54 protein-coding genes and 4 pseudogenes (1 of these 58 running past the window's edge) are annotated in these 57,671 nt (G+C 41.3%); 17 read left to right on the forward strand and 41 right to left on the reverse strand.

The features are described from left to right. Positions 1 to 364: 364 nt before the first annotated feature. A complete protein-coding gene (locus tag B9Z54_RS13735) occupies positions 365 to 646 on the reverse strand; it encodes an Fpa/YlaN family protein (protein WP_113928939.1) in 282 nt (93 codons plus the stop codon). Between the two features lie 643 nt (positions 647 to 1,289). Continuing rightward, a complete protein-coding gene (gene glsA / locus B9Z54_RS13740; protein ID WP_113928940.1) occupies positions 1,290 to 2,216 on the reverse strand; it encodes a glutaminase A in 927 nt (308 codons plus the stop codon). A gap of 138 nt (positions 2,217 to 2,354) precedes the next feature. Here glsA and B9Z54_RS13745 point away from each other — a divergent pair, with 138 nt between their 5' ends. Continuing rightward, positions 2,355 to 2,861 carry a peptidyl-prolyl cis-trans isomerase gene (locus tag B9Z54_RS13745; protein WP_113928941.1) on the forward strand — a complete coding sequence of 169 codons (507 nt, stop codon included), beginning with the start codon at positions 2,355 to 2,357 and terminating at the stop codon, positions 2,859 to 2,861. A 155-nt stretch (positions 2,862 to 3,016) separates the two neighbouring features. On the opposite strand, the pseudogene B9Z54_RS13750 reads toward B9Z54_RS13745, so the two are convergent. Beyond that, positions 3,017 to 4,344 (reverse strand): annotated as a pseudogene (locus B9Z54_RS13750) (PhoH family protein). A 178-nt stretch (positions 4,345 to 4,522) separates the two neighbouring features. Between B9Z54_RS13750 and B9Z54_RS13755 the strand changes: the two are divergent. Further along, positions 4,523 to 5,146 (forward strand): YhcN/YlaJ family sporulation lipoprotein, encoded by a 624-nt coding sequence (locus B9Z54_RS13755; protein ID WP_113928942.1) that lies wholly within the window; start codon positions 4,523 to 4,525, stop codon positions 5,144 to 5,146. A 248-nt stretch (positions 5,147 to 5,394) separates the two neighbouring features. On the opposite strand, the gene B9Z54_RS13760 is transcribed toward B9Z54_RS13755, so the two are convergent. Continuing rightward, entirely contained in the window at positions 5,395 to 5,850 is a 456-nt protein-coding gene (locus B9Z54_RS13760; RefSeq protein WP_113928943.1) for a pyridoxamine 5'-phosphate oxidase family protein, read from the reverse strand. A 254-nt stretch (positions 5,851 to 6,104) separates the two neighbouring features. Here B9Z54_RS13760 and B9Z54_RS13765 point away from each other — a divergent pair, with 254 nt between their 5' ends. Further along, complete coding sequence (locus tag B9Z54_RS13765; RefSeq protein ID WP_113928944.1) at positions 6,105 to 6,305, forward strand: YlaI family protein; 201 nt, start codon at positions 6,105 to 6,107, stop codon at positions 6,303 to 6,305. After that, positions 6,295 to 6,741 carry a hypothetical protein gene (locus B9Z54_RS13770; RefSeq protein ID WP_148954406.1) on the forward strand — a complete coding sequence of 149 codons (447 nt, stop codon included), beginning with the start codon at positions 6,295 to 6,297 and terminating at the stop codon, positions 6,739 to 6,741. The genes B9Z54_RS13765 and B9Z54_RS13770 overlap by 11 nt, the downstream gene beginning before the upstream one ends. Before the next feature lie 40 nt (positions 6,742 to 6,781). Here the strand turns inward: B9Z54_RS13770 and B9Z54_RS13775 are convergent, their stop codons facing one another. Together B9Z54_RS13775 and typA are read right to left on the reverse strand one after the other, a co-directional pair. Then, entirely contained in the window at positions 6,782 to 7,093 is a 312-nt protein-coding gene (locus B9Z54_RS13775; protein ID WP_113928946.1) for a YlaH-like family protein, read from the reverse strand. Between the two features lie 25 nt (positions 7,094 to 7,118). Next, a complete protein-coding gene (gene typA / locus B9Z54_RS13780; RefSeq protein ID WP_113928947.1) occupies positions 7,119 to 8,960 on the reverse strand; it encodes a translational GTPase TypA in 1,842 nt (613 codons plus the stop codon). Between the two features lie 524 nt (positions 8,961 to 9,484). Here typA and B9Z54_RS13785 point away from each other — a divergent pair. Further along, complete coding sequence (locus tag B9Z54_RS13785; protein WP_113928948.1) at positions 9,485 to 9,670, forward strand: YlaF family protein; 186 nt, start codon at positions 9,485 to 9,487, stop codon at positions 9,668 to 9,670. An 83-nt stretch (positions 9,671 to 9,753) separates the two neighbouring features. Here B9Z54_RS13785 and B9Z54_RS13790 read toward each other — a convergent pair whose 3' ends face one another. Further along, a complete protein-coding gene (locus tag B9Z54_RS13790) occupies positions 9,754 to 10,560 on the reverse strand; it encodes an inositol monophosphatase family protein (protein ID WP_113928949.1) in 807 nt (268 codons plus the stop codon). Between the two features lie 259 nt (positions 10,561 to 10,819). After that, entirely contained in the window at positions 10,820 to 11,014 is a 195-nt protein-coding gene (locus tag B9Z54_RS13795; RefSeq protein WP_113928950.1) for a hypothetical protein, read from the reverse strand. 182 nt (positions 11,015 to 11,196) lie between these two features. Between B9Z54_RS13795 and B9Z54_RS13800 the strand changes: the two genes are divergently transcribed. Next, positions 11,197 to 11,817 (forward strand): YktB family protein, encoded by a 621-nt coding sequence (locus B9Z54_RS13800; protein ID WP_113928951.1) that lies wholly within the window; start codon positions 11,197 to 11,199, stop codon positions 11,815 to 11,817. Between the two features lie 70 nt (positions 11,818 to 11,887). On the opposite strand, the gene B9Z54_RS13805 is transcribed toward B9Z54_RS13800, so the two are convergent. After that, the gene (locus tag B9Z54_RS13805; RefSeq protein ID WP_113929003.1) at positions 11,888 to 12,154 is read right to left on the reverse strand and encodes a UPF0223 family protein; all 267 of its coding nucleotides are present in this window, start codon (positions 12,152 to 12,154) and stop codon (positions 11,888 to 11,890) included. Positions 12,155 to 12,252: 98 nt separating this feature from the next. Continuing rightward, positions 12,253 to 13,212: an NAD(P)H-dependent flavin oxidoreductase gene (locus tag B9Z54_RS13810; protein ID WP_113928952.1), complete on the reverse strand. Its 960-nt coding sequence runs from the start codon at positions 13,210 to 13,212 to the stop codon at positions 12,253 to 12,255. A 241-nt stretch (positions 13,213 to 13,453) separates the two neighbouring features. Here B9Z54_RS13810 and B9Z54_RS13815 point away from each other — a divergent pair, with 241 nt between their 5' ends. Next, entirely contained in the window at positions 13,454 to 14,926 is a 1,473-nt protein-coding gene (locus B9Z54_RS13815; protein WP_113928953.1) for an aminotransferase class I/II-fold pyridoxal phosphate-dependent enzyme, read from the forward strand. Positions 14,927 to 15,228: 302 nt separating this feature from the next. Here the strand turns inward: B9Z54_RS13815 and B9Z54_RS13820 are convergent, their stop codons facing one another. Beyond that, on the reverse strand, positions 15,229 to 15,348 hold the full coding sequence (locus B9Z54_RS13820; RefSeq protein ID WP_113928954.1) for a GapA-binding peptide SR1P: 120 nt from the start codon (positions 15,346 to 15,348) through the stop codon (positions 15,229 to 15,231). 1,330 nt (positions 15,349 to 16,678) lie between these two features. Beyond that, complete coding sequence (locus B9Z54_RS13825) at positions 16,679 to 17,548, reverse strand: polysaccharide deacetylase family protein (RefSeq protein WP_113928955.1); 870 nt, start codon at positions 17,546 to 17,548, stop codon at positions 16,679 to 16,681. Between the two features lie 553 nt (positions 17,549 to 18,101). On the opposite strand from B9Z54_RS13825, the gene B9Z54_RS13835 reads away from it, so the two are divergent. Continuing rightward, entirely contained in the window at positions 18,102 to 18,482 is a 381-nt protein-coding gene (locus B9Z54_RS13835) for a hypothetical protein (RefSeq protein ID WP_113928957.1), read from the forward strand. A gap of 90 nt (positions 18,483 to 18,572) precedes the next feature. On the opposite strand, the gene lpdA is transcribed toward B9Z54_RS13835, so the two are convergent. From lpdA to B9Z54_RS13860, 5 genes are all read right to left on the reverse strand, one after another. Then, entirely contained in the window at positions 18,573 to 19,982 is a 1,410-nt protein-coding gene (lpdA, locus tag B9Z54_RS13840) for a dihydrolipoyl dehydrogenase (RefSeq protein WP_113928958.1), read from the reverse strand. Positions 19,983 to 19,986: 4 nt separating this feature from the next. Next, positions 19,987 to 21,369: a dihydrolipoamide acetyltransferase family protein gene (locus B9Z54_RS13845; RefSeq protein ID WP_113928959.1), complete on the reverse strand. Its 1,383-nt coding sequence runs from the start codon at positions 21,367 to 21,369 to the stop codon at positions 19,987 to 19,989. 99 nt (positions 21,370 to 21,468) lie between these two features. Continuing rightward, positions 21,469 to 22,446, reverse strand: a complete 978-nt coding sequence (locus tag B9Z54_RS13850; RefSeq protein WP_113928960.1) for an alpha-ketoacid dehydrogenase subunit beta — start codon at positions 22,444 to 22,446, stop codon at positions 21,469 to 21,471. 3 nt (positions 22,447 to 22,449) lie between these two features. Beyond that, a complete protein-coding gene (gene pdhA, locus B9Z54_RS13855; protein ID WP_113928961.1) occupies positions 22,450 to 23,565 on the reverse strand; it encodes a pyruvate dehydrogenase (acetyl-transferring) E1 component subunit alpha in 1,116 nt (371 codons plus the stop codon). Between the two features lie 570 nt (positions 23,566 to 24,135). Next, entirely contained in the window at positions 24,136 to 24,789 is a 654-nt protein-coding gene (locus B9Z54_RS13860; protein WP_113928962.1) for a YkyA family protein, read from the reverse strand. Between the two features lie 384 nt (positions 24,790 to 25,173). On the opposite strand from B9Z54_RS13860, the gene def reads away from it, so the two are divergent. After that, on the forward strand, positions 25,174 to 25,728 hold the full coding sequence (def, locus tag B9Z54_RS13865) for a peptide deformylase (RefSeq protein WP_113928963.1): 555 nt from the start codon (positions 25,174 to 25,176) through the stop codon (positions 25,726 to 25,728). Positions 25,729 to 25,770: 42 nt separating this feature from the next. Here the strand turns inward: def and B9Z54_RS13870 are convergent, their stop codons facing one another. After that, a complete protein-coding gene (locus B9Z54_RS13870) occupies positions 25,771 to 26,541 on the reverse strand; it encodes a Cof-type HAD-IIB family hydrolase (protein WP_113928964.1) in 771 nt (256 codons plus the stop codon). A 649-nt stretch (positions 26,542 to 27,190) separates the two neighbouring features. Between B9Z54_RS13870 and B9Z54_RS13875 the strand changes: the two genes are divergently transcribed. Further along, positions 27,191 to 27,400, forward strand: coding sequence for a DNA-dependent RNA polymerase subunit epsilon (locus B9Z54_RS13875; RefSeq protein ID WP_113928965.1), 210 nt, complete (start codon positions 27,191 to 27,193; stop codon positions 27,398 to 27,400). A gap of 4 nt (positions 27,401 to 27,404) precedes the next feature. Next, positions 27,405 to 29,071: pseudogene (gene rnjA / locus B9Z54_RS13880) on the forward strand (ribonuclease J1). 486 nt (positions 29,072 to 29,557) lie between these two features. Here rnjA and B9Z54_RS13885 read toward each other — a convergent pair. From B9Z54_RS13885 to B9Z54_RS13915, 7 genes and pseudogenes are all read right to left on the reverse strand, one after another. After that, positions 29,558 to 30,217 carry a potassium channel family protein gene (locus B9Z54_RS13885; RefSeq protein WP_113928966.1) on the reverse strand — a complete coding sequence of 220 codons (660 nt, stop codon included), beginning with the start codon at positions 30,215 to 30,217 and terminating at the stop codon, positions 29,558 to 29,560. A 65-nt stretch (positions 30,218 to 30,282) separates the two neighbouring features. Beyond that, a pseudogene (locus B9Z54_RS13890) lies at positions 30,283 to 31,295 on the reverse strand (cytochrome d ubiquinol oxidase subunit II). A gap of 67 nt (positions 31,296 to 31,362) precedes the next feature. Next, positions 31,363 to 32,703 (reverse strand): cytochrome ubiquinol oxidase subunit I, encoded by a 1,341-nt coding sequence (locus B9Z54_RS13895; protein ID WP_113928967.1) that lies wholly within the window; start codon positions 32,701 to 32,703, stop codon positions 31,363 to 31,365. Positions 32,704 to 33,023: 320 nt separating this feature from the next. Then, positions 33,024 to 34,847, reverse strand: a complete 1,824-nt coding sequence (locus B9Z54_RS13900) for an ABC transporter ATP-binding protein (protein ID WP_113928968.1) — start codon at positions 34,845 to 34,847, stop codon at positions 33,024 to 33,026. Between the two features lie 8 nt (positions 34,848 to 34,855). Next, positions 34,856 to 36,610: an ABC transporter ATP-binding protein gene (locus B9Z54_RS13905; RefSeq protein WP_113928969.1), complete on the reverse strand. Its 1,755-nt coding sequence runs from the start codon at positions 36,608 to 36,610 to the stop codon at positions 34,856 to 34,858. A gap of 200 nt (positions 36,611 to 36,810) precedes the next feature. Further along, positions 36,811 to 37,266 (reverse strand): TlpA family protein disulfide reductase, encoded by a 456-nt coding sequence (locus tag B9Z54_RS13910; protein WP_113928970.1) that lies wholly within the window; start codon positions 37,264 to 37,266, stop codon positions 36,811 to 36,813. A gap of 78 nt (positions 37,267 to 37,344) precedes the next feature. Beyond that, entirely contained in the window at positions 37,345 to 37,887 is a 543-nt protein-coding gene (locus B9Z54_RS13915; protein ID WP_113928971.1) for a peroxiredoxin, read from the reverse strand. Positions 37,888 to 38,457: 570 nt separating this feature from the next. On the opposite strand from B9Z54_RS13915, the gene B9Z54_RS13920 reads away from it, so the two are divergent. Then, positions 38,458 to 39,324 carry a mechanosensitive ion channel family protein gene (locus tag B9Z54_RS13920; RefSeq protein ID WP_187444525.1) on the forward strand — a complete coding sequence of 289 codons (867 nt, stop codon included), beginning with the start codon at positions 38,458 to 38,460 and terminating at the stop codon, positions 39,322 to 39,324. A 164-nt stretch (positions 39,325 to 39,488) separates the two neighbouring features. Then, positions 39,489 to 39,641 carry a hypothetical protein gene (locus B9Z54_RS24875; RefSeq protein ID WP_162785217.1) on the forward strand — a complete coding sequence of 51 codons (153 nt, stop codon included), beginning with the start codon at positions 39,489 to 39,491 and terminating at the stop codon, positions 39,639 to 39,641. On the opposite strand, the gene B9Z54_RS13925 is transcribed toward B9Z54_RS24875, so the two are convergent. From B9Z54_RS13925 to B9Z54_RS13935, 3 genes are all read right to left on the reverse strand, one after another. Continuing rightward, on the reverse strand, positions 39,623 to 40,744 hold the full coding sequence (locus tag B9Z54_RS13925; RefSeq protein WP_113928972.1) for an N-acetyldiaminopimelate deacetylase: 1,122 nt from the start codon (positions 40,742 to 40,744) through the stop codon (positions 39,623 to 39,625). The two genes, B9Z54_RS24875 and B9Z54_RS13925, sit on opposite strands and share 19 nt — an antisense overlap. Before the next feature lie 110 nt (positions 40,745 to 40,854). Beyond that, positions 40,855 to 41,565 (reverse strand): 2,3,4,5-tetrahydropyridine-2,6-dicarboxylate N-acetyltransferase, encoded by a 711-nt coding sequence (gene dapD / locus B9Z54_RS13930; protein ID WP_113928973.1) that lies wholly within the window; start codon positions 41,563 to 41,565, stop codon positions 40,855 to 40,857. A 133-nt stretch (positions 41,566 to 41,698) separates the two neighbouring features. Continuing rightward, complete coding sequence (locus tag B9Z54_RS13935; RefSeq protein WP_113928974.1) at positions 41,699 to 42,589, reverse strand: LysR family transcriptional regulator; 891 nt, start codon at positions 42,587 to 42,589, stop codon at positions 41,699 to 41,701. Positions 42,590 to 42,723: 134 nt separating this feature from the next. On the opposite strand from B9Z54_RS13935, the gene B9Z54_RS13940 reads away from it, so the two are divergent. After that, complete coding sequence (locus B9Z54_RS13940; RefSeq protein ID WP_113928975.1) at positions 42,724 to 43,455, forward strand: sulfite exporter TauE/SafE family protein; 732 nt, start codon at positions 42,724 to 42,726, stop codon at positions 43,453 to 43,455. Positions 43,456 to 43,828: 373 nt separating this feature from the next. On the opposite strand, the gene B9Z54_RS13945 is transcribed toward B9Z54_RS13940, so the two are convergent. The 4 genes from B9Z54_RS13945 to B9Z54_RS13960 all read right to left on the reverse strand — a co-directional run bounded on the left by B9Z54_RS13945 (position 43,829) and on the right by B9Z54_RS13960 (position 46,692). After that, positions 43,829 to 45,325, reverse strand: coding sequence for an MDR family MFS transporter (locus B9Z54_RS13945; RefSeq protein ID WP_113928976.1), 1,497 nt, complete (start codon positions 45,323 to 45,325; stop codon positions 43,829 to 43,831). Positions 45,326 to 45,394: 69 nt separating this feature from the next. Further along, complete coding sequence (cbpB, locus tag B9Z54_RS13950; RefSeq protein WP_113928977.1) at positions 45,395 to 45,832, reverse strand: cyclic-di-AMP-binding protein CbpB; 438 nt, start codon at positions 45,830 to 45,832, stop codon at positions 45,395 to 45,397. A 259-nt stretch (positions 45,833 to 46,091) separates the two neighbouring features. Further along, the gene (locus B9Z54_RS13955) at positions 46,092 to 46,295 is read right to left on the reverse strand and encodes a hypothetical protein (RefSeq protein WP_113928978.1); all 204 of its coding nucleotides are present in this window, start codon (positions 46,293 to 46,295) and stop codon (positions 46,092 to 46,094) included. A gap of 139 nt (positions 46,296 to 46,434) precedes the next feature. Then, entirely contained in the window at positions 46,435 to 46,692 is a 258-nt protein-coding gene (locus B9Z54_RS13960) for a YkuJ family protein (RefSeq protein ID WP_113928979.1), read from the reverse strand. A 292-nt stretch (positions 46,693 to 46,984) separates the two neighbouring features. On the opposite strand from B9Z54_RS13960, the gene B9Z54_RS13965 reads away from it, so the two are divergent. Next, positions 46,985 to 47,935 carry an MBL fold metallo-hydrolase gene (locus B9Z54_RS13965; RefSeq protein WP_113928980.1) on the forward strand — a complete coding sequence of 317 codons (951 nt, stop codon included), beginning with the start codon at positions 46,985 to 46,987 and terminating at the stop codon, positions 47,933 to 47,935. 188 nt (positions 47,936 to 48,123) lie between these two features. Further along, positions 48,124 to 48,441 carry a glutaredoxin domain-containing protein gene (locus tag B9Z54_RS26705; RefSeq protein ID WP_113928981.1) on the forward strand — a complete coding sequence of 106 codons (318 nt, stop codon included), beginning with the start codon at positions 48,124 to 48,126 and terminating at the stop codon, positions 48,439 to 48,441. Here B9Z54_RS26705 and B9Z54_RS13975 read toward each other — a convergent pair. The 9 genes and pseudogenes from B9Z54_RS13975 to B9Z54_RS14015 all read right to left on the reverse strand — a co-directional run bounded on the left by B9Z54_RS13975 (position 48,393) and on the right by B9Z54_RS14015 (position 57,087). Then, complete coding sequence (locus tag B9Z54_RS13975; protein ID WP_162785218.1) at positions 48,393 to 49,043, reverse strand: DUF3993 domain-containing protein; 651 nt, start codon at positions 49,041 to 49,043, stop codon at positions 48,393 to 48,395. The two genes, B9Z54_RS26705 and B9Z54_RS13975, sit on opposite strands and share 49 nt — an antisense overlap. Positions 49,044 to 49,477: 434 nt before the next feature. After that, positions 49,478 to 49,720 (reverse strand): hypothetical protein, encoded by a 243-nt coding sequence (locus B9Z54_RS13980; protein ID WP_240189927.1) that lies wholly within the window; start codon positions 49,718 to 49,720, stop codon positions 49,478 to 49,480. Between the two features lie 64 nt (positions 49,721 to 49,784). Then, positions 49,785 to 50,111, reverse strand: a complete 327-nt coding sequence (locus B9Z54_RS26500; RefSeq protein WP_345840731.1) for an EAL-associated domain-containing protein — start codon at positions 50,109 to 50,111, stop codon at positions 49,785 to 49,787. Positions 50,112 to 50,137: 26 nt separating this feature from the next. Then, positions 50,138 to 50,749, reverse strand: coding sequence for an EAL domain-containing protein (locus tag B9Z54_RS26505; RefSeq protein ID WP_345840732.1), 612 nt, complete (start codon positions 50,747 to 50,749; stop codon positions 50,138 to 50,140). Next, the gene (locus B9Z54_RS26510) at positions 50,746 to 51,003 is read right to left on the reverse strand and encodes a hypothetical protein (protein WP_345840733.1); all 258 of its coding nucleotides are present in this window, start codon (positions 51,001 to 51,003) and stop codon (positions 50,746 to 50,748) included. The genes B9Z54_RS26505 and B9Z54_RS26510 overlap by 4 nt, the downstream gene beginning before the upstream one ends. Before the next feature lie 705 nt (positions 51,004 to 51,708). Next, complete coding sequence (gene fadH / locus B9Z54_RS13990; protein ID WP_113928983.1) at positions 51,709 to 52,473, reverse strand: 2,4-dienoyl-CoA reductase; 765 nt, start codon at positions 52,471 to 52,473, stop codon at positions 51,709 to 51,711. 470 nt (positions 52,474 to 52,943) lie between these two features. Then, entirely contained in the window at positions 52,944 to 53,159 is a 216-nt protein-coding gene (locus tag B9Z54_RS14005) for a hypothetical protein (protein WP_113928986.1), read from the reverse strand. Positions 53,160 to 53,362: 203 nt separating this feature from the next. Continuing rightward, positions 53,363 to 55,461 (reverse strand): annotated as a pseudogene (locus B9Z54_RS14010) (RNA degradosome polyphosphate kinase). Positions 55,462 to 55,557: 96 nt separating this feature from the next. Then, positions 55,558 to 57,087 carry a Ppx/GppA family phosphatase gene (locus B9Z54_RS14015; protein WP_240189928.1) on the reverse strand — a complete coding sequence of 510 codons (1,530 nt, stop codon included), beginning with the start codon at positions 57,085 to 57,087 and terminating at the stop codon, positions 55,558 to 55,560. Between the two features lie 396 nt (positions 57,088 to 57,483). Here B9Z54_RS14015 and B9Z54_RS14020 point away from each other — a divergent pair, with 396 nt between their 5' ends. Then, positions 57,484 to 57,671, forward strand: the beginning of a protein-coding gene (locus tag B9Z54_RS14020; protein WP_113928987.1) for a YkyB family protein. It continues 277 nt past the right edge of the window; only the first 188 of its 465 coding nucleotides appear in the window; it begins with the start codon at positions 57,484 to 57,486; the stop codon falls past the right edge of the window.

A 57,671-nucleotide genomic window follows, 5' to 3' on the forward strand; every position in this document is an offset into this window, starting at 1 on the left:
CTCCGACTCAGTTAATWTTTTTTATGAGCATAATCTCTTCCTATCCCTTTTTTAGAAATATTCTATCTAAATAGCAAAAATCCTGCTGCTCTTTTAAAATGGCTGTTTTCACCTATGTTGTTGCTTTCGGAAAATCCCAAGAGCCGGATTTCCCCCGGATACCAGGAGTTTTTCTCTAATGGGGGAAGAGCAGCTCTTTTCTTTTCATTAATACTAAATTATTCCTTCGTACTATAATTTTTTCGGAATTAGTATAGAATAGCAACAAAGTTTACAAAAAAGGGCCTTTTAAATAGAAACAATATTGATAGGCTAGTAAAAAACCCAAACAATCATATGCTTTTGTTTGAGTTTTCACTAGTATTTATTTTTTAGTCGAAGCTTCATGCAGCGCAGAAAGCTCTCTCTCTAAAGAATCTATAAGGGTCTTTCCATCTGTTCCGTCTACCAGCCCAAGGCGGACGGCAAACTCTATTTCACGGGATAATCCGAACATTTGAGTATCCAACACTTCCTCATATAAAGGACATTGGGGCATCGTTAAATTATCCATCTGTACTTTGATAAGCTTTAATATTTTCTCTGCGTCAGCCTTCAGCAGCTGATAGGCTTTTTCACGATGGTCGATTTTCATCTCAGACGCCATAATGATCCCCCCATTCCGTACAAATAGCGACTCTCTTATCTTAAAATTTTATCGCTAAACCGAGTAAAATGCAAGGAAAAAGAAAAGACGAGACAGTTGAACTTCGAGGCATCAATTTGTTTGGATATGCTTGAGATAGAGAGAACAATATGCAAAATGCCTTGGTTGGTAAATTATTCTTTTACAACAGAACATACTATCTCATTTGTAGTGTTTGATGAAGGAGAAATCGCATAGAAGGAGCGGGGCGAGGGCCGGGAAACTCATAAGGCCAGGACTTGCAGGTGAATTACGGCATTATCTTACAAAGTTCATGTTAAATATCATAAAGCTTACATATAGATCCTTAGTCATGACCTATATATAGTTCCTTTAGATTAAAGGTCTTTAATCCTCCGCTGATTCCAGATTTTAACTTAATAGAGGGAGTTTCACACTAACATAGAGTAATAGTACCTGCTTTCTATTGTGTTGAGGTAATTAAAGGAAATTTCCTCCTCGATTAATTAGATCTAAATGCCTGCCCCGCTGACCCTTATGAACTGACTCTCACTGTTCCATAAGAGATACCCCTATTTATAGACTAGTCAAGAAAGCCTCTCTAACTGAATGTCCCATAAGCAGTCCCAACCTTCCAAGATAATCAGAAAATGCTCCATTTATATTCCGAGCCCATCAATTCAAGCAGCCTTAAACCTGCAATGCTGTTTCCAGTGTCATCGAGAGCGGGACCAAAAATACCGATGCCGCACTTCCGCGGTACTGACCCCATGATTCCTCCTGACACACCACTTTTGGCAGGTATTCCAACCTTCATGGCAAACTCGCCAGAAGAATTATACATCCCGCATGTAACCATGAACGTTTTACAAATACGGGCTACATCCCTCGTGATCAACTGGCGGCCGGATGCCGGATCGATTCCGTCGTTAGCGAATACAGCACCTATTTTCGCCAGGTCCTGACAGTTCATTTCAATCGCACACTGTTTTGTGTAAAGATAAATCAAATGTTCGATATCCCCCTTGATGACTCCATGCTGTTTCATAAAATATCCAAGAGAGCGGTTCAGGAAAGCCGTATTGAATTCGGATTGTGCTACTTCCTGATTGTATGTCACCTCGTTATCGCCGGTCAGCACCCTGACAAAGGCAAGCAGCCTCTCCCACTTCTCTTCGTTGGTTGCCCCTTTGATCATATCTGTCACGGCAAGTGCACCCGCATTGATCATAGGATTCAGCGGTTTTGATACCTTATTTGTTTCCAGCTTCACAATGGAATTGAAAGGATCGCCTGTCGGTTCCATCCCCACTTTCGAAAACACTTCTTCCTCTCCGTAATCCATCAGCACTAGCGCCAGGGTGATCACTTTTGAGATGCTTTGCAAAGTGAACTTTTCCAGGTAATCTCCTGCAGAGAAAAACTCTCCGTTCAAGAAACAAACAGAAACCGAGAGATTACCTTTATTCTCCTTCTTCAAAGCGGGAATATAGTCAATCAGTTTTCCTTCTGAAGAGATCGGACGCGCTTCTTCTACCATGCTGGCTAATATTTCATCATTGATATACATCTGGTGCCCCCTGTCCCGAAATTAATATACTTATCTTTTCCCCACTTAAATGCCCATTACTCACAGATGGACACTATAGATGTGAAAGCGGTATATTATCTGGTATACTGAGGGTATTACACAGATGGAGGGAAGCAGATGGATACATCAATTGTACCTTTGACAGGCAAGGTCAAATATCAAATCACACTTGATCCGGGTGTCTGGATTTTCGATGATCGAAAAGTCGATTTAAATACATATTTTCAAGATGAAGAAAAGGCGAAGAATGAGTTGGAGGAATACACCCGAAATATGTCCAAAAACTGGACAAGGGAAATTCAGGAGGGCGCCACTTCTCCACCGACCCTGAAAACGGAGAAAAAATATGAAAAAGAAAAAATTTTAACAGGAACTTTCGGCATCCCTTTAGCTCCTTTCCTTACGAATGCCCAGCCCGAAGAGGGTGCTGCAATACTCCTGATCTTGACAGGGGACACTAATGAAGAAGTTGCTCTGCCCCTTTCAAAAAGCAATGAAATTATTTTAGGTTTCTCCAAGGATGGAAAGCCGCTGAAGGAAGACGGTCCGGTTCATATCTTTTACAAGGATGGTTCCAACCTTCAAAACCCTATCAAAAATGTTCGAGGTATCAAGGTCAAGTAACACACATTAAAACAATGAGCATATAAGAAAGCGAAGTTGAGCGTGTTACGACCTGAGTTTTGGAGGATTATAACTGCCAATGCAAAAAAAAACGATTCAGTGCGTACCAACTGAATCGTTTTTTCATATGGTAATAATGTGTGTTTTTCAGCCGATCATAGAATATCTGCTGCCAGCTGTGCCAGCCCGGACCTCTCACCCTTCAAGAGTTTAATATGCCCGGCGATTGAATGATCCTTGAATTTTTCAACAACGTATGTCAAGCCATTATTATATTCATCAAGATAGGGATGATCAATCTGTGCCGGGTCACCCATAAGAACAATTTTACTCTTTTCCCCGACCCTGGTCAGTATGGTTTTCACTTCATGCTTTGTCAGGTTCTGGGCCTCATCAATTATAATGAATTGCTCAGGTATGCTCCTTCCCCTTATATAGGTCAGCGCCTCTACTTCTATGGAACCCATTCCAGCGAGGATATCATCAAGCTCCCCTGGTTTCTTTGTATTAAAAAGGTATTCGAGATTATCAAAGATAGGCTGCATCCAAGGTCTCAGCTTCTCCTGCTTTTCACCTGGCAAATAACCTATATCTTTTCCAACAGGCACAATCGGTCTTGCGACCAAGAGCTTTTTATAGGCTTGAAGGTCTTCTGTCTGCAGCAAACCAGCTGCCAGAGCCAGGAGCGTCTTCCCAGTACCCGCCTTGCCGACCATGGTAATTAAAGGGATGTCTTCCCTCAAAAGCAGTTCTATAGCCATTGTCTGCTGTACATTTCTTGGTTTGATTCCCCATATATGATCCTGATCATATACAAGCTTCCTTACATTTTTCCCCTTTGTATCAACAACTCCCACCGCTGAAGCCGAACTTCCTAACGAATCTTTCATAAGAAGGAACTGGTGCGAATAAAAGGATGCTGAGTGATATCTGCTAGGGGTATCTCACCCTTTTCATAAAATTTATCCAGTAGCTCCTTAGGTATATAAATTTCAATGAATCCACTGTAAATATCACTTACATCCACTACCCTGTCACTTAAAAAATCCTCTGCCTGCAGACCAAGTGCGTCTGCCTTCACCCTCACCAATGTGTCCTTGCTGACAAGGATAACTTGATGACCATCTTCCTTTGTTTCTTCCTCAAGTGACAGGTTTTTCGCTACCGCCAATATACGATTATCATTTGTCTTTTCTACAAAAATTTCCTGAAGCTCATGAAATGATCTGTGGTTCAACTCTATTCTCAATGATCCGCCATTATAAAGCGGAATACTTTCATGGAGCTTTCCTTGCTGCCGTAAGCTATCAATTATTTTTGATACATGCCTTGCATTGCGCCCAATTTCGTCCATATAACGTTTTTTGCTGTCCACTTCTTCCAATACAACTGCGGGAATAATTACTTCATTATCTTGAAAGGAAAAAACTGCTTGCGGGTCTTGCAATAAGACATTGGTATCCAATACATAAATTTTTTTCAAATCGATGCCTCCTGCTCCTCTATTCTTATACTATTGTATGTAGACCCTCTTCATCCGGTTATTACTAAAGAGTCCACTTAAATAGGACGGCCCGTTGCTAAAATATATGAACTAAGGAATAAATATAGAAGAAGATTACACAATAAGAAATACAGATAAACTAATCGGAGGTTGAATAATGAAAAAATGGCCAGCGTTACTCTTACTCAGCTTATTGATATCAGGATGTAATCAGCAGAATGATCAAACTGCTTATGATCAACAAAGAGATGGCGACGACCCTCGCCCGATTAATGTACAAAACAGTGAAATTCAGCATGAGCAGAAACATGAGACAAGCCAGGAAATATCGAGAAACCTTGTCAGAATTGCTACTGCAGTACCTAATGTTGAAGATGCCACAGCTGTTGTATTAGGGAAATACGCCTTTGTCGGGATAGATGTCGATTCAGCTGTCGAACGATCTGAAGTCGGTACTATAAAGTATTCAGTGGCGGAGGCTCTGAAAGACGACCCCCATGGTGCACAAGCCATGATTGTTGCAGATCCCGATCTTTATGCACGGCTACAAGAAGTCGGAAGTGATATAGAAAATGGAAGGCCTGTCCAAGGTGTGCTGAACGAATTGTCCGATATTGCAGGACGATTGATGCCTGAACTGCCTAAGAACACTCAGCAAATGAACCCAGATAAAGCTCCCGGTCAATCTACAAACAAAGCAGATGAACAGGATGAAAGACAGCTTGAAGAAGAACAGCAGGATCAGTCAAACAACCATATGGAAAAAAATAATAATAACTAATAAACAAAAGCGTAAGCGCCTTGTTCAGCCCCGACAGGCAAATGTTCCAAGAGAAAAAAGGCGGTCTTTCCTTTTATTCTCTTTGGGTTATTTGACCCCGAGGGGCTAGGCGCTGAAGCTGGACGGAACAAAAGCGTAAGCGCCTTGTCCAGCCCCGACAGGCAAATGTAATAAAAAGAAAAAAGGGCTATTTAATCCTTTATAAGTTTCTAAGAACAAACAAATAGAAGCCTTGGAAAAGCTCAAAATCAAACTTTTTTCATGGCTTCTATTACTTGCCGGTCCAGTCTTCCGGCAGCATCTCTATCATAAGTTTTTTCATATTGTGGCTCAACTGATATCCTAGATCCATAAAACATTACATCCCTCACTTCCTCAATGCCGAGAGAGATAAGGGACAGGCAAAGAGGTACATTGACCAGTCTTTCCCTTTTCAAGTTGGCTTTCCCGCTGATGGAATAGGAGGATTCGTTTGCAATGATATTCAGCACTACAAGAGGATTCGCTTCAATGTTTTTCACGATTCGGGAGCGCCCATCAACAACGAAAAGGATTGTCTCTTCGCTTTCAGCATATACCCACGAGATGGCACTCAGGTTAGGTCCTCCCGTTACATAATCCACAGTACAAACCGTGATGAATCTTTCTTGCTGCAATTCATCAAATAAAGCAGGAAATAATCTTGTTTCAATTCTATTCAACAATGAAATCCCTCCCCTTCATTACCTATATTATACAACAGAGAAATGTAGAAAAGAATACAATTAAATAGGCATAAATGTTTTCAAGTTATTAACTCTCAATAGATAAAGGTTTCTGTGCCAGCCTCTTTACTGAATCAATTAAGTAATATAATTTTCCAATTGGTTGCGGCAAAATGAAGAAATCCTTTATCCTACATGATATACTAGGAAAAGAATACATACCCATACTCATCAGGACATGGAGGTGTCTAAATATGAGAGTGAAATGCACTCTGTGTGATGTGATTGAGTCCATTGATGATGAATCGCTGACAGCCAAACGTCTAAGAAATCGCCCAATCCATACTTATATGTGTGATAAATGCCGTGAAAGAATCGCCACCAGAACAAAGGAACGGGCAGACACCGGTAATTTCAAGCTTTACCGTTCTGTTAAATCTAAAAATGACTTCTAGTACCATCCTAAAGGGAAGTGCGGCTGGCATCCTTTCCGGAGTGATTATGGGAGTTTCTTTAAAGCTGGCAGAGGCTGTATCCGGTGAGAAAGTGTATACATTGCTTCTGAATGTCGATTTCATTCCTGTTTTGGGGAAAATCACATGGCCTGAATTGATTGAGTTCATCTTTCACTTGCTTGTTTCTTTAGGGTTAGGCCTTATCTTTTATCATTTCACCATGAAATGGAGGCTGGGGTTTCGGCGACGGCTTAGTCTAGCTGCTGCACTTACCCTGCCAGCCTTATTTCTATATTTCCCACTATCTCTTCTGTCAAAAAAAGAGGTTCCTTCGATTGACAATTGGGAAGCCTTCTTATACTGGAGCGCGGCGCATATATTGTTTGCCTTCTCATTGAATCAATTATATCCCGTTTTAGAAAGATGGAAAACTTGACACGATACAAAAAAGCAGAGGACTTTGGTCCTCTGCTTTTTTATGAACTTGCTTCTTCATTTTTATGGCTGCGCAGCCTGATTTTATAAATGATCAAAATCAAGGCCGCCACAACCAGTCCTTCTGCTACAGGAAGGAAAATTCCCAAGAAGGTCAATACAGTAGAACCTGCGGCGAGGAAAAAATAAATGACTGCCGACTTCAATAACGGCAATTTTTTTGCGAACCCCAGCTTATATACCAGTACTGATAAAGCGATTATTGTGAGGTAAAGAAGCCACATACCGAGTTCAGTATTTTCCTCGACCCGGTAAAGGGATGCGAAAAAGGATAAACGCTCTGTTACATCCATTTCCTGATCACTCCTATACTGTTTACTAGTTGGTTTCTACTTTTTTCTTTTTGGTCACTCTTTCGCGCTCATTTTTATCAAGAATCTTTTTACGAAGACGGATTGATTCAGGAGTCACTTCACAATACTCGTCATCATTCAAGTATTCCAATGATTCCTCAAGCGTCATGATACGGGCTTTCTTGATTGTAACAGTTTGATCTTTATTTGCAGAGCGGACGTTTGTCGCTTGCTTTGTTTTTGTAATATTCACCGTGATATCATTTTCACGAGTATGTTCCCCAACAATCATACCTGCATAAATTTCTGTACCAGGCTCGACAAAGATTGTCCCTCGGTCTTCTACTCCCATGATACCATATTGAGAAGATTTACCTGTTTCCATTGAAACGATAACACCTTGTCTGCGTCCGCCGACTTGGCCTTTTTGCATAGGCTGGTAACTATCGAATGTGTGATTGATAATTCCATAACCACGAGTCAATGTCATGAATTCTGTTGAGTAACCAATCAATCCGCGAGCAGGCACCATGAAGATCAATCTTACTTGGCCGCTGCCATTGTTGATCATGTCGAGCATTTCACCTTTACGTGTTCCCATAGATTCAATGATGCTTCCAGTATACTCTTCAGGTACATCAATTTGAACGCGTTCTACTGGCTCACATTTCACCCCGTCAATTTCACGCACGATAACTTCCGGTTTGGACACTTGCAGCTCAAACCCTTCACGGCGCATATTCTCAATTAGGATGGACAAGTGAAGCTCACCACGGCCAGACACAGTCCAAGCATCAGGAGAATCAGTGTTTTCAACCCGCAAACTTACATCTGTTTGCAACTGCGCAAGCAGTCTTTCTTCAATTTTCCTTGAAGTCACAAACTTACCTTCACGGCCTGCGAAGGGACTGTTGTTTACAAGGAATGTCATTTGAAGTGTAGGCTCGTCGATTCGAAGTACCGGAAGTTGATCCTGATGATCGATTGGACATACTGTTTCACCTACATTGATATCTTCCATTCCGGAAACTGCAATAAGGTCACCTGCATGTGCTTCTTGGATTTCTACGCGCTTTAAGCCCATGAAACCGAAGATTTTCGATACACGGAAATTCTTCACACTTCCATCAATCTTCATTAGTGCTACTTGCTGTCCAACTTTCATCGTTCCTCTGAAGACACGGCCGATACCGATACGTCCCACATAATCATTATAATCAAGAAGAGCTACTTGAAATTGAAGCGGTTCTTCGCGATTGTCGATTGGAGCAGGGATATTATCAATGATGGACTCATAAAGGCACTGCATGGTTTCATCCTGGTTTGCAGGATCTGGATCAACTGATGCCGTACCATTGATTGCTGAAGCATACACGACAGGGAATTCAAGCTGATCTTCATTGGCATCAAGCTCAATGAAAAGCTCAAGGACTTCATCAATAACTTCTTCAGGACGAGCTGAATCTTTGTCAATTTTATTAACTACTACAATTGGTGTTAAATTCTGTTCAAGTGCCTTCTTAAGAACAAAGCGGGTCTGTGGCATACAACCTTCATATGCATCGACAACAAGAAGTACACCGTCAACCATTTTCATGATCCGTTCAACTTCACCGCCGAAATCGGCGTGTCCTGGAGTGTCCAGAATATTGATCCTTGTATCTTTATATTGGATAGCCGTATTTTTCGCTAAGATCGTGATTCCTCTTTCTCTTTCAAGATCATTGGAATCCATTGCACGTTCTTCAACATGTTCATTAGTACGGAAAATACCTGACTGTTTCAATAGTTCATCTACTAAAGTCGTTTTACCATGGTCAACGTGGGCAATGATCGCTATATTTCTTAAATCGTCTCTTTTATTCAATGTATTCACTCCTGATTGTTGGTCGTTTTAAATTTATATTTACAAACATTATGAACTGTCTTATGTGTTCCTTCATAAAGTTCAGCCATAAGCGGCCTGCTTCCGATACCTTAGATTCTCTTAAAAACGCATCTTGTGTTTTTCTCAATATCTTCAAATGCGCCAAGCATATGTTCAACCTTGAAAAAACAACAACTAAGACATTATATCACAGCATTCGTAAAAGCAAAAACAGATTCTTGTAAATAATGCATCTGCACAGGTGAATTAGGTACCCTCACCAAACCGGAAAGCCTCGCGTTACTGAATTGCGTATAGTAATTCAGTTTTAATCCAGTGTCCATTTACCGTTATTTGGCATTGGTGTTTTATGGTCAATTACCTTATTGAACTCCTTCATTAAATAAAGTTATAACTCCATGAACTAAGGATTTACTTACTTCCAAAAGAAATAAACTTGTTATCATGTCGATTGATTGATAAGATTTTAGACAAATGGAACTTTTATAAAAGGAGAATGAATGGTGAAGAATATTAAATGGATTTTCGTCATGTATGCGGTTCTTGCAGCCGCTTGTATAATGGCTATTGGAATAGCAGTAAGCGAAAAAAGTCTTTTCCTCGCTGCTTTAGCTGTTGCCGCTTGGATAGTAGTAATGGGGTTTGGATTTAAAACGAAGAAAAAGTATAGAGAAGAAGGGAAACTGTAGTTTTTCTTCAGAATCTTCAGGAATTATTTTTATTATAAAAAAAGCTGGCCGTGATAACGGTCAGCTTTTTGCGGTTTAGAGCCTTACTTTTTAAATTTTACGTCTTTTAAATAGGTTTCCATAATTTTTTCATGAAGACCTGGCTTGCAGGAAAACACCGAACTTTTTTCAAGCATATCCAGTTTTCCTCCATCGAGGCTTGTAACGACTCCGCCCACCTCTTCAATGATAATCTTTCCTGCAGCAAAATCCCATGGAGCAAGCCTCATGGTCATATATCCATCAATCCTGCCAGATGCTACATAAGCCATTTCCATAGCGGCAGAACCATAGGATCTGGTCCCCCTGACGTCCCTTACAAGAGGGCCAAGGACTTCCCTGTCAATTTTTTTATTTTCTGTCACCCAAAGAGCATTCACTCCGATAATGGAGTCTCTTACATCCACTTCCTGAAGCCGGGGCAGCTTCGTTTCATTCATGTAGGCGCCGTTCCCTTTGCTCGCGTGATACAACTCATCATGAACAACGTCGTATATATACCCAAGGACACCTTCCCCGTCATGATATATACCAATTGAAATTGCGAAATTCCGCTGCTGATGTACAAAATTCATGGTTCCGTCGATGGGATCAATAATCCAGATAGTCCCCTTCATATCTTGCAGTTCATCCCCAAATCCTTCTTCACCCAGAATCCTGTGGTCAGGGTAGGTCTTTCTGATCCTGTTTATGAAGAACTGTTCTGTTTCCTGGTCGACATTTGTGACTAAGTCATTCCTGTTGGACTTGGTTTCAATATTCAACTGGGTCTGAAACGACTTCCGAATGCTTTCACCTGCTTCTTTTATCCATTGTTTCACATATGTATCAACTTCCTGCCAGTTAGACATATAATGTCCTCCATTCTATATAAGAGTTCTTTAAGTACTGAAACAAGTAAGGTACCGGAGATTTATCCGATCCCTCCGGCCGTAAGTTCTTATGTATTATTCGCAAAACACTGGCTATGATGTACTAACTTTTTTACAAGCTTAAAGTAAATTTACGTACCCTTCAAGCATCTTGCATTTCTCCACAAAAATACGAACTCATGAAAGGTAAATTCCAGAGTTCGTTCAAACCATATTTTTTTAACAGAAGTTAATTCATTTATAGTGCCTTCAATTTCAAGAGCTCTTCCCTGATCTTCATTAACTTTTCTTTCGTCCTTACCTGGATTGCAGTGTTCTTGTCTTCCATGGCCTCAAACAGTACAGCTAACTCGTAATCCATTTCCAGCTTAAGCACCGCCATACGCTGCTGCTGGACGTTCTTTTTCCTTGTTGAACTCATAACTTGCTTCATGGACAGTACACCCTTTCCGGATATTATTATTCTTAATTTTCTGAATTTATCTAGTACATTCTATGTGAAGGTTAAGAAACCTGTAACTAAAATGTGCAAACACCCAATTTAACAGAAACAGCATTTTTCCCTCCGGTAAATCACTGTGATAAAATAATTCCATCAGCATAAGGAGGAACAAAATGAATTTTAATGGTTTTACAGAAAAAGATTTCAACATCTTCACAATTGACGGTCTGGATGAACGGATGGAAGCTTTGGTAGAGACTGTCAGACCAAAGCTTGAAATCCTTGGACAGCAATTCGCCCCTGTTCTCAGTACCATGACGGGTGATGAAATGTTTCCCCATGTGGCGAAGCATGCACGGCGCTCCGTTAATCCGCCTGATGATACCTGGGTTGCTTTTGCCAATAATAAGAGAGGTTATAAGAAGCATCCTCATTTTCAAATTGGCCTTTGGGAAACCCATGTATTCGTTTGGTTCGCGGTGATTTATGAAGCTCCCGGCAAAGAGCAGTTTGGAAAAAAACTGGACCAGAATCTGAATCTAATAAAGAAGGTCATTCCACAAAATTTTGTATGGTCTGGTGATCACACGAAACCGGATTCACGAGCATTTTCTGAGATGGATGATCAGGAATTGACTTCTTTGTTTGAACGGCTGCAAACCGTCAAGAAAGCTGAAATCCTGTGCGGAATACGTATCCCAAGGGAAAAAGCTATCAAGCTTTCAGGCGATGAAACATTTGAAATAATCAGTGATGCGTTTGTAAAATTAATACCCCTTTACAACCTTCAATAAACATTCATCCCGCCATACATAAAAGAGGAAAGCCCCTTTTCAAAAGGAACTTTCCTCTTTTAGTATTGTATTACATTTTAATAATTTTGCTTTCTGTGTCTTTCATTTTTTTAACAGCCCGATAAGATGAATATCCGCTTGATTCCTCAAACTCGTTGCAGATTCTTTTCTCTTCGGCTTTACCAGGTACAATCTCCTTAAAGCGCTTATAAGCCGCCATCAGCTTTTCCCGGTCGATACCCTGCTCATAGGCCTTTTCAATATTTTGAAAGAAGCCGACTACATCTATTACTTCATCCGTTGACCAATCCAACGAAAAAGGATATTGATATTCCATGTGTTTTTTCACCTTGCTTTCTTTTATGTTATCTCTTCTTTGCTGCTGATAGGTTTGTAATGGATAAATCATACAAGCAAGCTGGTTGGCAGCTGTTTTTAGTTCCTCCGCATTGAAACGGCTTCTTCTGCTTGTTTGACCATCCGGTCGATTAGAGCCTTCACAGGAGGTACATCATCAATCATACCCATTACCTGTCCTGCCCATCCGAAACCTTCATCCTTCTTGCCGTCATAAATGAACTTCTTATTTGCTTCGCCGCTTATATGATCCTTCAGACCTTCATAACCTGCACCTTCTTTTTCGAGAGAAAGGATTTGTGCGGTCCAGTTGTTTGAAATGGCCCGTGCCGGAGCACCAAGCGATCTTTTGATGACTACTGTATCACTTTCAGATCCGCTTATCAATGCCTGCTTATATTCAGCGGAGGCATGGATGCATTCCTCTGTAGCGATGAATCGGGTTCCCATCTCCACCCCTTCCGCTCCCAGGCATAAGGCGGCTGCAATTCCTCTTCCATCCCCTATTCCTCCAGAAGCGATGACCGGAATGGAAACTGCATCAACCACCTGGGGAATCAGCACAAACGTTCCGATATCTTCTTTCCCGAGATGACCGCCTCCTTCTGCGCCTACCACCATGACAGCATCAGCTCCTAGTTCCTCGGCCTTTAAAGCCTGCCTTTTCGCCGCCACGAGAACCAGCTTCTTTATAGCAGTTCCTTTCAGCATCTCAAACATAGGTGAAGGGTTCCCCCCAGTCATCGACACAACCGGAACATTTTCATCTATCGCCGCCTGCAAAAACTCTCTGTAAGGACGTCCGTGCTGTCCAATTGCAAGATTAACACCAAATGGTTTATCAGTAAGCTGCCTCACTTTATGTATTTCTTCTTTTAATCTTTCAGGAGAATCAAGCGACATCGCTGTAATCTGGCCAAGGCCTCCTGCATTGCTGACCGCGGCGGCCAATTCTGCATAAGCGAGGTAGGCAAGACCGCCTTGTATGATTGGATACTTAATCCCCAGAAGTTCTGAAACTCTTGTTTTCCAACTCATGATTATCACTCCTTCAACAACTAGTTCTATCCGCTGTTAACAAAATCCTTCCAATTCGACAAAATGTTAGAAGTATGGGCGTATAACACTATGCAAAGAAAGGGCTAAATGCTATAATTCTTTATCGATGAGAGCAAGTTTACAGCTGTCTTCTCAAAAATCCTAACAAACCTAATGACTAATTCCTTATCTTTAAGGGAAAGGCTTAGATATAACAGACTTTAAAGAGGTGTCGAATGAATTGTCTCAATACAAAACTCCTTTATTTACAGGCTTAGTAGAACATAGCAGAAAAAACCCCGTCCAGTTTCATATTCCCGGTCATAAGAAGGGTACTGGAATGGACCCCGAATTCAGGAACTTCATCGGGGATAATGCTTTTGCAATCGATTTGATTAACATCGGGCCATTGGATGATCTCCATCAACCCAAAGGAATGATCAAGGAAGCACAGGATCTTGCTGCTGAGGCCTTTGGCGCTGATTATACATTCTTCTCAGTACAAGGGACGAGCGGAGCCATCATGACGATGGTCATGTCTGTCTGTGGACCAGGTGAAAAAATAATTGTCCCAAGAAATGTCCATAAATCAGTCATGAGTGCAATTGTATTTTCCGGAGCAACTCCTATCTTCATCCATCCAGAGGTGGATGAAACTTTGGGGATTTCCCACGGCATCACGAACGATTCGGTTGCAAAAGCTCTTGAGCAGCACCCGGATGCCAAGGGTGTATTGGTTATTAACCCTACCTATTTCGGAATATCTGCAGATTTGAAAAAGATAGTAGAAATCGCCCACTCTTATGAGGTACCGGTACTTGTCGATGAAGCTCACGGCGTCCATATCCATTTTCATGAGGATCTGCCGCTGTCTGCGATGCAGGCTGGGGCTGATATGGCTGCAACAAGTGTCCATAAGCTGGGAGGTTCCATGACACAAAGTTCTGTATTGAATATCAAAACCGGACTTGTGTCGCCAAAACGAGTACAGACTATACTCAGTATGCTTACGACGACCTCCACTTCCTATCTGCTGCTTGCTTCCTTGGATGTTGCCAGGAAAAGGCTGGCAACAGAAGGCAGGGAACTGATAGAAAGAACTATTGAGCTTTCTGAAGACTTAAGAAAGCAGATAAATGAAATTCAAGGCCTTTATTGTGTTGGGAAAGAAATATTAGGTACCAAAGCAACCTTCGATTATGACCCCACCAAGTTGATCGTATCAGTGAAAGAACTGGGAATCAGTGGGTTTGATGCTGAAAAATGGCTAAGGGAAGTTTACAACATTGAGGTTGAAATGTCTGACATGTACAACATCCTCTGTATTATCACCCCGGGAGACACCATCACAGAAGGCGGTAAATTGGTTGAAGCTTTGACAGAGATGTCCTTTCAGTTTGCCAACAAAGAAGGTTTGCTGGAAACGGCGGAAGTTCTCCTGCCAGATATCCCGGTGTTGTCAATGACGCCCAGGGATGCGTTTTATGCTGACACGGAAGTTATACCGATGGAAGAGTCTGTTGGCCGTATCATAGCTGAATTTATCATGGTATATCCTCCAGGAATCCCTATCTTTATTCCTGGGGAAATCATAACTGCAGAAAACATAACTTATATTCATAAAAATGTGGAAGCAGGCCTGCCGGTCCAGGGACCAGAAGATTTTGACCTGAAACACCTTCGAGTGATTAAAGAACATAAGGCCATCAGGTAATGATACTATCAAGGAAATTTAAGCAAATCACCACTCAATGGAAGTGGTGATTTGCTTTTTATATGACTTTTTCTGATTCCGAAAATTTGCAGCTTTGTTCGATTGTCAGGCTCCCGTATGAAGGCTGCTTCTTTCTGACTACAGACACTGCCGAACGCTAAAACCGGAACTTTTAAGACAGCTGTATCGTTTTTCAGCTCTTATATATAGACAGTTTTCAGTAATCACAAAGCCGGATACTTAGGTTTTAAGAAACAAGAAAAAAGCCCCATTAATTACGGGGCCACTGGTACTATATCCTTTTAATCGTCTAATTCGTTTTCATTATTACAATCACAGCTGCTGGAGAATAAAACCGATACCTTTTCATCTTCAAAGTGATCAATAGTGTTTAAGCATGACTGACATACAATTGTACCCATCTTAAAACTCCTCTCATTTGCAGTATTTTGAAAGCGCTTTACTTTCTATAAATCAATAATAATATAACACAATTAAAATATCAAGCCCAAATTGTATGTCACATTAAAATTTATTTGTGTTATTCTGTTATCTTTCTTATTATATGAAATCCGTTTTAAATTTAGGCTGTTTTCGTAAAAATTGTAGCTTCAATAAATTAAATGAATCTCAGCTCCAGGCGGACGACTCCTCTGGGCTGGCAGTGAACTAAAAAGCGGTTGCGCCCGTTCAGCGACGTACAGATTTTAGGGTTCTCGTATGAGATAAAGGAATTACGAAGAGTTTAAGCGATTCGATGATCATTTCCCTGACCCTGGCATTGAAATAGCAATTTAAACTGGAAGTCATTTAAGCACAGACTTTGCATAAATATAGGAAACACAACGTACACATTGAATTGATGTTGACTTAACACAAGGAGAGAGACCGAAATACGCTGGCTGCTGGAGCTGGATTGGCACCTCGGCTGCTTCTGAATAAAAAGTGGAAGCGCCTCGGTCAGCCTCGACAGGAAAATGTTCTCAAGATAAAAAAGGCGGCGTTTCCTTTAATTCTCTTATGATTATTTGACCACCAGGGGCTGGGTGCTGGAACTAGAATAGACGATCACTTGTCCCGCAGGAGATCGTTTGCCTGCAGCAAAGATCCTCCTACGTGAAGGAAGATGAAGGAGAAATTAATTCTAAATTAGAAATTATTTTAAAAACTATTTATAATGAGATGCAGTTAATTATAATAAAGCTAGCACTGATTTGATTGAAACGGAAGGTGCGTGATCTACTGCGGGACTAGCGTGACAGGTGACAGGTGAGACCCCACAGGCGAAGCCGAGGAGGCTCACCGCACGCCCCGCGGAGTCACGCACCTGGAGTGGAAATCAATTTACCCTCATTAGCATCAGCGACTGACCACTTAAATTCATTTTATTATTTTTTTTGCTAAATTTACCACCAAATTCGGTTGCTATATAGAAGATTGGACTTCAAAACAGATATTGCTTTCGGAGGTATCCCTAGAGCAGGAAGTCCCAAATACAAAGATTATTTGCATATAAAAGGAAAGCTGCTCATTTCTTTAAGCGAACAAGAAAATTTTCTGTAAAAAATGGTGTCAATGCAACAACAGCCTGAATTTATATTTAACAAACTCCATTGACAATAATACATTCGCACTTTTTCTGTTTACGTAGTTCGGTTAACCTTCGCTATTCGACTCTTACTGAAGCTGCTCTGGATAACAAAGTTAACAGAAAAAAGCCGTCAATCGGTTATACCCGATTGACGGCTTTTATTATTGAGGAGTCTCGATAAGTTCAGGGTCAAGTATTTCAAATCCTTTATCTCTTAGACCCATTACTATATCAGCCATTGCTTCACTGGTCCATGTTCTGTCATGCATAAGCAAGTTGGCTCCGTTGCTCAGCAATTCAGTATTGACCATAATGTCGGCGATTCCTTCTTTATTTTGATATTCCGCTTCCCAATCATAACCGTATGTCCAATTCATTAATATCATTTTTTCGCTCTTAGCAAGACCTTTAGAATAGTCGGTATTCTGTCCAAAGGGAGCCCTGAAGAATTTAGGTTTCTCACCAATAATAGAGGTAATCAATTTGTTAAACTCAACAATCTCCGCTTGCTGCTCTTCTTCCGTCAAGTCTGGTAAAGATGCGTGTGTTGCTGTATGGTTTCCTATAGGGAACCCCATTTCATGTATTTTCTTCAGAGTTTCTTTCTCCTCTTCTGTATCAAGAAAATGTCCATTCACAAAAAATATTGCAGGTGCATTAAGGCTTTTTAGAGTCTCTGCCATTTCCAGAGAATGCTTGTCCGGCGCATCGTCGATAGTCAGCAATGCAACTTTCTCATTAGCATCGCCAATTGGCTGAACTGACCAATTAGCTTCATTTATTGTGTATTGAGGTTCTTTGACAGTTTCTTCCATAGAAGCATCCTCTTGTTCATTTTCTTCGCCGTCCTCTGACTCTGTTTCTTCTTCTATCTCTGTTTCCTTATCTTCGTTTTCGGTTTTTTCTGCTGCAACTGCTTCATTGACGGGCTCTGTTTTATTGGAGTCGCCACCTGATGTTTCTAACGAATTTTGTTGTGAGCAGCCTGAAATCAATAGGAATAGCGCACTGCAGTAAATCAATTTCTTCATATAGTTCCCCTTTCTCTAGCAAGTTGTCTTTTGCAATTATAACATTTTCTTTACAAATATATAGAGGTAATTATCTGTTCAAAGAAGATTTTTAAAGAAAAAAATGTAAAAAGGCTTATCAGAGTAACAATGAAAGTTACCTTGGAAGAATTCACTATTTTTTTGGCAATCAGGTAACCTAAATAAAAAATTACTATGAACATGATCCACTTGTATTCGATATGATCTTTACCTGATAACCACTGTGCGACTGAAAAGGCACTCCATATTATTAGCTGCAATAAAAAAGCAATATAGTTTTTCATCCACTCACCCTCATAGAAGGATTTATACCATTATATTCACGTTGGGAATCTATTTAAAACTTAAATTTATATTTGATTTTTCAATTCTGTAACAATTTGATGATTATAGCCAATAAATTAAAGTAATATGTTAGAATTATGGAAATTAAAGAATTAGTAATTATTTTACATTTTTTTGATATATAAGACTTACTTACCATACACTTGGACAACATTTTGTAAATACAATATTGAAAAGAGGCTAATAGATGAAATATTCTTTTTTGTTTGTCCTTTTGCTTGGGAACATAATATTTCTTTCATCGTGCAGTCTGCAAAATGATCGGACGGCTGCCGGGCTTAATATTGAGAAAGGCATCCTGTTTTATTCAGATGAAAATAATATAAGCGAAGAGGATTCTTATTACGAAGCTTTAATCGAGTTAAAGGATACTTACCCCTCTCAGTTTGAAAATTATGTAATTGTTGCTAAAAACAAAGAAAACGCATCTTCTTTTGCGTTTCTAAATGATACGTATCCAGCTTTATTAGTTATAGAAGACAATAAAGTTGTATGCAAGGTAGCGGGGAAAATCTCCAGACAGGAAATTTTAAAGCCTGTAAGCGATACTCTCAAGGAATGGAATTAAAGTAATTAATCACAGTAAATGATCCGCCTTCAATGCGGCACATATGATAAAAAAAACACCTCTTGGCAGTCCAAGAGGTGTTTTGCTATCTTATTTCATGATATGAATCGGACTTCCCATTGCGACTTCAGCAGCCTCCATGGAAATTTCTCCGAGTGTTGGATGAGCATGGATTGTCATAGCTACATCTTCAGCTGTCATTCCTGACTCTATTGCTAAACCAAGTTCAGCAATCATGTCGGAAGCCCCAGAGCCGACAATTTGTGCTCCGATGATCAACCCATCTGATTTACGAGTGATCAGTTTCATGAATCCTTCTGTTGCATTCAATGCAAGCGCACGGCCGTTTGCTGCAAATGGGAATTTAGCAGCAGTGATTTCCAGGCCTTCTTCTTTCGCTTGTGCTTCAGTGTAACCGACTGTCGCCAGTTCTGGATCAGTGAAACATACAGCCGGGATACCCATATAATCAATCTCAGAAGGTTCGCCAGAAATTACTTCTGCTGCAATCTTTCCTTCGTAAGATGCTTTATGAGCAAGCGGCGGGCCATCAACAATGTCACCAATCGCGAAGATATTTGAAACATTGGTGCGGCATTGTTTATCAATTTTGATTACACCACGGTCCGTCATTTCGATACCAGCCTCTTCAAGACCGATTTCATCTGTGTTCGGACGGCGGCCAACAGTAACAAGGACATAATCTGCATCAACAGTTTGTTCCTCGCCTTTGACTTCATACTTGACAGTAACTCCACTGTCCGTTTCATCAACGCCTTTTGCCATTGCTTTCGTTACGATGTCAACACCTTTACTCTTAAGGCCTTTTTTGACAATCTGAGTCATTTGCTTTTCGAATCCGCTGAGGATATCATCAGCACCTTCAAGAATTGTCACTTTCGTACCAAGGTTTGCGTAAGCAGTCCCAAGTTCAGTACCAATGTATCCTCCACCGATAACCACCATGCTTTCAGGGATTTCGGAAAGATTTAATGCACCAGTTGAATCAAGTACACGTTTCGAGAACTTGAAGCTAGGGATTTCAATTGGACGTGAACCTGTCGCTAGGATAAGGTTCTTGAACTTATAAGTCTGGGCAGAGTTATCATCCATAACACGCAATGTGTTTGCATCCACAAGGTAAGCCTCGCCGCGGACGATTTCAGCTTTGTTGCCTTTAAGCAGTCCTTCGACTCCGCCGGTAAGCTTCTTGACAACTCCTGCTTTCCACTCTTGGACTTTATCGAAGTTTACCTTAACGTTTTCTGCAACAATCCCCATATCATCAGAATGCTGCGCCTGATGGAAACGGTGGCCGGCAGTGATCAATGCTTTCGAAGGAATACATCCTACATTCAAGCAAACGCCGCCCATATTTTCCTTTTCAATGATTGTTACCTTTTGGCCAAGCTGAGCTGCACGAATTGCAGCAACATATCCTCCTGGACCTGAACCGACTACTATAGTATCTGTTTCAATTGGGAAATCTCCTACTACCATCGCATTACGCCTCCATTAATAAAAGTTCTGGATCGTTCAACAAACGCTTAATATGGTTAAGTGCATGTTGAGCAGTAGCTCCGTCGATCATACGGTGATCGAAGCTCAATGATAATGCTAACACAGGTGCCGCTACAATTTCACCATTTTTAACCACAGGTTTTTCTGCAATGCGTCCAACACCCAGGATAGCTACTTCCGGATGGTTGATAACAGGCGTGAACCATTGTCCGCCGGCAGAACCGATGTTTGTAATTGTACAAGAAGCACCTTTCATTTCGTCACCTGAAAGTTTGCCATCACGCGCTTTGCCTGCAAGTTCATTGATCTCATCAGAAATAGAGAACATAGATTTGCGATCTGCATTCTTCACCACAGGGACAAGCAGGCCTTTATCTGTGTCAGCCGCAATACCGATATTATAGTAATGCTTGTGAACGATCTCGCTGGTGCTGTCATCAAGAGAAGTGTTTAGTGCAGGGAATTCTCTAAGAGCACTTGTTAATGCTTTTACCACATATGGAAGGAATGTAAGCTTTACGCCTTTTTCCGCAGCAACTTCTTTGAACTTTTTGCGGTGTGCCCATAGCTTTGTAACATCCACTTCGTCCATCAGGGTAACATGTGGAGCAGTATGCTTAGAATTCACCATAGCCTTGGCAATAGCCTTACGCATTCCGCTCATAGGTTCACGAGTCTCAGGGTATTCTCCCTCAGGAACTTTTTGGCCTGCAGCCTTTTTAGGTGCTTCCTCTTTTGCAGATTCCGCTGCCGGCGCTGTTTCCTTCTGCTCATCAGGTGCCGAGGCAGCTCCGCCATCAAGGAATGATTGTATATCGTCTTTAGTCACACGCCCATTTTTACCTGAACCGGACACCTTACGGATATCGACACCTTTTTCTCTCGCTAATTTACGGACGGAAGGCATCGCGATCACACGGCGGTCAGGATCAACTTCTTCTGCTTGCCCTTCACCTTGTTCACCAGAACTGATTGTCTGTTCATCCGTGTTGGATTGTGAAGGCTCTTTCCCTACAGCCTGGCCTTGTTCAGCAACTCCCTGTACTTGTCCTTCTGTCACTTCATTAGCTTTCGGTTCTTCTTTCTTTTCATCACCATGGTCACCTTTGAACTGGAGATCTTCGTAACCCGGTGCGTCAAATTTGATCAGGATATCGCCTACAACTGCGACAGTTCCTTCCTCAACAAGAAGCTCTTCTACTGTACCTGCAACTGGTGAAGGAATTTCCACCACTGCTTTATCATTTTGGACTTCACACAATACATCGTCTTCTTCCACTTTATCTCCTGGTTTAATGAACCACTTTACAATTTCACCTTCATGAATACCTTCACCGATATCCGGCAGCCTGAATTCAAATGACATAGGTTTATACCTCCTGTTATTGTTTTCGCTTTACGTTTTGTACAGGATTGGAAAAGAGAAGGGAGTTTCCCCCCTTCTGCTCCAATTCACCTGTTTATCTTAGAAGTTTAGTACTTTCTTTGCTGTTTCAATAACATCTTTAAAGTTAGGAAGCCATACCGGCTCAGCTTGAGAGAATGGATACACAGTATCAGGAGCAGTTACACGCAGTACTGGCGCTTCCAAGCTCAGAATAGCACGGTCATTGATTTCAGCAACCACGTTAGCAGCAATTCCAGCTTGCTTCTGGGCCTCCTGTACGACGATTGCACGGTTTGTCTTCTCAACTGAAGCGATGATTGTGTCAATATCAAGAGGACTAACCGTTCTTAAGTCTACAACTTCAACGGAATGTCCTTCTTTCTCAAGTTCTTCAGCTGCTTTTAGAGATTCATGTACCATCGCACCATAAGTGATGATGGACAGGTCAGTTCCTTCACGTTTAACGTCCGCTTTCCCGATTTCAATTGTGTATTCTTCCTCAGGAACCTCTTCACGGAATGAACGGTACAATTTCATGTGCTCAAGAAAAATAACAGGATCATTGTCCCTGATTGCAGCAATCAAAAGACCCTTGGCATCATATGGAGTGGAAGGAATCACAACTTTAAGGCCAGGCTGCTGAGCGACAAGGCCTTCAAGGCTGTCAGCGTGGAGCTCAGGCGTATGTACTCCTCCTCCAAATGGTGAACGGATTGTTACAGGCGCAGTATAAGTACCGCCGGAACGGTAACGCATACGTGCCAATTGACCGCTGATTGAATCCATTACTTCATAAACAAATCCGAAGAACTGGATTTCCGGTACCGGACGGAATCCTTCAAGAGCAAGTCCGACAGTCAATCCGCCAATTCCGGATTCAGCAAGGGGCGTATCAAATACACGGTCCTCTCCGAATTCTTTTTGAAGACCTTCTGTTGCACGGAAAACACCGCCATTCAATCCTACGTCTTCACCGAAAACAAGCACATTTTCATCATTGCGCAGTTCAGTGCGCATTGCATCAGTGATAGCTTGAATCATAGTCATTTGCGCCATGGCTTATTTCGACTCCTTCTCTTTATAGATTTCTAATTGCTCCTGCAAGTTGTGAGGAAGCTTTTCATACATATTATTGATGAAATCCGTAACTTTTTGTTTAGGAGTTCCATCAGCTTTCTTGATCGCTTCCTTGATATCTTCTTTCGCTTGTTCGATAACTTCATTCTCTTTATCTTCGCTCCACAGGTTTTTGCCTTCAAGGAACTTACGGAAACGCACTAGAGGGTCTTTCTTCTCCCAGTCTGTATCCATTTCAGAAGAACGGTAGCGGGTCGGGTCGTCACCAGCCATAGTATGGGGACCGTAACGGTAGCAGTGCGTTTCGATCAATGTCGGGCCTTCACCATTTACTGCGCGATCGCGTGCTTCACGTGTAACGGCATAAACTGCAAGCGGGTCCATTCCATCAACGAGTACTCCAGGAATCCCTGCTGAAACAGCTTTTTGAGCAATTGTCTTACCAGCTGTCTGCTTATCGCGAGGGGTGGAAATCGCAAATTGGTTGTTTTGAACAACAAAGATTGCTGGCGCACTGAATGCTCCGGCAAAGTTAATGCCCTCATAGAAGTCACCTTGTGAAGATCCGCCGTCACCAGTGTAAGTGATTGCAACAGACTTCTTGCCGCGTTTTTTCAAACCAAGAGCCACACCGGCTGTCTGGATGTATTGAGCACCGATGATGATTTGCGGTGATAATACATTGACGCCTTCAGGAGGCTGATTTCCTTTGAAATGTCCGCGGGAGAACAAGAAAGCTTGATATAACGGAAGACCGTGCCAGATAATCTGAGGTACATCACGGTATCCAGGAAGAATCCAATCATCTTTCTCCAGTGCATAATGGGAAGCAATTTGTGACGCTTCCTGTCCAGCAGTAGGAGCGTAGAATCCTAGTCTTCCTTGACGGTTAAGGGAAATTGATCTTTGATCAAGAATACGAGTGTAAACCATGCGGCGCATAAGCTCTTGCAATTGCTCATCGCTCAAATCAGGCATTGCATCCTGATTAACCACTTCGCCTTCTTCGTTTAAAATTTGAACCATTTCGAATTGCGCTTCAATATTCTCAAGCGTTTTTTTCGCATCGAACTGTGCCTTCTTAGATTTAGAAGCCATCGAAGTCACCTCTTCCTTTCTTCATCCACATATTTTAGAGTTTTTTACATACAGTGATTAGGGTGTCCAGAAAAGACCATGACAACCGCATTTTTGGCAAATACACGTCTTTAAACATATGTTTCCACAATTCACCTAAAAGAAAACTCTTTAAGCAGTATTTTAGAAAAATAAACTGTACTAGTCAGTTTCTCCATAAGACTAATACACTGTGTGATTACTTTTAATAGTTTACACTACTGTTTTTATAGAAGTCAACGAGTAATGCTTATTATCTCAACCGATTCAAAATAGGATATATAATACATATTTTTTTAAAAAACAAACTGTATCAATATATTTTCGCTTCCTGTATTATAAAACAGCCTCATTCTTATTCATCTGTTATACATTAACCGTTTTTGTCCCCGCATCCTATTACCCCGTTTACCGGTCCGGAATTTCACTTTTTTGAACATGGCCGGTAAACTTAAACACAGCTTTTTTTAAATTAACTATTAGCTCGTGTACAAAAACTCCAAAAAAATCACCTGGCATTGCGGTTCGAGCCGCTTAGCCGGGTGATTCAATTTAGGCCTCTATATCAATTTCTGCATTCTCATAAAAAGAAACTTTTGATCCGTTAACTTCCTCGGTCAACTGATTATAAGTTTGGTTATGCTCCATCGTTGTTTCATAGTTGGCATTCACTTTTTCAATTTGAGCTTGTAACTCTTCCATAGTAAGATCTTCATTTTTCAGTAACTCATAAAGCTCCTTGTCGCTTGAGAGTGATTGCAAATAGGAATCAGCCATAGCGGAATGGGCTTCAAAACGGTCATTCATAAGACCGGAAAGTTCTTCGGCCTCTTTTTTCAGATTTTCATCCTCAATCTCTTCGATAGTAGACTCAACTGACTGGAATGCTTCCTCTGCTTCAGCCATTGCTTCGGATTCTTCCTTAATGAGGTTTTCTCTTTCACTGATATTCTCGAGAGCCTGATCGGCTATCTTCCTGATTTCCTCAATTTCCTCCATGCTCAAGCCGATCGCTTTGTCAAAAAGCGCCTGCTCCTCTTCTTCCAGCTTGGTTAACGGCTCTTGTGTTTCTTTAAGCTTTTCCTCTTTTTTGACTGTATCTTCCAAAGTGTTATATACCAATTCTTGAGGCGTACTTCCGCCCATGCATCCTGTCAGCAGGAAAGCGGCACCTGCTGCAGCCAAAACTCCTCGAAGATTATACACTTTTTAAGTCCCCCTTATAATAATGACATTTACCACTATATCTTCACTTTCAATCTTTGACAATGACTGTTTTCACATTGATTCTGCTTTTGGAAAAATCCCAAGACCAGGTTTTTCCCCTGTATACCAAGGCGTAATTCTCTTTACAGAGATAACCGTTCGCTTCTTTCTTGCTAACCGGAATATTTACTTACAGAACCTTTAGGTGATCAAAGAATGGTTTTTCCTGATAAGGGTATATTGCCTGTCCTCATTTAATAACTATGATAAAAGTGGAAATGTATGTCAAGGAAAAACCCTTTGAAAATGTTGTTAACTTTTTATAAGGGGTCTGTTAGACTATAATCATAAAATCGCACCGCGCCATACTGGGAGGAAAACTGTATGATCACTATGGAAGACATTATTCGCGAGGGACATCCTGCCCTTAGGAAAGTTGCCGAAGAAGTGGCAATGCCCCCCTCAGAGAAAGACAAAGAAATACTAGACAGTCTGCTTGAGTATGTAAAAAACAGCCAGGATCCCGATACTGCCGAGAAATATGGTTTAAGGACAGGCATCGGGCTTGCAGCCCCTCAAATAAATGTGTTGAAAAGAATGCTTGCTGTCCATGTTACCGATCAAAAGGGAACTCTTTACAGCTACGCTTTGTTCAACCCGAAAATTGTCAGTCATTCTGTCGAAAAAGCCTACCTGACCAGCGGTGAAGGCTGCTTATCAGTAGACCGCCATGTCCCGGGATATGTTCCCCGTTATGCCAGGATTACAGTCAAAGGCTTTGATATCGATGGCAGCCCCGTGAAAATACGACTGAAAGGGATGCCGGCAATCGTTTTCCAACATGAAATCGATCATCTCAACGGAATCATGTTCTATGATCATATCAATAACGAAAACCCGATGAATCCAATACCAGATGCCACACCTGTAGATAGATAAAAACGCAAAAAGGAAGCTTCCAGGAGCTTCCTTTTTGGTTCATTAAATTAATGCTAGTTTTTTCAATCCATTATAGATACCGTCTTCATCCACCGAGCTTGTTATGAGATCCGCGTGCTCTTTCACCTCAGGCACTGCATTCCCCATTGCCACGCCTGTACCTACGCTATCAATCATTTCAATATCATTTAAGCCGTCTCCGAAAGCATACACCTCACTGATATCGAAGCCCAATTTTTCAATCATCTTCTTAATTCCTTCTGCCTTGGATCCACCTCTTGGCAGTATATCCATGGAATATTGATGCCACCTTATAAAATTAAACTTTGAAAACATTTCACGATAGATTGTTTCATCTGCATCGCGGCAGAAGAGGAGTGACTGATAAATTTCCTTGTCACTATAAAAATCAGGCTGAAAATCCGGATGGGGAAACTTCAAGCTTGCCATGCTTTCTTCTATAAAAGGATGATGCTGAATAGTGGATTTCATTGTTTTTTCGTTCAAATGAACTACCGGATGGCTGAGACTTTCTGCTTTACTCAATAACTTGACCAGCTCGTTTCTATCAAGCGGGTTCTTATAAATCACTTCATTCTCAAAAACTACGTACTGCCCATTAAAGGAGACAAAGGATTCAATCCCCAGTTCCTCCCTCAGGCCTTCATACATAAAAGGCGCGCGGCCTGTGGCAATCGCTACATATGTACCATTCTCCTGCAGCTGTCTGATTGCCTTTTTTGTTGCATCAGGCAGTTTTTTATCATGGTCAAGCAGAGTCCCATCTATATCAAAGAACACTATTTTGGACATTGGTTTTGTCTCCCTTCAATCTACAACTTTGCAATTTAACTTTGGGTGTAATATTACTACATTATTCTCCCCCATTAACTTAAACCTCTCCATTTTAAATGTCAATTAATGCCCTTTTGAATCAGCCTTCTGCATATAACTGCCGTCATACATTGAAGCATTCGAACAGCAGACAGCACAAATGTCACAGGGCTATATAAAAAATTCCCTTCTTGAAAATAACAGTATAAACCTCTTCCAATCTTATCCACGTAAATTATGCCAGAAATTCCATATACTAAAATTGAAAAAAAAAGGCATGTGCCTATCGGGTAAACTTTACTTTAAGACCAATTCTAGGTAAACTACTATTAAGGAGTGATCCAGATGTTAAAGAAGCTTAGAAAGAAGCTCTTGAAACAATGGAAGGATGTACTCAGAAAAAAACAATCGCTTAAATGTGCAGGCCCTCACGTTTAGGAGGGCTGTTCTTTGTTTATTGATAGTAAGGACTGAACCCGGCAGGACGGTTTGAAAAGCCGGTATTCTTTACATACTGTCAGCATTTATACATAAAGGGTCATTATTATGTTGAATGCATGAAATCTTTTAAAACTTTTTATATAATAGAAAAAGTTACATTTTGATTACGGATAAGGAGAGAGAAAAAATGATTTACAAAGTTTACTATCAGGAAACAAAACAGGAAGTCCCTGTGCGCGAATGCACAATGACCCTGTATGTTGAAGCTGATTCAGAACGTGATGTCCGCCTGAAATTGAAAGATAAACCGTACAATATCGAATTCGTCCAATTGCTTGATGACTCACATCTTGAATATGAGAAGCAATCAGAAAACTATAAGGTGGAGAGTTACTAATATTATGAAATTTGTTAAAAATGATCAGACAGCTGTTTTCGCACTTGGCGGTTTGGGCGAAATCGGTAAAAATACTTACGGTGTACAATTTCAGGACGAAATTATTTTAATTGATGCTGGAATCAAGTTTCCAGAAGATGAATTGCTGGGGATCGATTATGTTATCCCGGATTATACCTATTTAGTGAAAAATGCTGACAAAATCAAAGGCCTTTTCATTACCCACGGCCATGAGGACCATATCGGCGGGATTCCTTATCTTCTTAGACAAATCAATATTCCTATTTACGGCGGTAAGCTGGCGATTGGACTACTGAAGAACAAGCTTGAGGAACACGGCTTATTACGCACAGCTAAGCTGAATGTTATTCAAGAAGATGACGTGGTCAAGTTCAGGAAAACAGCTGTAAGCTTTTTCAGGACCACACACAGCATTCCGGATTCATACGGAATAGTCGTAAAGACACCTCCAGGAAATGTGGTTCATACAGGTGATTTTAAATTTGATTTCACACCTGTCGGCGAACCTGCAAACTTAACCAAGATGGCTGAGATCGGCAAGGAAGGTGTGCTTTGCCTCCTTTCGGACAGCACTAACAGTGAAGTGCCTAACTTCACAATGTCTGAAAGAAAAGTAGGGGAAAGCATTGATGACATTTTCCGTAAAGTGGAAGGAAGAGTCATATTCGCTACTTTCGCTTCGAATATTTACCGTTTGCAGCAAGTGATTGATGCCGCAGTCAAGCACGGAAGAAAAGTCGCTGTGTTCGGCCGCAGCATGGAGAACAATATCGGTATCGGCCAGGACCTGGGGTATATCCAGGCACCTAAAGATACGTTCATTGAATCCAACCAGATCAACAGACTGCCGGCCAATGAAGTCACCATCCTTTGTACAGGAAGCCAGGGAGAACCTATGGCTGCTCTGTCAAGAATTGCAAACGGCACGCACAGACAAATCCAGATTCATCCTGGAGATACGGTCATCTTCTCATCTTCACCAATTCCGGGGAACACAATCAGTGTAAACCGTACGATCAATATGTTATTCCGTGCAGGCGCTGATGTTATCCATGGCTCTTTAAATGATATCCATACTTCCGGCCATGGAAGCCAGGAAGAACAGAAACTAATGCTGAGACTGATTAAACCGAAATATTTCATGCCTATCCACGGAGAGTACCGGATGCAGAAAATGCATAACCAACTGGCAGTAGACTGTGGAGTAGAACCGGATAATTGTTTCATTATGGATAATGGTGAAGTCCTTGCCCTTGGCAATGACACTGCACAAGTTGCCGGCAAGATCCCTTCAGGTTCCGTTTACATTGACGGTAGCGGTATCGGCGATATTGGAAACATCGTTCTTCGCGATAGAAGAATTCTTTCCGAAGAAGGATTGGTCATTGTTGTTGTTAGCATCAATATGAGTGACTTTAAAATTGCCTCGGGCCCGGATATCATCTCCAGAGGTTTCGTCTATATGAGAGAATCTGGTGACCTGATCAATGAAGCTCAAAATATCATTAACAAACACTTAAGCAAGCTTCTTGAGCGCAGGACAAGCCAATGGTCAGAAATCAAGAATGAAATTACTGATACATTAGCTCCGTTCCTTTACGAAAAACAAAGCGCCGTCCGATGATCCTGCCGATCATCATGGAAGTATAATAAGGCAGCAAAAAAGCAGGCTGAATGATTCAGCCCTCTGAAAAATTCCAACAATAAGTTAAAAGGCAGAATCGTTTTCTACAAAGAGCGATTCTGCCTTTTTCCTGTACGGTTTTATAAAAAGAGTGTTGTTTTACGTTCCAGGTGCACGACTTCAATCAACGTTGAGATAAAAAGAAGACTATCCTCAAATAATTGAACCGTCAATATAGGTTGGTTTCTCCACTGACACTACTTCAAACAATCTTGTTCAGTACGTATACGGATCTTTAAATATCGCAGTTCCTCAGGACAATTTGCTTCTAAAAAAAACGATTTAATCGACTTATCCTTTATTTTCAGAGAGCTAAAGGTAAGTATTGCGAAAAAAAAGCCGACTCTTTTTCCTTTTAGAGTCAGCTTTTTCTTTATTAACCGAAGTGATATCATAAAAACCAGCAGATTTTGAATGGTCTCGAACGATTCAGCCTGCTTTTCTTTATGCCTTCACAGCATTACCTTTTTCTCAAAACGGGTAATATCAGAGTCTGCCCCAATCACTATAAGAATATCCCCTCCCTGAATCAATTCATCGGCCTGAGGCGAAACCAGGATATCCTTCCCTCTTTTAATGGCAACAATATTAATTCCATACTTAGCTCGTATGTCGAGATCAATCAATGAGTTTCCATCCAAATGGTCATTGGCGACAATTTCGACGATAGAATGTTCATCAGATAACTCCAAATAATCGAGAACATTATTGGAAACGATATTGTGGGCAATCCTCCGGCCCATATCCCTTTCTGGATGGACGACATGATTGGCGCCTATTTTCCTCAGCACTTTCTCATGATAATCATTCTGTGCTTTCACCGTAATATTGTCGACACCGATTTCTTTCAGCATGAGAGTTGTCAGGATACTGGCTTGTATATTATCACCAATAGCAACGATAACGTGATCAAAATTCCTGATTCCCAGGCTTTTCAAAACCGATTCATCTGTAGTATCGGCCACCACTGCGTGAGAGGCGATGGAAGCAAATTCATTCACCTTATCCTCTTCCTTATCAATCGCCATGACCTCTAAATCCTGCTCAGCCAGTGAGTGGACGATACTTCCCCCAAAACGCCCTAAACCTATAACAACAAATTCTTTTTTCACTATAACTCCTCCAAAATAAGAGACTGCTTATAGCTTAATTTTACCATAAATTTGTTGATTTCAGATTATTTCTTTCCTTTTACATAGTCGGCATCGAATAGAAACAGCTTCATTAAAAGAACCAAGGAGGGAATCAACAGACACAGGCCTGCGATGAACACGACTACAAGCGATGTTCCCATCACAGGACTTGTAACACTGCTTTCTATCGTAATGAACGGTTTCAGAATATAAGGAAGATGTGATGCCCCATAACCGAAGAAAGCAAAAAAGAATTGAAGCATGACCATGATGAAAGCAAGGCCTAATTTCTTCCTCTTATAAATCAATACAGATGCAGCCAGGAAAAACAACAGCGATAACCCAAACATCCACCAAATATCCAGTGCATTTTGAAAATGCTCAAGATTATGCTCCCTTAGTCCAATGAACACGAGAAGGCTCGCCAAGATGGTCGGCGGGCTCCAGAACAGAGCGAACTTCCTGACAATCTCCCTTGCATCCAGATCATTTGCTTTGTCAGCATAAAAAGTTAAAAAGGCTGCAGAAATGAACAGAACAGACACAATTGCCAGCAGAACTACACTCCATGAATACATACTTGTAAATAATTCGCCTGCAAGGAACACAACCCTGTCATCTGTCTCTTCGAGGAATCCTCCTTCAGAAATGGTCAGAGCCGTAGACAGGGAGGCTGGTATGAGCAGCCCCGTGGCCCCGTATAGAAACAAGAAAAAACATTATCTTTGGAACCGTAATTACCAAAAGCATAAAAGGCTCCCCTGATCGCAATGAGGATCAGGGCGACACTTCCTGGAAGAAGAAGCGCAGTTCCATAGTAATAGGCAGTGTCCGGAAAAAATCCGACAAGCCCTACGAAGAAAAACACAAAGAAAACATTTGTAACCTCCCAGACGGGAGATAAATACCTGGTGATCAGATCATTGACTGTATGCTTCTTATTCGTCACCTTTGCATAGAATGCAAAGAAGCCTGCGCCGAAATCAACAGAAGCAACAATCAGATAACCATATAAGAAAACCCAAAGCACTGTAATGCCTAATACCTCTAAACTCACGAGTCTCCCTCCTATTCCAGCCGAATAGCGGCCAATCTCCAACGTTGTTCAGGCATTTCCAGCCATCCTATTGGAGTTTCCCGCTTTTGAATCTCTGCTCATACTCTATTTCAGGCGGCTTATTCTTGAACATTTTCACTAAAACGGTCACACAGAAGATGCCCAGGATAATATACAAGATCACGAATAGCAGGAAAGTCACTCCTACTCCATCCGCTTTGGTAGCGGCATCCGCAACCTTCATGTACCCTCTTAGTATCCATGGCTGCCTGCCTACCTCGGCATATATCCAGCCAAACTCGATTGCCAACATTGAAAGAGGACCGCTGGCTACTATCCCCCATAGAAGAGGCTTGTTCCATTCATTCCGTTTCTTCCATTTCCAGAAAAGAACAAACAAAGATGTGATGAACAAAGTGAACATCCCTATTGAAACCATCGAATCAAATAGATAATGCACAAACAATGGAGGCAGTTCGTCTTCTGGAAACTCCTCAAGCCCGATAACTTCCGTATCAAAAGAATTTCCTGCCAGAAAGCTTAGAAAGCCGGGCAGCCTGATTTCATTATGAATTTCGTTATTTTCATCCAGCGTTCCAAAAATGACTAAATCTGCATTGCTTTCTGTTTCGAAATGCCACTCGGCAGCAGCAAGTTTTTCAGGCTGATATTCAGCAAGGAACTTGGCAGAAACATCGCCTGCAACTGCTGTCCCGACTGCAAAGATTAATCCGCACACCATTGTGAGGCGCAGAGCTTTCCTATGGTAGGCGCTTCCTTTATTTTTTAAAATGGCGAAAGCGGTTATGGCAGCCAGAATCAGTGCTGACGTCAGGTATGCTGAGGTTAAAACATGAAAAACCTTTGTTGGAGTCGCCGGATTGAACATTGCGGCAATCGGATCGATATTAACTGCCTTTCCTCCCTCAAGCTCAAACCCTTGAGGAGTATTCATGAATGCGTTCACCATGGTGATGAACAGCGCTGAAGCTGAAGAGCCGATAATAATTGGAATTGTTAACAGCCAGTGGGTCATCCTGTTCTTGAAACGGTCCCAGGTGTATAAGTATATCCCTAAGAAAATCGCTTCAAAAAAGAAGGCGAAGGTCTCCATGAACAATGGAAGAGCAATCACCTGTCCTGCTACCTGCATAAAAGAAGGCCAAAGCAAGGACAGCTGTAAACCTATAGCGGTTCCTGTGACTACTCCCACAGCAACCGTAATGGTGAACCCTCTCGCCCACCTTCTTGCAAGTAATATGTAATGCCCGTCGTTTCTTTTGATCCCTATGAACTCTGCAATCGAGATCAGCACAGGAATCCCTACACCAATGGTTGCAAATATTATATGAAATGCCAGGGTCACTGAAGTGAGCATCCTGCTCAATATGACACTATCCAGCTCCATACGTCTCCCCCCTATCAATCTACTATACTTATAGATATCACTTTTTCACCATTATAAAACCTTTGGATGAGTTTGTGAAGTAATGAGCATTTTCTTTCGAAAAGAATTCAGCTTTACCCATAGTGGAAGTGATCGAAGGGGGAAGGTATTTTACTACCTCTTAATAACACTAAGTCTGTTTATCTTTCGGAGATATTTGCGATTACTCTGATTTTTTCTTTAAGTGTTGATGGGGACTATCCCTCTTAGTGCTTTAAACTGTTAAAGCATCATATATAGAAAAACAAAACCGCCCTTTATATAAGGACGGTTCTGTTTTTCTATATAACTTCAAGCATTTTAAATTGAGCTTTCACCAGGTGGAAGTATTCCCCCTGGTGGTCCATTAATTCATCATGACTTCCATGTTCGATGATGTTTCCATGATCAAGCACAAAAATATTATCCGCTTCCCTGATTGTGGAAAGCCTGTGGGCAATCATGATGGCTGTACGGCCCTTAAGGAGTGTCCTCAATGCTTCCTGGATCTGGACTTCCGTTTCAGTATCAATAGATGCAGTAGCCTCATCCAGGATGATGATCCTCGGATCTGCAAGAAGCGCCCTTGTAAAGGAAATCAGCTGCCTTTCACCTACCGACAGGATATTCCCTCTCTCTTCGACTTCCGTATCATACCCTTTAGGAAGTCTATTGATGAATTTGTGGGCGCCAACTGCCTTGGCTGCTTCCAATACGTCTTCATCTGAAGCATCCGGCCTTCCGAAGAGGATGTTTTCCTTAATCGTGCCGGAAAAAATAAATGTATCTTGCAGTACGATGCTAATCTGGCTTCTCAAGCTGCCCAAGGATACGTCACGAAGGTCATGGCCGTCAATCTTGACTGATCCCCCTGTAGGATCATAGAAACGGCTGACAAGATTGGCAATTGTTGTTTTGCCGGACCCGGTATGGCCAACAAGAGCAACGGTTTCCCCGGCTTTCATCTCAAGGGAGATATTATTTAGGGCTTTCCTCTTGCTTTCATAAGCAAAATCTACATTTTCAAACAGAATATGTCCATTGATATCCTTTAACACTTTGGCATTGGATTTTTCGCCGACATTCGGTTTTTCATCAAGGAATTCGAAAATCCTCTCTGATGATGCCATCCCAACTAAAAGTTGATTATAAACCATACCCAACCTTGAAATCGGTTCCCAGAACATCCCCAAATAAAAGGCAAAGGAAACGAACTCACCCAATGTAATGGAATCTCCTTGAATCAATGCAGCACCAAACCAAATCAGGACAGCTGTACCGACCGCATTTGTCAATTCGACCAGCGGCCTGAACATTGCACTTTTCCTTGTCGCATTCCTCCAGCTGTCAAAGCTTTCTGTATTGACGCCGTCAAAGAACTGCATATTCTCTTTCTCCTGAGTGAATGACTGGGTTACCCGGATTCCTTGAATGCTTTCATTCAGATGGGAATTCAACTTGGACTGCTTTAGGCGGACCACTTGCCATGATCTTCTGATTTTCTTTCTCAAACTAGTAGAGATGAAGAACATTAGCGGCAGAATGACCAGTACCGCAAGAGTCAATTGCGGGCTCAAAGTGAACAGGATGACAATGATCCCTGCCAGCAGGAGCATATCCATAAGCAAGTTGATTACCCCATTCGTAAACAGCTCCTGAAGGGAATTAATGTCATTCATGATCCTGACCAGTATTGAGCCTGCCGAGCGCTGATCGAAGAATCTGTGTGAAAGCCGCTGCACATGCGAGAATAAATGCTTCCTCAGATCGTAAATAACTCCCTGCCCAAGCATATTCATCCATCGGATCCTCAGCACGTTGGCTATGTAACTGAGAACATAGAGGCCCGCAATGGAAATGATCAAGATGGTCAGCATGCTGCTGTCCCGTTCAATGATTGCTTTGTCGAGTGTGTAGACACCGATCAGGATAGGGATGACCAGCCTGACCCCGGTAGTGATCAATACCATGATGACCGAAAGCGGCAGGAGGTTCTTTGAATATGGCTTCAAATAGGTTAAGAGCCTCCAAAGCTGTTTCCAGTTAAATGGTTTATCAATCACCTGGTCTGCAGAATAATAAAACCGCTCTAAAATTTTCTGATTTGCTTTTTCCTTATATTTCATCGTCTCACCTACCCCTGCTGTGATTGAAGGATTTTCTTCTGATCTTTATATTGAATATCATAAATCCGCTGGTACGGTCCCTTGTTTTTGAGCAGGAAGTCATGGACCCCGCGCTCCACAATTTTTCCGTTTTCGAGTACTATAATTTCATCGGCATGTTTCAACGAGGAAATACGATGCGCAATGATAAAGGTCGTTCGATCAGCCATGACTTCTTTAAAGCCTCTTTGGATTTTGAACTCCGTTTCCATGTCCACTGCACTTGTTGCATCATCCAGGATCAATATGCTCGGATCTGTACAAATTGCACGGGCAATGGCAATGCGCTGTTTTTGTCCGCCGGAAAGGCCTAAGCCCCTTTCCCCCAGCTTTGTGTCGTACCCATCTTCAAGTTCTGCAATGAAATCATGAGCCTGTGCTCTTTTGGCAGCATCGATGATTTCTTCCATTGTAGCATCGGGTCTCCCATAGGAAATATTCGTCTTGATTGTAGATGAAAACAAGAAGGATTCCTGCAGAACAAATCCAATGTTTTTTCTCAAGGATTTAATGGCATAATCCTGCACCGGCCGTCCATCAATCAGGACTTCCCCTTCACTCGGCTCATAAAATCGGGTCATGAGGCTGGTGATGCTGGTTTTTCCGGAGCCGGTACCGCCTATCAGACCGATGACTTTCCCTGGTTCCACCTTGAAGGAAATATCATCAAGCGCCTCTTCATCATTCTCTGTATATCTCAGCGTTACATTCTTAAACTCTACTTCACCTTTCATTCTCTCAACATTGACTGCATCCTCTTTATCAACAATGTCTTCTTTTGCTTCAAGAATTTCAAGCAGGCGTTCACCCGACGCCTTAGATTGGGAGAATTGGTTAATTGTGAAGCCCAGGTTCATGATCGGCCAGATGATGTACCACAGCAAGCTGTAAAAGGCCACAAGCTCACCTGGTGATAAGCTGCCATTCATGACCTGGAATCCGCCATACGAAAGCAGGAGGACAACACTGACATTCCCCAGAAACTCCATAAGCGGGAAATACTTTGCCCAAATATCAGATGTTAAAAGGTACTTATCTTTATAATCACCATTTGACGCGTTAAATTTATTGATTTGGAAATCTTCCCTTGATAAAGATTTCACTGTATTGATGCCGCTGATATTCTCCTGGACATTCGTATTCAGCCTTCCGAAGGACTTCCTGATTCCCCTGAAAGCCGGATGGACTGCTTTATCGAACTTATAGACAGACACAGCAAGAAATGGCAATGTAGCCAATGTCACGAACGTCAGCGAAGGAGAATAATAGAACATCACCCCGAAACTTAGTGTCACCAGCAGAACAAAACGAATCAATTCCGAGATTCCAAATGAAAGGAAAAACCGGAAAGCCTCGACATCCGCTGTTAGTCTTGACATCAAGTCCCCTGTTTTAGCGTTATCATAATAACGGAACGGAAGATATTGAAGTTTTTCATACAGTTCGTTGCGCAGCCTGTATACACTTGTTATCCCAAACATATCCCCATTATATTGATGAATAAAAGTCGTGACACCCTTTATGGCCATGATGAAAATAAAACCGAACGCCAGATAAGGCACCAGGCCAAACTCCCTCTGCAAGATGACATCATCGATTGTCCTCTGCAGGATGATCGGGTAAACCACAGTGATAGCCGTAACGAAAATCAGGAAGATAATCGATATGAAAAAGAACTTTTTGTACGGCCAGTAAAATTGCTTTAATTTTTTAAATGTATCCATTTATTTTCCCCCTCTCTTTGATGCAAAAAATTCACGTACTATTAAATATATCGGGTTTCGAAATATATTTCCACCTTTTTATTTGAATTTTTACTTTTTTAAGAATCCTCCGTCAATTTCCGTTTAGTTATATACAGTTTACTTATGTAAAAATAAAATAAGATCGGCCAGTTGACCGATCTTATTTCATCTATTAGTGCTTATTCGCTTTTCTCCATTTCATCCAAAACACGATTGACACGTTTTTCTAGCATCTTCATCCCGCTTCCGCCAGCTTGGAAGTGACGAAGCTTTCCTTCCTTATCAAATACATAATAGGCAGGAACATATTGGTTTTCAAAGGCTTCTGTCAATTTGTGCTCGCTGTCGACAAAAATAGGTTGTGTGATATCATGTTTGCTGGCTGCAGACTTGATTTTCTCCAAGTTTAAATCATCTTCCGAACGCGGCATATGGACAGCGATGACATTTAATTTCTCCTTATACTTATCCCTGAATTCATTTATCTGAGGCATAGCCTCTTTACAAAGATGGCAGCTGATAGACCAAAAATGAAATAATGTTGGCTTCTCCCCTGTCAGCTCCTCCTTGGTCACTTGACCATTCAGCCACTCGGCAGCTCCTGTCAATTCGGGCATTTCTGCACGTAATCTCATTTAAACTCCTCCTTAATATTTCTTTCTATGAATATTGTAAAAGAGCCTGACAAATAGGCAGGCTCATAAGAATGGTCATTATAGAGTTTTCTGTCCAGGCTTCCAGTTGGCAGGGCAAAGTCCGCCTGTTTGTAAAGCTTGAAGAACACGCAGGGTTTCTTCAACATCCCTGCCAATATTGTTATGAAAAACGGTTTGATATTGAAGTTCTCCTTCGGGATTAACTATATATAACCCTCGTAGTGCAACACCTTCTTCTTCAATCAGCACACCATAATCACGCGATACAGCATGGTTAGTATCTGCTGCGAGCGGGTATCTTAGCTCACCAAGCCCGTTCTCTTTTCGGCCGGTGTTGATCCAAGCCAAATGTGTATGGATCGTATCTGTGGAGACCCCTATTACTTCCGCATCAAGATCTTCGAATTCGTCATAGCGGTCTGACATTGCAGTGATCTCAGTTGGACAGACGAATGTGAAATCCATTGGATAAAAGAATAATACGGTCCATTTGTCATTTTTCATGTTTTCTTCAAGACTTACTTTACCGAATTCTTTGTTTGGCAATACTGCGTCCATTTCGAATCGGGGAGCTTGTTTACCTACCATGCGTTCTGCCATGAATAAATACCTCCAAAGATTTTTTTGAATAATAATCTGCTCTTCTCTGCTGAAATACAGGGTCTAATTAAGATGAATTACTTACCTAAAACATTTTGTCCCTTTTTCCCGAAACTAAACCTGTAATGAATAAAAATCAACACTTGTAATAAAGCTTTCATCAATACTGGTGCTGCAATGGGTAGCAGGCAATTTTCTTTCATTCAGCCTCATCCACCGAATACCTTTTACAATCTCTTATTATAAGGCTCTTTTCATAAACTTCGTGGCTATTCAATACTAATTCCCGGAAAAACAACCTTAATTCTCCTGAATAACCTATTTAACATGAAAAGAAAAGGGCTGATCCCACCGATTAGAGTATAAACCTTAGTACCCGGGGAAAAATCCGGCTTTTGGGATTTTTTCGAAGGCAGCAATGTATGCGAAAATAGCCCATAATAAATCGTAACATGAAATTGTACTGAAATAAAACAATCTCATTTTTGACAACACTATTGAAGTTATGTATATACTTATAGGGTCTTTTTGGTGGTACATATATTATTAATCTAGAAAGGAATGACAATAATGGATTTTATTTTAGGCTTAAATGGATTTACAGAGAGAATATATGATTTTGATTGGACAGGACTTTTCATCACACTCGGGATTTCCTTCCTTCAAATCATTGCTATTTATATTGCTTTTCTGATAGTTAAAGGGTTCGGAAACAAGGTTCTGCATAGAGCTTTCAGCAGGTATAGTGAGAGAAACAGCGTCTCCACGGCAAGAGCACAAACCTTGGAGAGCCTTGCGAAAAACATTTTCTCCTACGTATTGATTTTTATATTCTTCGTCACGATCCTGCAAATATTCGGCATACAGGTGACAGCCATCCTGGCAGGCGCCGGCATCATTGGTCTTGCAGTTGGATTTGGTGCGCAGGGACTGGTCAGCGATGTTGTAACGGGCTTCTTCATCCTGCTTGAAAAGCAGATTGATGTCGGGGATTTTGTCACAGCAGGAAGTTTTTCAGGAATCGTTGAGGCAGTGGGATTAAGAACAACTCAGATACGCAGTTTTGATGGTACATTAAATTTCCTGCCTAACAGGGAAATCACCAGTTTGAGTAATCACTCCAGAGGAAACATGCGGGCACTTGTCGATATTGGCATCTCTTATGATGATGATATTGATAAAGCCATCACAGTTCTTCAGCAGGTGTGTGACAAGGTGGCAGCCGAAGATGAGAATATCGTTGAAGGCCCTAATGTAATCGGTGTTCAGGGCCTTGGGGCGTCAGATGTGGTTATCAGGGTGATTGGAAAGACAAAAAATATGGAACAATGGGGTGTGGAACGAAAGCTTCGCAAAGCCCTTAAAGAAGCACTCGACCAAAACGGCATTGAAATTCCTTACCCTCATCAGGTTTATATTGAAAAGAAAGAACAATAATCAAAAAACAACGTCCAATTCCGGGACGTTGTTTTTTTGTGTCAATTATTTTAAAAGTTCTCCGCATAAAAAAGACTGGTTCAGATTCCCGATCATCCTTAAACTATTTAGATGACTTAAACGCATATTTGATAGCTGAGAGAGCCCCCGCAGGAGTTTTCTAAATGATTGTTCCTTTTAGTGCTCCTTCGACTCCATTCCCAGTCTATGATGATGTGAAGAATAGAGTCGAAGGCAAACACCTCTGCTGGACTAACGTCTTCATGGCTGCAGCCCTGTTCTTCACCAAAACAGAGTTTTATAAAGTTTTGATATAATCAGTTAAAGTAGATATAGCAAATTCAATGGCACCTTCATCTGGATTTAATCTTGCATGATGAAGTCCGTATTCTGAATTTACCCCCAGCCAGAACATAAAGCCCGGAATTTCCTCCAGCATGTAACCGAAATCTTCCCCCGTCATAGCTTCATCACAAATAACAAGGTCGACATTTTCTTTTGCCTGGAGAAATTCAATGAACCTCCTTGTCGCTTTTTCTTCATTGAAGACCTGTCGGTACATACTGCCGTAATCAATGACAGCCTCACACTCATAGCCAACTTTGATTCCCTCTACCAGTGCTTGAATTCTTTGTTTCACACTGCTCATGGACTCAGCGGATAAGGTTCTGATTGTTCCTTCGAGCCTTGCTGTTTCAGCGATAATATTTTGAACGGTACCGCCAGTGATTTTACCTATGGTTACAACCGCGCTGTCAAGAGGGTTGATGTTTCTTGCGACAACTGTCTGCAGCTGCGTCACGAGCATGGCGGCTGCGACAACCATATCTTTGGTGTGGTGAGGATAGGCTGCATGGCCTCCCTTTCCCTTAAGGTCGATGAACAGCTCAGAAGTGTTGGCAAACAGCAGCCCTTCCTTAACGGCTATAGTACCAACCTCATATTCAGGTGCAATATGGAGCCCGATAATGAAGTCGGGTTTCCACTCTTTCATCACATCACTTTCAAGCATGGGCTTCGCTCCGCCTGGCCCTTCTTCGGCAGGCTGGAAGATGAACAATAGATGATCATCAATAGGATTTCTTGCAAAATAGGTCAACATCCCAAGAGCAATGCTCATGTGGAAATCATGGCCGCACGCATGCATCCTTCCCTCATGTTCTGAATGGAAGGGCAGGCTGGTGTTTTCCTCGATCGGCAGCCCGTCGATATCTGTACGATAGCCGACCGTCTTACCGGGATTGTTTCCTGCCAGTCTGACAAACAATCCCGTTTTCCACTTTTTCACTTCTATTCTTTCCTGAGGCAGGCTTTCAATATAGGAAAGCAGATATTTTTGTGTTTTATATTCTTGGAACCCAAGTTCAGGGATTTTATGAAGATCCCTTCTAATTTTAATAAATGGATTGATTTCCGGCATCCTAATGCCTCCTTTCTTATTGCTTACACTTAAATGAAAAGGACTGAAGCCGAATGGCCGTCAGTCCTTTTTATCCAACCGTTATATGACCACACATCAGCCCAAGATCCTTACAGTTGTCTCAGCTCTTGTTTGATCTCTGTCTTGGATTTTGTTTTTTCATCGATTTCTTTAATGACTTTAGCCGGCGTACCTGCTACAACGGTGTATGGAGGCACATCTTCAACTACGATCGCTCCCGCAGCAACAACGGCACCTTTTCCAACCGTTACTCCTTCAAGAACCACTGCATTCGCTCCTACCACTACATCATCTTCAATCACGACAGGCTTAGCGGACGGCGGCTCGATTACTCCTGCCAGGACAGAGCCTGCACCTATATGGCAATTTTTGCCGACAGTTGCGCGCCCTCCAAGCACGACATTCATATCAATCATTGTGCCTTCACCGATCACAGATCCGATATTAATGGAAGCACCCATCATGATGACAGCATTATCTCCGATTTCCACTTGGTCACGAATAATCGCGCCAGGTTCGATACGTGCTTTGATGCCTTTCATATCAAGCAAAGGAATCGCGGAGTTACGGCGGTCATTTTCCACAACATAATCGACAATGTTGTCTTTGTTGTTTTCCAGAGCCTCGGAAATTTCTGCCCATTCACCGAACACAACACCAGACTCCCCATTTATGAAGCTTTTAGCATTTTCGCCAAAGTTTATACCAGAAAGGTTTCCTTTCACATACACTTTGACTGGTGTGGATTTCGTGCTATTTTGAATAAATGAAATGATTTCATTTGCATCCATTTGTTTCATTTATGTAACCCCCTAAAAAAATATGTATAAATTCAGAAATCTAATAACACTTTACCAAATTAAAGGACGAAAGACAAGAATTCTAATTAATATCGTCGGTTTTAATTTCAATGATGTTTCAATAATTAGAGCACTATAATATTGATGTGTTGTTTTCTTCTAAAAACTCTTCTACTATTTGCACAAAGGCTTGAACCTGCTTCAGCTGGAATGCAGAATCATAACCAAGCAGCCATGTGTCCCTGTGAATAGACCCTTTCTTTTCATCCATCAATGGAATTTTATATAGATCTTCTTCAGCACCATTCAAAGTAATCGCAGGCAGAATCGCATACCCTATTCCATTGAAGGTCATCTGTTTACACGTCTCAATTTGGTCGACCACTATCGTCCGTTTGGGGACAGATTGAAATTGGCGGTGCCACCAGTCCTGAATTTCCTGATAGTAGTTTGAATCACTTTTGAACTGAATGAAAGGCCGGTCTGTTTCCAACACCTCTTCCACCTTCTGTATCTCCCTGTCCACCAAATAAAGCCTGTCAGTAAACAGGTGATACTTTGGCCCTTTCCAATCAGCAGTCCCCCTTATGATCCCTATGTGCACCTCATCTTCATATAACGCTTCCAGAATTTCACTGCTCCACCCAGTAATCAATGAAATCTTGGCATGCGGATAAGTATCCACAAACTTCTTCAGCACTTGAGGAAGCCAGTTCTGGCCAACTATAGATGCACAGGCAATCTTTAAAGTACCATGCACTTTTGACTCCAAAGCTTGAATTTCTTCTTTCACTTTTTCTTCCTTTTGCAGCATTTCCTGTGACAACTTAACGACCAGCTCTCCTGCTGGAGTAAGAGACAATCCTTTCTGGGACCTGATAAACAGTTTGGTCCCCCACTCCTTTTCAATGTTCTGCAGCCTTTGAGATAAAGCAGGCTGTGAAACAAACAATCGTTCCGCCGCTTTTCTCATATTCATTTCCTGAGCAAGAACACACATTAACTGGTATTCAGAAAAAGCCATGATGCCTCCACTCCCTTGATAAGTTTTTCTTATATTATATCTTAAATTTTATGTTATTTCATTATCACCATTCAAGGAATAGTCTATTAGCAGAGAGGAGGTTGCGACTAAATGATGATAAATGAGGTGATAACATGTTCTTTCTCCTTTTCACTGCCGGATTCTTCACGGCGCTAATTGGTACAATTGCCGGCAGCGGCGGTTTGATCGGCCTCCCTGTCATGCTTCTCTCAGGTCTGCCCATTCATTCCGCCATAGCTGTGAGCAAGTTTTCAAATACGCTGAGTTCGTTTTCCAGCTTTGCCTATTTACTGAAGAAAAGAGAAATACGGTCGAAGGAAGCCCTCTCTATCCTTCCCTTTGCATTTGGGGGCGGGATTGCAGGGGGACTGACAGCAGGATTGCTGTCTCAGACAACTTTGGAAGTCCTGGCAATCATTTTTTTAACGACTGCATTTTCAATTAGTTTCATTAAGAAGCCCTCTTCATCTCAGGGCGAGGATACCCAGGTTTTAAAATGCACAGGTCCTTATTTAACAGCTATCGGTTTCTATGATGGAATGTTTGGACCAGGGCAGGCAACAATTTTAATGCATACCTTCTTATCCAAAGGGATCTCTTATATTAAATCAATAGCCTTTACAAGATTTCAAACCTTTATATCCTGTTCTGCCGCCTTTACAGCTTATCTGTACAATGGACACTTCATCTGGCAGGCAGGCTTGGCCTTTTGTCTCGGCAGCCTGCTGGGAGCACAGATAGCGGTAAGAACCGCAGAAAAGATTCCCTTACAATTTGCAAGAGTCATCTTAAACGCTATGACTCTCATTCTAATCACTAAGTTGATTCATTCCTTGCTGTTTTGAGTAGTTTTAAGCATCTGCTTATCCGTCTTTACTCTGTGATTTTCATACTGTAATGTACCTGTGTTGTATTGCTATTAGTCCGAAAACTTCCTGACTCTCACTCATGATACTGGAGTGAGAGTTTAAATGGCTTTTACCAAGCCAGCCAGCGTGTGAATATAAAAGGCATCCAGCCTTATTGCGCAATGCTGGATGCCTTTTTGACTCTATTTAATCCGTAAATGCATTCAGGCTCTTCTATCAGCACTGCTCAACTACATCGGATTCTAAGCTGCCTTCCCACTCTTCTGGACCCATCGATTTCTTAAATACCCAGACACGAGCCTCATGACCAGGTCACTAGATTCTATTTGATCTGCCTGACATCTCCATTTCAGCTTTTCTTAGGAAGAAACAAAATAAGCAAAAGGCTGACAAGAGCGAAGAACAGTACCCCGATGTATACCCAGTGAAGCGAGAAGGTCAATGCAGACTGCAAGGTTTCTCTTAACGGACCGGCAAGCTCAATTCTCTTTTCCTCATCAAGAAGCATATTGACTACATCAATGTCAGCTTTGGTATTTTCCTTGGCCTCTAAATACTGCTTAATAGAGCTGTTTAAGATCCCGCCGAGCAAAGCGGCTCCCAAGGTGCTTCCCAGGTTCCTCATGAACATATTGGCAGCAGTGGCTATCCCTCTCTGCCTCCATTCAACCGTACTTTGGATAGAAACGATAAACGAGGTAGAAGTCAAACCCATCCCCGCACCTACAAAGAAGGAACCGGCCGCTGCCCATAAAGGTCCCGAATCAGCCCCCATGGTGACGAAGAAAATACTTCCGATAATAAGAGAGAATCCGCCGATCAGCGAAGTCTTGTAGTATCCTATCTTCAACAGCAGTCTTCCTGCAATAGTTGCGGCAATCGGCCAGCCGATCGACATAGTTGTCAGAGTGAAACCAGCGACAGTGGGGCTTCGTTCCATGACTCCCTGAACAAATGCAGGCAGGAAACTGGAAATGCCAATAAGCATGACACCTGTTGTAAGTGAAACGATGTTGGCTATAAAGATGGAACGTTCCTTCCATATACCGAAAGGCATCATTGGTTCCGGGGCTCTTCTTTCCTGAAAGATAAACCCTATAAAGAATACGGCGGCTGTACCGAGTAAAGCGATAGCAGCAAGTGAATCCCAAGGGATATGTACTCCGCCTTCCACAAGGATGAACATCAATGTGGAAATAGCGACCGTCAGCAATACTGCGCCAAGGTAATCGATCTTGTGCTTTTCTTTTTTAACATCTTCATGAAGAAAGAGCCAAAGGGCAGCGATGGAAAGCACACCAAGCGGAATATTGATCCAGAATACATAATGCCAGCTGACATACTCGACCAGCAGGCCGCCTATTGCAGGTCCGCTTACAGCAGAAATACCCCACACAGAAGACAAATACCCTTGAATCTTAGCCCTCTCTTCTCTCGTATAAATATCGCCGACAATGGTAGTCGCCATTGGAAGGACCGCGCCTGCACCAAACCCCTGTATCAGCCTGAAAATGATCAATTGTTCCATTGACTGTGAGAAACCGCAAAGTATGGACCCAGCCATGAATATAATAATTCCGAAAGTTATGATTGGCTTTCTTCCAAATAAATCAGATAGCTTTCCATAAATCAAAACGGTAACTGCATTCATCAGTAAATAAGCTGAGAATACCCAGCTGTATAAAGAAAAACCTCCCAAATCTCCCACAATAGCCGGCATGGCAGTAGATACAATGGTTGCCTCTATTGCTCCCATGAACATGGCAAGCATGACTGCAGCCAGAACAAATGGCCTTCTAGTCCTATTGGGAGCCTGTCCGGCTGGACTGCCATCCTCCTTGGACATTTCTTGTTCCCCCTTCCGGCATTAATCTAATCTCAGTAATAAGAGCCCCCGTGCCGGGAGCTCCCAATATCATCCGTTATGTATATTGCGGTTCAGCTGTTTCAGGATAACCCTCCTGGTCATGATTCCCTCAAAGTAACCGTCTTCATCCACTACACAAAGAAACGGATGATCGATTAAAAGCTGAAGCGCTTTTATAAACTTTGTTCCGAGTGTAATGGTAGGAAAATCCACATTCATGACTTCCTCTACTTTTTTCTCATCCAGTTTTTCAAATTCTATATGCTCAAGTCCCAGGATTGAATCTGTGATCAAACTTGAACTGATCAAACCTTCCAGCCGGAATTGAGGATCGAGCACAGGAATGGACGAATATCCGCTCTTCGTCAAAACAAGCAGCGCATGTTCCAATGTATTAGCTTTTTGTACATGGGCTACCTTTTCTGACGGTATAATAAAGTCGGCAATATTCGCTTCCAGAAAATCCTTGCTGTGTAACGAAAACATTATTGAACCCCTCACTCTCGTAATAAAAGCTGTTTTTCGAATGAAATGCTGCTTCGAGGAATTGTCCTCACAGTCCTCGCCGCCTGACCCCCGACCTTATGTTCCCGCAGCTGGGAATCCCTGAAGGAATAGCGACTGAGGCAGACAATCTCCAAGTGTCTTTATACATAATCAGCAGCAAAGTTTTCGAAAAAAGCTAAATAAAAGCCGACTTATATTGTATCATACTTTTGGAAAAAAGATGGATTCAAGAAACTGGTTACCCCTTTTTCGTTACAATGTTTTTCTTGTGATAGCCACACGAAGGGCAGTCATACATCACATTCTGATTGGACAATGCTGTCAGGACATCTTCCATATCTTTTTTTCTGCCGCATGCCGGACATATAATTTCCGGATTTTTATCAGTATTCATCCTATCACCTCTATCATAAGTTCCGTCATGCTTAATATTTCTATACACCGCAGGTACCCCCCAGATATTAAAATTTTCTCTCTAAACAGGGGAGCAGCTGACCACAAGAATATGCCTAAAAACAAAAAAGAGAAAGCGATCACATTGAAGTGACCACTTTCTCTCAAATGTTTACCTATTCCCGATACTACTGGGAGTTTTCCTTTTCTTCCTGAAGCAATTCAAAAATTTCAATTGCCGTAATATCGATATCATCGAACGGGAATTTGTTGGCTTTCTTATCATCAGTGTATACTTCTAATTCAAATGTATCGGTATTAGAAAAATACTTTACCTGACATAGTTTTTTACCATTGACTTCAAAAAAACGTTGTTGAGTTTCACCTGTATCTGTACCATCCTGCAATGATTTTAAACGCTGAATGATCCCCAGAAGCTGAGACATTGACCGTCTCTCCTTTCTTCACTTCATTCTTTCTTATCTTTTGCATTATCACAATTTCTATCCTTTCAGAAGATGAGATAAATCGCCATCCCCTGTAAGGTTTCCTTACTAAAAACACATACAACTCTATCACACCTTTTAAGATAACACCACCACTTTCCCTTCTCAAGAAAAAACAGAATTTTTTGTTTTTATTTTCTATTCGTCTATAATTAATATTGGCAGTAAACTCAATTAAAAGGATTTCTCATGTTTTAACGTATACTACCTTTCCTAAAAAGGAGATAAGAAAATGATCATTGACCAGGAAGAAAGAATTTCCGTAATTGACCTTTTTGATTTGAAGGAACCCTTCAGAACCGGTGCCTTTGTCATCAAAGAAGATGAATTGACCATTGTTGAAACTTCTGCAAGCCCATCAATCCCCCACCTTTTAAAAGGTCTTGAACAAATGGGGATTTCATTGGAAAGAATTAAAAATATCATTGTAACCCATATCCATTTGGATCATGCTGGAGGTGCAGGTCTGTTTCTGGAAAAATGTCCGAACGCATCAATTATCGTTCATGAAAAAGGAGCAAGGCATCTTATAAGTCCAGATAGGCTGGAAGCTGGCGCAAGGCAGGTATATGGAGGGGATTTTGACCGCCTCTTCCACCCGATCATCCCTGTTCCTCCAGAAAAGGTCATCATAAAGAAACATAACGAACAACTTCAATTGAGCAAAGACAGCACTCTGACCTTCTATGATACCCCCGGGCACTCCCGTCATCATTTCAGTATCTACGACGAAAAATCGAAAGGGATATTCACAGGAGACACTGCAGGGATAAATTATGGATATATCATTGAGGGGGAAGCCCTTTATTTGCCTTCCACGTCACCCAACCAATTCAATCCGGATGAAATGATGCAATCACTAAACCTATACAGCAGTATGGACTTGAAAAAAATATATTTCGGTCACTTTGGCATTTCTACAGAACCGGAAAAAGTTTTGACAGAGGTCAAGAATTGGTTGAGAATATTTGTAGAGACAGCTTATCACATCCTTCAAGAAAACAAATCGGAAACTAAGCTTGCTGCATTGACTGAGGCGTTGAAAAAAGAAGTGCTGAAGTCCAATAGCAGGCTCAGTGAAAATGAACGTTTCCTACGCCTCTTAGAATTGGATATGAAGGTTTCAGCAATGGGTCTTATCGACTACATCGAAAAACACCATTCTAAAAGGCTCTTTTCGTAATCTTTGTTGCTTTCAATATGAAATTGGCAGTCAGGACAACGCCATAATTCACTTGAAATATCCTAATAAGCAAGAAAGAAAAGACCATAAGGGAGAAGCCTTGGTAACCGGGGAAAAATCCCGCTCTTGGGATTTTTCCGAAAGCAACAATTCACACTAAAACAGACTTTAAAAAGGAAGTGAAAAGATTGAACCCCACAAACATCACGGTATATACTCAACCGGATTGCCCTCCATGTTCTTTCGTTAAAGAATTCTTAACCCATCAGGAGATTCCATTCATCGAAAAAGACATCAGGAAGGATCCCGCTTCCAGAAAAGAATTGATTGAAAAATACAAGGCGATGTCAACGCCTTTGATAGTGATGAATGATGAAGTATTTTACAGCTCGGATATCTCAAAGCTGGTAGAGATTTTAGGCAAAAAAAATGACACATCACGTGTCAAAGCTCTCTATCAGATTATATTCTGTGAGCCTTTGCCGGCATCCAGGAAATACCCTTGAAAAATAAAATATTGTTTCGTCAAGTATGAAACGGAAAGGGGAGCCAAGTTGTTCTCCCCTGCTGCCGTCTCCAAGTCGCGAGTACCTTCATCTGTAGATTCTTCTTTAGTGTTCTCCCTTACTTCAAGCTCTTCCGGAAGTTCAAAGAAGATATCGTCAACTTTCAGATCGCCATTTTCCTTTACCAGTTTTACTCCCTGATACCCATCCTCAAAAGAAACAGGTCCGTCCTCATAGGTAATGTATTCATACAGATATACCGTTTCTCCCTTTTTAACTGCTTCTGTTTTCTCAGTGTAACTGAAATTAGGGATATAATACGAGGCAAAGTCTGAGCCGAAAGTCTGGAAACCTTCATCCGTTTCAATTACATTTTCCAGCACAAATTTTTTCGTGAACCTTTCAGTAAAATGAGTTCTTAAAATAGCGTCAATTTCGTTCATTTCCCTGGGTTTTTCACTTAACGAGACCTGTTTATCGAAAGAAGTTTCCACTCTTTTGACAATGTCCTCTTTATCCAGGGCAGTTGCCGGTTCAATGAAAGTAATACAAATAATGGCTGCAATCAGTACCGCTGTTAGTTTCTTAAAGTTTTTCTTCATTTTATCTTCTCCCCTTTGGATTTCTTTTCCATTGTAGCAATCCCAGCTTGTCGATAGTATGTAAACCGTTCGCATTTTACTAACAAAAGCAGACAGATTCATTTATTAATTTCATTTAACTTGTTCCCTTTTTGTCATATTTGTAAAACAAAAAATTACCGAAAGAATAATTTACCAAAATTATAGTGTCAAGTTTTTCCCTCCTAATGAAGAAATGGGTGTCTTGTTTCTGCACGATTCATTACTGTGAGTCTTTTATTAGCACTTCGCCAACTGCCCTTTAATTAAGGGGATTGGAGTGAAGATGTACCCATTGAGAAGGAATCCCTTTCTTTTTAACAACTGCAGTCTTATAAAAAAGCGAATAAAAAAGAAGAAGGCCGCGTCAACACATGACTCAGTCTTCTTCTCTTATTCCTGCCTGGTATTTTCATTCAGGGTGCATATAGATCAATTGCTTTATAGATGATAAATAATATAACAAGGACAGCCGCAATTAAGTATGTGAGGAAAATTGGATTTTTTGTATATGGATGCTCCTGTACTTTATCCGGTAAATCAGTATCAAGTTCGTTTTTTAAGGCTTTCTGCTGACGGGCAACTTTAAACGTATACAACAATGACAGAATAAGCAATCCTGCACTAATGAGCATGAGGATCAAAACAAAACTGCTCATCATACCACCCCTTAACAAGCTTTTAAGGTTAAGTTGCCCACTCAAGCTTCATCTATTCTGGAATCTAAGAAAGAATTCCATCCTGGTCGTACAGGAAATCATAAGAAAGGTCCATGAACAAATATTGATTTTCACCTAATGGATAAGAAAAAGTCCTGATCATTTCCCCCGTTTCAATATCACTATAGGAATCTGAAAGCAATCCTGCGTTTTTGTTCTGCATCCTCATTATGTTTTCAAGGAAATAAGGCCGCCAGCTCCAATTCTTTCCTTTAAAACCTTGCACCGTTTCCCATATGTTTGCTTTCCTGACCAGGTTCTCTGTCAGCTGAAAACCATTTTCATCACAAATGTAGAGGCGGAAAAATTTTTCTCCAACTAGATTTGCCAATCCTGTCAGCAAGGCATCTAATTCCTTTATATTTTTTTCAGATCACTTATATACTCATTCGTTTCCTTTTGCAAAACCTGGGAAAGATTATGAACAGCTTTTAAGTGTCTCTTTTCATGTTCAATATATTCCTGGCATTTAGTCTTTAACTTATCCCTGAGGATTTCCGCTGGCAGAAAATCTGCTGAAGGATCCTTAAGATAGAAGCCCTGATAATATCTGCCGCCGTTCTTCCATGCAAAGTGAAGCTGATAGTCCAATTCTATATTTTCAAAAAGAAGCGTGGAACCAATTTTTCTGGCCAGCATGGACAGACTGTAAAGAATATTATGGAATGTTGTATTTCCAGCTTCTTTACGCAAGTGCTGGAGATCCACCTTCATGATATCCGGACTGAATTTTGCCAGCCTCTCCCACTGATCGCTGTCCCCGCCTATATTATCAATAGCAATTTTGATACCAAAGGTTTTGTAATATTGAATCAGATGAAATAACTGCTCAAAGTCACCTCTAAATGTTTTTTCTGATATTTCAAGGATGATTCTCTCCATTTTCAACCCTTTGGCGCAAAAACTCAAAAGGAGTTCAAGAAGTGATTCCCCTCTATCAGCCATTAGCAAGTTGGCATCCCTGTTCACAAAAAACAAGGGGCAATGTTTTCATTCAGGGATTTCTCTAACGCCTTGGACAGAATATTATTATCTGCCTCTATTCGATATTCATCAGGTATGTCTTCATCGAGGAAAAAAGGTCCTAAACTGACTACTCCAGTGTCAGCCTGATACCTGCCCAATATCTCATATCCCATAATGGTATGCTCATCCGCACTGAATACAGGTTGAAAATAAGGAAAAGCCCGATTCAAATTCGCTACAACTTCCAATGGATCCATCTTCAACCACTTCCCTACACATAAAATATTATTGAGTATATCATATCTTGATGCTTTCTAGAGAAGGATGATGAGTGGATTTATTTATTTAAGGGTAAAATCATGCTTTAGAATTAAGGAGAAGGACTTATTCATTACGCTCTTTTCGCAAAGATTGTGGCTGTAGAGAATTAAAGGATTTCCGCTCCAGGCGGGCGGTGAGCCTCCTCGAGAGGAAGGTTCCGTTCCAGTGGGTACGGAACCCGGGTCTCACCTGTCCCGCTAGTCCCGCAGGAGATCGTCCGCCTTCCGCTCCAATCCTCCTACGCAGAAGGGGGCAGAAGGTAAAATCACATTTCAAAGCAATATTTATTTACGGATTTTTCCCCGGAAACGAAGGATTTCCTCTATAAACGGAGGGTGAAGCTCTTTTCTTTCTTGCTTACCAGGATATTTCGGGGAAATTAGGGTATTATTTTCAGAATTACATATTAAATAGCAACAGAGTTTACGAAAAGAGCCTTGTTTAAAAATGCGAATACCTAACGAAGTTACTCTTAAATAGCAATAAAGTATACAAAAATAGCCTTCCATTACCTTCTCTTAAAGCTGGATCTGGCGTTTTACTTTTCGATACGGTTTACCATAAGAAAATGTTGAATTCCTTTAAAGGCAAACACATAATAAAATACAGCCAAAGACTGGCTGGATTCTTTTGAGAAGCCCTTAAAACGGAAAACGGTTAAGCCACTGCCCTCCATCCATGGTGATACATTCTCCATTGATATAAGCTGCGCTTTCTGAAGCCAGGAAATAAGCAAGTCCTGCTATTTCTTCAGGCGTGCCCAATCGTTTCAAAGGAACACTGTCAATCGTCCTTTTAGCAGCCTCCTCTGATTCCCACAGCTTTTCGGCGCCACCGGTCCTTTCAATCGGACCGGGAGCAATAGCATTTGTTCTGATACCATACTTATGGCCCCACTCGACCGCCAGTGTTCTTGTCAGGGATAGCACTCCTGCTTTTGCAGCTGCAGAATGGGCAACTCCCGCACCAGCGTTCCAAGCATATGTAGCGACCATATTGATGATGTTCCCTTTCGTCCCAGTCTCTTTCCAATAGTTGGCTGCAGCATGTGAGCAGAAGAATGTACCGTTCAACACTATATCAATGACCGATTTCCATCCATTAGGAGTCAGTTTTTCAGCAGGCACTATAAAATTCCCGGCGGCATTATTAATCAAAGTATCGGCACTTCCGAATTTTTCTGCGGTGAATTCAATCATCTTTGCTGCATGGTCAGGCTCCCTGACGTCCATTTGGAAAACCTCTATCTTCCCAGATAAAGATAATGAAGCAAATTCTTCTTTTGTATTTTCCAGTCTCCCTAGATCCCTTCCGGTTATCACCACATTGCATCCTTTTTCCAAAAAGTGCCTTGCCATATACTTTCCCATTCCGTTTGATCCGCCTGTAACGATTACTGTTTTCATCTCTTTCCCTCCAGGTGAATGAATAATCACTCATTTAATGTTATGTCAGAATTATATAACAATTTACCTCTTATGAAAACACTTACAGCAGAAAAATCCTTTGACTCTAAGAACCCATACTTTTCAGGCTGTATATAAGTCAGCTTCAGGTATTTGATAATGGTTGGGAAAATGCTTGTGATGTTGTTCAGCGGTTTAAGATTCGAAGCCCCGCCAAGCCAGTGTTTGAAGAAGTTCAGGAGATTTTGATAAGGATGCATGGAGACTGCTAGTTTGGAATACTTAGTTCGAATAAGTCTCAGGGGAGCTCTTAGAGGCTGCCAACCGCTTAAACTCTGTCTGTATGGGTTTCAAGCAAGTTCTCCAAAAGAAAATATTCAAGAAAAACCACAGAAATTTATATCTAAAAAAAAAGCCGAAGTGAATGTGCTCCACTCCGGCTTTCAGTCTATAGTAATAAAATATTAAACTTAATCCTGACTATTAACCAGCAGCTGATGAAGCTGGGCCAATGTTCGAATGATCGTTTTTTTACGATTGTATCCTTTAGAATCGACGGTCATGTCGTTTAATTGTACAACTACTTGTCCCCAGGATCCAAATGGTTTAAACCCGTAAACGAAAACCTTCACCTCACCCTGATCTGTTGGCAGGATGATCATTTCCATATGTTCATGCTTCGTCATAAAACATACTCCTTTGCTGATAAACTCTGGGCAAGAAACGGCTTACCACCATTACACTAAAAGTAAATTATCTTCCTGCCTTTTGTCAACTTATTATTTTCTGCTTCAGCACAAGAGTTATATACTTACCAGGGATTCGTTCCGCTCATTCAGCAGCCTATTAAACGCTTCTCGTTTTTACAGCTGGGAATATCAGCCGCCTATCAATTTTCCAATGAAAGATGTTCATAAGCTTCCTTCTTCAATTCCATCTGGCTGTTAATTGGAGGTGTCCCTTCCTTTCGCTCGACGTAATGATAGTTCCCTTCAGCATCCTGCTTTCTGGCTTTCATGTTGTCAGCCAGCGTTAAGTCCAGGATGTCCAGCAGCCTTTTCTTGATGCTGCCTCTGTAAATCGGAAATAAAATTTCTACGCGTTTGACCATATTCCTGGTCATCATATCAGCAGAAGATAAATACATTTTCCCTTCTCCATTGTGGTGGAAGTAGTAAATCCGGCTGTGTTCAAGGAACCTGCCCACAATACTGATGACTTGGATATTGTCACTGACTCCTTTTATTCCAGGCCGCAGACAGCAGATGCCTCTTATGATTAAATCGACCTTCACACCTGCAGCGGAGGCTTCATACATTTTCATGATGAGTTCTTTATCAGTCAATGAATTCATCTTTGCAATGATTCTGCCGTTTCCATAGTTTTTATGAGACTCAATCTCCTGGTCAATCAGCCTGATGAATTCATCCCTTATATCAAAAGGGGCAACAACCAGGTGATGAAACACAGGTTTATCTGTGTATCCGCTTAGATAATTAAAGAAGTTCGTGGCATCGATCCCAAACTTTCTTTTTGAGGTAATAATTCCCATATCCGTATATAATTTAGCCGTCTGGTCATTATAATTGCCTGTACCCAAATGCACAAAACGGTCAATTCTGCCATGTGTCTTCCTGACAACCAGTGTGATTTTACTATGTGTCTTCAGATTGTTCATACCATAAATAACGTGGCACCCTGCTTTTTCCAGCTCTTTAGCCCACTGAACATTGTTTTCCTCATCAAACCTGGCTTTTAATTCGACCAGTACCGTTACTTGCTTTCCATTTTCGGCAGCTCTCTTCAATGCATCGATTACAGGAGAGTCCCCGCTTACCCTGTACAAAGTCTGTTTGATGGCAAGGACGTTGGGATCATCGGCAGCCAACGAAACAAAGTCGACTATCGGTTCAAAGGATTCATAGGGATGATGGAAAAAAAGGTCCTCATGAAAAGCCTTTTCAAACAGGTTTTCATGCGAGTGCAAATCCAGTGGAGGCTGGGGAATAAACACTTCAAAGGAAAGGTTATCCCTCTTTTTCTTTAACTTGCTTATGAAACTGAAAAGAAAAGTTAAATCAAGCGGCCCTTTGACCTTGTACACATCTTTACTGTGGATTTCAAGCTCCTCCAGCAGATACTCAAGGACTTTTTCATTCATGGTCCCCTCCTGCACCTCCAGGCGGACAGCTGCACCCCATTTTCTTTTTTTAAGCTCTTTCTCAATTTCAAGCAGCAAATCCCTTGCGCCTTCTTCATGTATGGTCATATCTGCATTGCGGGTAATTCTGAATGCACTGGCTGATTTCACATTATACCCATTGAAAACTTTATCAATAAAATGGATGATCACATTTTCCAGCAAGATGTACATCTCCACCCCATCCTCGGACGGAAGGTCGATCACCCTATCCAGCACAGAAGGCACTTGAACAAGTGCAACCTTTTCCCTCTCTTCCTCATCTTCTGCTTCCGGATTTTCCAGAATCACAACCAGATTGAGGCTCTTGTTCAATAACATGGGAAAAGGACGGTACGCATCCACAGCCATTGGTGTGAGAACAGGAAAGATTTGTTCTTCAAAAAAACTTCCAGAAAGGTCATCTGTTCTTGATTTAAGTCCTTCAAGTTCGTGAGGTGAATCTTCTCATCATTCAGTTGCGGAATAATGAGGTTCGTAAATGTCTCATCCTGCAGTTCAACAAGTTCATGGTTTTTAGATGATATCGCTTCCAGCTGCTGTTTCGGGGTCAAACCCGCTTTATTCTCTGGTTTATTATAGTTGGCTTTCACCTGATCTTTTAATCCGGCTACTCTTACCATAAAGAATTCATCAAGGTTGGAACTGAAAATCGCCAGAAATTTCATTCTTTCCAGCAGCGGATTATTGTAATCCAGAGCTTCCTCCAATACCCTTTCATTGAAAGCAAGCCAGCTAAGTTCTCTATTGTTATAATAATGAGGTGAATCAAATTGTTCTGCCACCATCTCATCTGCTCCCCCTCTCATACATTTCTTCTATCTTTTTTATCCTAGCAAATACAGAATTGGCAATTATTAAGAGAAAGTTAAGATTTAGTAAATTTACTCTATCCTTTTAAAATTCATTGTAATATCCGTTCTAAGTGCTTTCTCCAGATGCCTCTTTTGCTTCTCTGTCTGGTATTTCTCTGCAAGATAATCACCCTTGCAATGCGCAGAAACCTCCAAAGAGCAGCCTGATTTCGTGATATTCAGTTGTTTAACAATATTTCTTTTACTCGCATTCAGGCTGTAAACAAGCTTCAGGACAGCCCCCATTTCTCTTATCTTCTTCATTTCCTCCTTAGTGAACCATTCCGAAAATAACTTGAGATATTGTTTAAGAGATAATTTATTTTTAAAAGAAGAAATGCTGGCAAGCTGAACTCTCTCTTTATGGAGAAAACCATTAATCGACCGGTTGGCCATGATATAGAAAGTATGCTGTGAACTTGAATCTGAATCAATATATTCACCCAGATAATATAATGCTGCTCCATATTGAAGCATTTTCAGATCGCCTGATTCCAGATTCCAGTATCCCAAGTTTGAAAGCTGTTTCCAAAACTCTCCCGCCAAGAAGATCATTTGCTTAGAATGAGATTCATTAATATCGAACTCATGGCAAAGTTCCTTCATGCTCATCTCAATGACAGAGTCCCGGTTCACAGCCTTTTCAACGCTCCCATTTGCCATCTCCAACACCAGGCCGTCCCTGAGCCCTTTGCGGCTGACCATAAAGTAAGGGGCTTGGGTATAGTCGAAAAGCTGATGAAACACCTCCGCAGCAGGCAGTATAATATCTGCCCTGTCTTTTGAAAGTCCTTCTACTTTTTCAATTTCTTGATAACTCAACGGGAAAAGCTGATCACGAATGGATGAGATAGTATTCCCTGAGAGGATATACTGATGGACTCCTGCAATTTCATAGTCTCTCTGCTGCTGATCAATCTGAGCTAAATTCCTCGCACTTCCTCCGACCCCAACTATAGGGACTCTCTTATTTTTCAGCCAAGGAAGCTTAGAAAATTCTCCTTGCAGAAATTGAATAAGATTTTTACGTTCCTCTTCTGTGATTGAATCTCCTTTAATGAACTGTTGTTTCAAGGAAACGACACCAAAAGGATAACTGTGGGACTCCTTAAGTTTTCTCTCTTCAAAAAAGGTGATCTCCGTACTGCCTCCCCCAATATCAATTGTCAGGGCCGTTTCAGCAGGAGTACTTGAAATGACGGCAAGATACCCGTAAAAAGCCTCTTGCTCCTCTGATAATATTTCTATATTCATTCCCGTTTCCCTCTTGACTGCAGAAATAATCTCTTCCCTGTTTCCTGCCTGCCTGATAGTGGCAGTTGCGACACATCGTGCTGCAGAAATCTCATGAAATTCCAGGATTTCACTGATGCTCTTCAGGACCTTGAGGAGTTTATCCAGACCCTCCTTGGATAGATTCATATCCTCTCCTAAATAGGTCCTTAGCCTCGCTACTGCTTTAACATTTTCTATCTCTTTATATCTTCCATCCGGATAATGGCTGTATATAACCAGACGGATTGTATTGGAACCTATATCTACGATTGCACTTTTATTCATTATCATCATCCTAATTAAAATTATAGTATTGCCGGTAGTAAGAAACGAGAGATTCCTTGTACCATTATGTACCATGTTCACTTTCTTCTTACTCAAATATTTTGAAATATTATGGTAAGCAAGAAATAAAATAGGTGCTGACTCCTCGTATCCAGCCGGCATTCGAGAACTGCCCTTCGAAAGGTATACCAAGCTTCATATTCTTTGCCTCTTTATTATTTACCTGCTTTGAAGATAAGTTAACCTTAAACTTTAACTTATCATGTGATAAGCTAAATATATTGTTGTTCATCTGAACTCGCTTTATTTGATTTAGTTTTTTCCAAACTTTTCAAACATAGAAATAAAAGGTATAATAGAATAAAACTATTCCACTTTAAGGAAGGAGTCAATATTTTGAGAAATTCCCATGATTCAACCCCTCATACTACTACAGTTAAAAGCCTCTCACAAGCTGTTTTCACGGTGAACCGCCACGCCAAAACTGCTATCAATCCAAAGTATCTGTATTCTTTGAAAAAACAAGCTCTCCAAAAAATGATCAAAGAAGGCAAAGCCGTTAAAGTAGGATTGCATTTTTCAAA

Source organism: Bacillus sp. P14.5 (assembly GCF_003316765.1).
Classification (GTDB): domain Bacteria; phylum Bacillota; class Bacilli; order Bacillales; family Bacillaceae_B; genus Rossellomorea.

Coding starts and splice junctions, on each gene's coding strand:
- B9Z54_RS13845 (WP_113928959.1), bottom strand. CDS start 21,369: ATGTCATTTGAATTCAGGCTGCCGGATATCGGTGAAGGTATTCATGAA.
- B9Z54_RS14015 (WP_240189928.1), bottom strand. CDS start 57,087: ATGAATAAAAGTGCAATCGTAGATATAGGTTCCAATACAATCCGTCTG.
- B9Z54_RS13975 (WP_162785218.1), bottom strand. CDS start 49,043: ATGAAGAAAAACTTTAAGAAACTAACAGCGGTACTGATTGCAGCCATT.
- dapD (WP_113928973.1), bottom strand. CDS start 41,565: ATGAAACAAATGGATGCAAATGAAATCATTTCATTTATTCAAAATAGC.
- pdhA (WP_113928961.1), bottom strand. CDS start 23,565: ATGGCTTCTAAATCTAAGAAGGCACAGTTCGATGCGAAAAAAACGCTT.
- B9Z54_RS13945 (WP_113928976.1), bottom strand. CDS start 45,325: ATGTCCAAGGAGGATGGCAGTCCAGCCGGACAGGCTCCCAATAGGACT.
- B9Z54_RS14005 (WP_113928986.1), bottom strand. CDS start 53,159: ATGACGAAGCATGAACATATGGAAATGATCATCCTGCCAACAGATCAG.
- B9Z54_RS13810 (WP_113928952.1), bottom strand. CDS start 13,212: ATGAGTTGGAAAACAAGAGTTTCAGAACTTCTGGGGATTAAGTATCCA.
- B9Z54_RS26510 (WP_345840733.1), bottom strand. CDS start 51,003: ATGGATCCATTGGAAGTTGTAGCGAATTTGAATCGGGCTTTTCCTTAT.
- B9Z54_RS13790 (WP_113928949.1), bottom strand. CDS start 10,560: ATGTCTAACTGGCAGGAAGTTGATACATATGTGAAACAATGGATAAAA.
- B9Z54_RS13900 (WP_113928968.1), bottom strand. CDS start 34,847: ATGAAATATAAGGAAAAAGCAAATCAGAAAATTTTAGAGCGGTTTTAT.
- B9Z54_RS13910 (WP_113928970.1), bottom strand. CDS start 37,266: ATGAGATTACGTGCAGAAATGCCCGAATTGACAGGAGCTGCCGAGTGG.
- B9Z54_RS13735 (WP_113928939.1), bottom strand. CDS start 646: ATGGCGTCTGAGATGAAAATCGACCATCGTGAAAAAGCCTATCAGCTG.
- B9Z54_RS13755 (WP_113928942.1), top strand. CDS start 4,523: ATGAAAAAATGGCCAGCGTTACTCTTACTCAGCTTATTGATATCAGGA.
- B9Z54_RS13835 (WP_113928957.1), top strand. CDS start 18,102: ATGAAATATTCTTTTTTGTTTGTCCTTTTGCTTGGGAACATAATATTT.
- B9Z54_RS13965 (WP_113928980.1), top strand. CDS start 46,985: ATGATCATTGACCAGGAAGAAAGAATTTCCGTAATTGACCTTTTTGAT.
- B9Z54_RS13935 (WP_113928974.1), bottom strand. CDS start 42,589: ATGGCTTTTTCTGAATACCAGTTAATGTGTGTTCTTGCTCAGGAAATG.
- B9Z54_RS13800 (WP_113928951.1), top strand. CDS start 11,197: ATGAATTTTAATGGTTTTACAGAAAAAGATTTCAACATCTTCACAATT.
- fadH (WP_113928983.1), bottom strand. CDS start 52,473: ATGAAAACAGTAATCGTTACAGGCGGATCAAACGGAATGGGAAAGTAT.
- B9Z54_RS13905 (WP_113928969.1), bottom strand. CDS start 36,610: ATGGATACATTTAAAAAATTAAAGCAATTTTACTGGCCGTACAAAAAG.
- glsA (WP_113928940.1), bottom strand. CDS start 2,216: ATGTATATCAATGATGAAATATTAGCCAGCATGGTAGAAGAAGCGCGT.
- B9Z54_RS13825 (WP_113928955.1), bottom strand. CDS start 17,548: ATGAAGAAATTGATTTACTGCAGTGCGCTATTCCTATTGATTTCAGGC.
- B9Z54_RS13915 (WP_113928971.1), bottom strand. CDS start 37,887: ATGGCAGAACGCATGGTAGGTAAACAAGCTCCCCGATTCGAAATGGAC.
- B9Z54_RS13875 (WP_113928965.1), top strand. CDS start 27,191: ATGATTTACAAAGTTTACTATCAGGAAACAAAACAGGAAGTCCCTGTG.
- B9Z54_RS13820 (WP_113928954.1), bottom strand. CDS start 15,348: ATGGGTACAATTGTATGTCAGTCATGCTTAAACACTATTGATCACTTT.
- B9Z54_RS13850 (WP_113928960.1), bottom strand. CDS start 22,446: ATGGCGCAAATGACTATGATTCAAGCTATCACTGATGCAATGCGCACT.
- B9Z54_RS13805 (WP_113929003.1), bottom strand. CDS start 12,154: ATGGAATATCAATATCCTTTTTCGTTGGATTGGTCAACGGATGAAGTA.
- B9Z54_RS24875 (WP_162785217.1), top strand. CDS start 39,489: ATGATTGTTCCTTTTAGTGCTCCTTCGACTCCATTCCCAGTCTATGAT.
- B9Z54_RS13925 (WP_113928972.1), bottom strand. CDS start 40,744: ATGCCGGAAATCAATCCATTTATTAAAATTAGAAGGGATCTTCATAAA.
- B9Z54_RS13870 (WP_113928964.1), bottom strand. CDS start 26,541: ATGTCCAAAATAGTGTTCTTTGATATAGATGGGACTCTGCTTGACCAT.
- def (WP_113928963.1), top strand. CDS start 25,174: ATGATCACTATGGAAGACATTATTCGCGAGGGACATCCTGCCCTTAGG.
- B9Z54_RS13795 (WP_113928950.1), bottom strand. CDS start 11,014: ATGAAGCAAGTTATGAGTTCAACAAGGAAAAAGAACGTCCAGCAGCAG.
- B9Z54_RS13765 (WP_113928944.1), top strand. CDS start 6,105: ATGAGAGTGAAATGCACTCTGTGTGATGTGATTGAGTCCATTGATGAT.
- B9Z54_RS13775 (WP_113928946.1), bottom strand. CDS start 7,093: ATGGATGTAACAGAGCGTTTATCCTTTTTCGCATCCCTTTACCGGGTC.
- B9Z54_RS13745 (WP_113928941.1), top strand. CDS start 2,355: ATGGATACATCAATTGTACCTTTGACAGGCAAGGTCAAATATCAAATC.
- B9Z54_RS13920 (WP_187444525.1), top strand. CDS start 38,458: ATGGATTTTATTTTAGGCTTAAATGGATTTACAGAGAGAATATATGAT.
- B9Z54_RS13770 (WP_148954406.1), top strand. CDS start 6,295: ATGACTTCTAGTACCATCCTAAAGGGAAGTGCGGCTGGCATCCTTTCC.
- B9Z54_RS13895 (WP_113928967.1), bottom strand. CDS start 32,703: ATGGAGCTGGATAGTGTCATATTGAGCAGGATGCTCACTTCAGTGACC.
- cbpB (WP_113928977.1), bottom strand. CDS start 45,832: ATGTTTTCGTTACACAGCAAGGATTTTCTGGAAGCGAATATTGCCGAC.
- B9Z54_RS13960 (WP_113928979.1), bottom strand. CDS start 46,692: ATGTCTCAGCTTCTGGGGATCATTCAGCGTTTAAAATCATTGCAGGAT.
- lpdA (WP_113928958.1), bottom strand. CDS start 19,982: ATGGTAGTAGGAGATTTCCCAATTGAAACAGATACTATAGTAGTCGGT.
- B9Z54_RS13940 (WP_113928975.1), top strand. CDS start 42,724: ATGTTCTTTCTCCTTTTCACTGCCGGATTCTTCACGGCGCTAATTGGT.
- B9Z54_RS13980 (WP_240189927.1), bottom strand. CDS start 49,720: ATGAGCAGTTTTGTTTTGATCCTCATGCTCATTAGTGCAGGATTGCTT.